The sequence below is a fragment of the Chlorogloeopsis sp. ULAP02 genome (genome assembly GCF_038404745.2).
Taxonomy (GTDB): domain Bacteria; phylum Cyanobacteriota; class Cyanobacteriia; order Cyanobacteriales; family Nostocaceae; genus Chlorogloeopsis.
Map to the genome: position 1 here is coordinate 1 of NZ_JAYKTT020000021.1, position 44555 is coordinate 44555.

Genomic DNA, 44555 nt, shown 5'->3' on the forward strand with positions numbered 1-44555 from the left:
AAACCCTTGCCGAACAGTTAGGCGATCACTTTAAGGCAATGAAAAATAAATCCACCAAAGCTAATTTTGAGTCTTAGCTTGAAAATAGACTCGTTGATGAGTATCGTAATCTCGTTAACGAGTGTTGACAACTCGTCAGCGAGTATCCGAACCTTGTAAATGAATTTTTGCAACTCGTTGATGAGTCTTTTAATTTCGTAATTGAGTCTTTCAGTCTAATGTGTGAGATTCAAAATATCATCATTGAGTCTGTGTAACTCGTGAGTGAGTATTAGAGCTTTGTTAATGAGTTCTAGGAATTCGTGAATCAGTATCAGAACGTGGTGAACTGGGTGGAAACACTCATCCTAGAGAATGAAAAACTATCAAGTGTCGATTAAATATTCATCTTTAGCGGAACTACTCGTCTGTCAAGCTGATTTTCTCTTTCTTCGTGCTCTACCCTTACGGGAAGCCGCTACGCGTCTAATACGTCCTTTGTGGTTCGTTACTTTATCCCTCAATTCAAACTTGATATAGTACTACCCTACTTAAATCGAGGAACAAATCTGGAAAATAAGGCAGTGCTAAATCTCTGTTACCGCTACTCCATGAGGTGCCAGAAATTGATAAGCTAAAAACCTAGACAAGCTATTATACAAACCATGCCTGCGTCTACTATATCCCCTAGTACTACCGCCTTTCCCTTAACCGCTGTCGTCGGACAAGAAGCGATTAAGTTAGCTTTACTTTTAGCAGCTGTCGATCCGGGGTTGGGGGGAGTAGCGATCGCAGGGCGTCGCGGTACGGCAAAGTCTGTGATGGCGCGTGCGATTCACGCTCTACTGCCACCAATTGAAGTTGTCCGTGGTTCAATTAGCAATTGCGATCCCAATCACCCAGAGGAATGGGATGATAGATTGCTCTTTGAATTGGGAGATAAAGATCCACAGGAACTCCCGACTGAAGTTATACCCGCACCCTTCGTACAAATTCCCTTGGGGGTGACAGAAGACAGACTTTTGGGTTCTGTAGATGTGGAACAGTCGGTAAAACAAGGAGACACAATATTTCAACCAGGTTTGCTTGCCGCCGCCAATCGGGGCGTTCTCTACGTAGATGAAATCAATTTATTAGATGACCAAATTAGCAACCAACTTTTAACAGTACTATCTGAAGGACGCAACCAAATAGAGCGGGAGGGCATAAGTTTTCAGCATCCCTGCAAAGCGTTATTTATTGCCACCTACAACCCAGAAGAAGGAGCATTAAGAGAACATTTGCTTGATCGCATTGCGATCGCTCTTTCTGCTGATGGTGTTCTTGGTTTAGATCAAAGAGTTCAAGCAGTTGAGGTTGCGATCGCCTACTCCAAATCTCCCCAAGAGTTTCTCCAGCAGTACAGCGAAGATATCGACGAACTCAAAACCCAAATTATCTTTGCACGGGAATGGTTGAAAGAAGTTCGTATTAGCCACGAACAAATTACTTACCTAGTCGAAGAAGCAATTCGTGGCGGAGTGCAAGGACATCGGGCGGAGTTATTTGCTGTGCGTGTTGCCAAAGCCTCGGCGGCTTTAGATGGACGTACACAAGTCAATGCTGATGATTTGCGGCGAGCTGTGGAATTGGTAATTGTACCGAGAGCAACTCAGATACAAACGCCCCCACCCGAACAACCACCACCACCGCCTCCTCCCCCACCCCAGGATCAAGAAGAAACTGAAGACGAAAATCAAGAACAGGAAGAAGAGGAAGACAATCAAGAACAACAAGAACCCCCCAACATTCCTGAAGAATTTATTTTCGATCCCGAAGGAGTAATTCTTGACCAAAGTGTGCTTTATTTTGCTCAGATGGCACAACGGCAAGGTAAATCTGGCAGTCGCAGTTTAATCTTTTCAGAAGACAGAGGACGTTATATTAAGCCAATGTTGCCCAAAGGAAAAGTGCGCCGTGTAGCCGTAGATGCCACACTTAGGGCAGCAGCACCGTATCAAAAAGCACGACGCCAGCGACATCCTGACAGAAAAGTCATTGTCGAGCAAGGGGATATCCGCTCGAAGCGATTAGCACGCAAAGCCGGAGCTTTAGTTGTGTTTGTCGTGGATGCTTCTGGCTCAATGGCGTTGAACCGGATGCAATCAGCCAAAGGTGCAGTCATGCAGCTTTTAACTGAAGCTTATCAAAACCGCGATCAAGTATCGTTGATTCCCTTCCGGGGAGAACAGGCAGACGTGCTATTGCCGCCAACACGTTCGATTGCCTTGGCGCGCAATCGTTTGGAAAGATTACCTTGCGGTGGAGGTTCACCGCTAGCACATGGATTGACACAAGCTGTGCGCGTGGGCTTAAATGCTCAGATGAGTGGAGATATCGGGCAAGTCGTGATTGTAGCCATTACCGATGGACGCGGCAATATCCCCTTATCGCGTTCATTAGGCGAACCGCAAGAACCGGGAGAAAAGCCAGATATCAAAGCCGAATTGTTAGATATCGCTGGTAGAATCCGTGCTTTGGGAATGCAATTGTTAGTGATTGATACTGAAAGTAAATTTGTTTCCACTGGATTTGCTAAGGAAATAGCAAAGACAGCAGCAGGCAAGTATTATCATCTACCCAAAGCTACCGATAAAGCAATTGCCGCCATGACAAAAGGAGCGATCGCGAACATTAAATCAGGGAATAGGTAACAGGGAACAGGGAACAGATACATTTTTAGTAAGCAAAACTCCTAGATTGGACACACATAATCTAGGAGTTTTCTAATTTTCAGCACTTGTCAAACGACTTAATTTTCGTAAGGTAATGCTAACTAGTTATCAGCTAGAATCTGCTTCCAGTGCAGCAGTGTGTTAGCCGGGAGTATTTTCCAACGTTACCGCATCGCCTCTAAAAAGCGGTAGTCGTGCATCCATCTTTCCCCTTCTTGATCGCTCAACACGGCGAGCCGTCCGGTACTCAAAAATGCCAGCCTGAAGATCTCCCACTGCTCGTCAGTAATGTCACCCTGCTGGGAGCTGACGCCTCCCTCTTCCCAGACAATTGTTACTTCTCTGCCACCAGCAATCTCAAAGTACCCCAACCGAGTAATTCGGCCGAAATGCCACTCGAATTTGGCTCCGGCTTGCTTGGCTTGGGCTTCTTCAAGCCCCTCAGTGCCAGGTCGGCGAATCTGTTGCCCTGTATCGACTGATGAAGACTTATTTTCCATAATGTTATTGTCCTACTTATCTGCAATATCTTGCTTGAGTTAGCTTAAAGAGCTAAATCTATAAACCTTAATAGCAGTTGCGAAAGCTGTAGTTTCCGCGATCGCCACCAAACGAACATCTGTCTTCTCTTGGCCTAGCTTTATTCACTTTCAGCTGGCGTCCCATCCATTCAGCACCATCAAGAGCATCAATGGCAGCTGTTTCTTCAGCATCTGCACCCATTTGCACAAAACCAAAGCCGCGCAGTTGTCCTGTTTCACGGTCAGTAGGTAGCTGAACCCGCTTCACAGAACCATATTCTGCAAAAATAGCATTCAGACTTTCTTCTGTAACTTCGTAAGAAAGATTGCCCACATAAACTGACATAGATTTTCTCCAAAATCATGAGTGTGCAGAGGTGTAGATTTCGGAGAAAAGTCTGTAAATACCAAAAGGAAAAAGCCTGTCAATAATAAAAACAAACGCTGTCGCCGAATTAACTCTCACTTTCCACCATGACATAGGAGGCAATTATTAGAGGGAAGTTGGAAGTAATCGTTATAAAAAGTAAAGAGAGCAATTGTTAGCTAAGTATATTGTTGCCTATACCTGGTATGCAAAGTCAAATCTTGCTTTATTTTACAAGCGCTATGATTGCTGCTAAGTCTCATCAATGCTCGGTTCACCTAGAACCGAGCTAAATCAACTGAAGGCGAAAAAGCCTACATCAATTTACAGGATGCCCCAGAAATGGAGGAAACCTTGACCAGAAAAAACTTCAATCAAAACGACAAATATAAAACCAATCATGGCAAAGCGACCGTTCCAATTTTCACTCTCAGGAGTGAACCCAAAACGCATCGCATTAGGATCATCTGAAACAGTAGGAGTAGAATTCTTGAAACCTGACATGAGCAAAACTCCAAAGTTCAAGCTTGGTAACAGTTGCAACTGTCTGTAACGTAATGTAACAGATTTTTAAGAAAATGCAACATTGAGTTCAAACAAAAAAGCAGGCGTTGATTGGTTACGAGCGATCGCAGAGTAATCTGATTTTGATAATATTAAATAGGGATTTAATTAAGTGCGCAATTCAGCATTTAATTTATGATTAATCTAGAGCATATTCACTCTCTTACGGACTTTAAGCGCAACGTCAAACAATTTCTAGAGAAGATCAAGGCGACTAAATCACCTCTTGTGCTTACTGTTAATGGCAAAGCAGAAGTCGTCATCCATGATGCAAGTGCCTTTCAGGAAATGATGGATAGACTTGAGCGTGCAGAGAAAGAAGTGCGTTAGCTGAAGTTAGAAGCATTACAGCGAGATATTGCGATCGCAGCCGAACAGCTAAAGAATGGAGAATATACTGAATGCGATGACGAGTCTTTACCTCGTTTGCTGGAAAATATCAAAGCACGAGGACAGCGTAAGCTAGATCAGGATAGCTGACAATGAATCGCTATAGAATTTCTCGGCAAGCTGAACAAGACTTTGAAGATATTTGGACTTACCTAGCTCAACAAAATCAAATTGTAGCTGACAAACAAATAGCTCAAATTCTTAATCATTTTCCAATGCTTGCTCAGTTTCCCGATCTGGGCAAAAAGCGAGATGATTTAATGAACGAACTTAGAAGTTTTCCTGTTAAGCCTTACGTTGTGTTTTACATAAAGATAAATGATGACATAGAAATTTTCCGAGTATTACATCAATCGAGAGATATTGAAAGTGAGTTTTCTTAATTTATAGGTATTTTCTTGACTGGTGTACGGATCTTTACCTTTATAAGATTGCGTGATCGCACGACGTGATGAAAGACTTAGTTTTGTAGCAAAGCCGCACTTGGAAAACTAGGCTTGACAAAACAAAAATTTAATAGTGTTCGCACTTAACTAAAAAAGATTGTATTAACATAAGAATCAAGGTAGCATTTCTAACATTTATTATGGCTATGCGAGACGCAGACAAGGATCGTCACAAAAATCGCCCCATCCAAAATACTAATTCACCTAGAAACGAACCAGTTTCTTATCATGAGCTTCAACAGTTTTTGAGGAATGCTCGTGCCAATGCACTTCAATGGGAACAACGTGCAAAAGAAAACGAGGAAGCTGCATCCCAACTTACTCAAATTCAGCAACAACTTCAAGCTTATCAAGTTGAAGTTAAAGATTTAAAAGAATATGCAGCCCAAAATAATCAGAAATATCTTGATGAACAAAAAAATTATCAGCAGGCTTTATCTCTTTACAATGAAGAAAAAGCGAGAGCAACTGAATTACTTACCAAATATGAGGAAGCCAGTTCTGAGCGAGACAATTATGTGATTTTATATAATGAGGCACAAGCACAACTTAAATTTGAGCGCCGTTCCAAGGCTAGTATTAAGGGATGGGAAACTCGTCGTAAAGCGGAGAACGAGCGATTAAAACGGGAAATTGCCGATATGGTTGTTCTGCTGCGTGAATCTCTGGCAATTAAGGATGAAGCTATAAATAACCTCTACATTGTAGCAGAGCGTATGGATCGAATTCAATCACTAGTTGATTCAGTAGAAGAGGAAACAACAGGTAATCCTGTAGGTTTAGTACAAAAGTTTAAACACATCTGGCTTGCAATTAAAGAGATACTTTCAGAATAAACAAATACCTACTTATGAACAAAAAATCAGCATCAACCACAGGAACTCAACATCAAGCAAAGTTGGGAGAGCAAATTCGTAATATTGCTGATAGGCTTAAACAAGAAACAAAAGTGCAGATAAAAGCCACCTCCCGTATTTTAGGGGCTGCTGCTCAAATTTTCGATAATCATGACCGACTTATTAATGAGGTAGTTGATATGGTTGAAGAAGACCTTAATCAACAAACACAGAGTTATCAAAAGGAAATTTATACGGTTGAGATTCTAAAGCAAGAGTTTAAAACATTACGTGAAGCGAAGGATCATTTTAAACTGAAAGCGACTAGTTGGGAATCCCTTGCTAGCAAACTAAATGATTCTTCTTCCCAAAAGCTTATAACTAAGAATCAACTTCAGCCATCTCAAGGTTTGGAAACTAACGGTATGGGAAATTTTCAACATGATAGCAAAAACTCTGAAGGGTTGACAGTTTATTTAGAAGCAGATGTCGCAGAAATGTTTCCTAATTCTCAAGCAGTAAACGAAGCTTTGCGTTTTCTGATTAGAGTTACAAATAAAAATAGTTTCTGAGTTAATCGAATCAGGTATAGACAAAGTAAAAATACTTGTTTTTTTAAACAAATTTTTTAGCAGATCAATCGATAAACAAATATTTTCTACCAAGTGATTCCTGGCTCTAAAGGTAGACAGCACAATTGGGACAACGTTGTAACGGCGTGTGAACGGTGTAATTAAATCAAGAATGATCGCAATCAAGTTTAGATGTTGTTTGAAAAGTCTAAATTAATACCAGCCTGGCGATGAGAAATCGCGCGCCAGTCGCTATCAGCGGATACGTTGCTACCAATGGACACGCCGTACCTACTTCTATCCGCTCTGTGTCTACCGCGTCTACGCGCCTACAAGGAGGGCATTGCGCAAGGGCGCGCTGGCTTGGCTACACAGACAAAATCTGCCTCCGCAGGTTTAAAAATTTAGTTTTCTGTTAGTCCACGAAGGTGGACTTTGCCTGTGTAGTAGCGAATTATATTCGCCCAAAACTTTTAAAACATCCTCTTAGAGTGCGATCGCTGTTTGACGTGCAGGGAGTATATCATAAACAAGCAAACCGATCCGTAGCCTCTATCAAAGCACTGCGAATTCCTGGTTCACTCATCGAATGTCCGGCATCAGGAATAACTATAAATTCTGCCTCTGGCCAAGCACAATGTAATTCCCAAGCTGATATCATCGGACAAACCACATCATAACGTCCTTGAATAATTACAGCCGGAAGATGACGGATACGATGAACATTTAAAAGCAATTGGTCTTCAGGTTCAAAAAAACCTTTATTGATAAAGTAATGGCATTCAATCCGGGCAAAAGCATCAGCAAATTCATTTTCACCAAACTTTTGCATTAATTCTGAATCTGGAAATAATCTACTAGTACTAGCTTCCCAAATAGACCAAGCACGAGCAGCTTTTAGCCTAACTTGTGTATCAGGACTAGTTAAACGTTTGTAGTATGCTGTTAGCATATCATCACGTTCTGCCACAGGAATAGGTTTTAAATACTCTTCCCAAGCATCAGGAAAAATATAGCTAGTACCCTCTTGATAAAACCATCGCAACTCCTTTTGTCGTAGCATAAAAATGCCACGCAGAATCAATCCTTTGCAACGTTCGGGATGAGTTTCACTGTAAGCTAAAGATAAAGTACTTCCCCAACTACCACCAAAAACAACCCACTTTTCAATTCCTAAGTGTTCTCGGAGTTTTTCAATATCGTTAACTAAATCCCAAGTTGTATTTTCTTGGAGTTCAGCGTGGGGTGTACTTTTTCCACAGCCACGCTGATCAAACATCACCAATCGCCATAGTTCGGGATGAAAATACTGTCGATAAAATGGCGGACATCCCCCACCTGGGCCGCCATGTAACAAGATGATAGGCTTACCTTGTGGGTTACCTGACTCTTCAAAATGAATTGTGTGGATTTCTGATACCCGTAAATTCCCTTCTCTATAAGGCTCAATTGGTGGATAAAGTTCTCGCATTCTCTCTATATTCCTGTTTTGTGAGCCTGAATTCTCAATCTACAAGACATCGCTTGCGATAGACTTGTGATCTATGACTTGTTTGCACTCAGCCACTTTACCTGAATCAGTTACTCACGGCGTTTACCCCTTGAGTATTGCGCCAATGATGGATCGTACCGATCGCCATTTTCGGTATTTTATGCGGCAGATTACACGTCGCACTTTACTCTACACCGAAATGGTTACAAGTGCGGCAATTCTACATGGCGATCGCCAACATTTATTAGGCTTCTCACCTGAAGAAAAACCCCTGGTTTTGCAAGTGGGAGGCGATAACCCCGAAGAACTTGCTAAATGCGCTCGCATTGCTGAAGACATAGGTTATGACGAAATTAACCTTAATGTCGGTTGTCCTAGCAGTCGCGTACAAGATGGCAATTTTGGGGCTTGCTTAATGGCACAGCCGCAACGGGTAGCAGATTGTGTGGCAGCAATGCTCAATGCTGTTCACATTCCTGTTAGTGTGAAACATCGTATCGGTATTGATGATCGCGATCGCTACGAAGACATGACAAACTTTGTCCAGATTGTTTCACAAGTAGGTTGCCGACGTTTTACCGTACACGCACGCAAGGCTTGGTTACAGGGATTAAGCCCAAAAGAGAACCGGGATATCCCTCCCTTGCGTTATCAAGATGTGTATCGTCTCAAGCAGGAATTTCCCCACCTATTGATCGAAATTAACGGTGGAATTATCAATTTAAACCAGGTGCAACAACATTTACAGTCTGTAGATGCAGTCATGATTGGACGTGCTGCTTACGATCATCCTTATCTGTTTGCTACAGCAGATAGTGAAATCTATGGCGAGACGATGCAAACCCTTAGCCGTTATGAAGTTGCTGAAGCGATGTTTTCCTATATTGATAGCTGGGTGACAAAGGGACTCAAACTTAATAAAATTACTCGCCATATGCTGCAACTGTTTGCTGGGCAACCGGGTAGTCGAGCGTGGAAGCGCCACTTAACAGAAAATTCCTGCCGTTTAGGAGCAGGTTCTGGTGTAGTACGACAAGCACTAATGCAAGTCTTGGAATCTTCGGCAATATCGAACATCAACATCCCTACTAGCTGAACTTTACATCATTACCCAGTTGGTAGAACCTGCGGACGTAACATCGACATTAAATCCTGAATTCCTTTTTGCAGATACCGCGTTACCGTCATCGGGCTGGTACCTATTTTTTGAGCGGCATCTTTACGAGAAAGTTCCTTCAAAAATACCAATTCCACTGCCATGCGGGGTTTTTCTTCCAATAAACAGATTGCCCCTTGCAGTTGTTGGCGTTCTTCTTCTCGCTGTTGTTCTGCCGCAGAACGAGGACAAGGAAGTGCTTCGCCTAAAGTGATTTGGCAATCAATGTAGTTAACTACAGTAGCATCTAAACTCAAAGGCATCCGATTTTGAGCAGCTAACTTGGTTTCTAGCCATTCTTGTGTTGATACTTTAAGTTGCTTCGCTATTTCTGAATCTTTGGGAGCACGTCCCAAAATTTCTGCCAATTCTTTACGAACTTTTTGCCCTTCATTATAAAGTTCCTGCCAACGACGGGGAATCTTTAATAGAGTGCTGCGATCGCGTAAAAAATGCAGCATTTCACCCCGAATATAAGGAACAGCGAAGGAACTAAAAGCATATCCTTGGCTAGGATCAAAGCGCTCAATAGCTCTAATCAAACCAAAATAACCTATTTGCTCTAAATCCTCGTAAGGCTCGTTACATTGATGACTAAATTTATGAGCCATTTTTCGTACTAAGCCGATATGTAACCTTACAAGTTTATTACGAAGTTCAATAGAGGGATTCTGATGGTATAGCTGCAATAATTCCATACCATCACCTCGTATAGAGGACTGACTTACTGCCATAGAAATTCCTTTGTAGTCACTCCTATTCTCGGAAATGGAGTTGCGTAAAATTTCACCTAAGCTGTAATTATTGTCCTTAGGAAAGCATTGCTACACCATTCGTTGTTTCACTGAACTTGTATATGGTCTATCTCTGTATACCAGTATTTACACGCACTATGTTTGTACAAAATATTATTTGTACATTAGTGAAGATATTGTAAGAATGATGTGTGTATTCCCTTGCTTTGTTACAAAGATATAAAAATATGTTTAGAGTATTAATTCCAGTATGAAATGTTGAAAATCAAAAATTATATTTTTGTAAATTTAAAACTAAAATTTTGTTTTTCTATACTTTACAAACCTATTTTTTACATGGGTGATTTTATTGTTATTTCTATAGTAAAAATTCTCCCCGCAAATATTTGCTTATCTGCAACATCTAAATAATTGTATATTTCTCACCACAATTCATAGTTTGAAAATATCGAGATACACTGATGGAAAATTTTCTAATTTTTTAACAAAAGCAGCAACAATGCTCGTTAAAGCTCACTCTTGCAGATTTATTTTCCAATTGGATCTGAAAATTTGAGTAAAAATGGAAGTAGTTTAGTAATGTTGTCACACAAAGTGAGTTGTGAAATATGAGCAATACTAGCAACTTCCGTGATGCTATCCGTGAAGCCAAAACTCAAGCCCTGATCGGCCCAAATGTGATAGCTAATGCCTTGCCCTTCCTGGGAGGTGGTTTAGTATTAACTGCACTAGGAACCTACGGCGGTTTGGCTGTTATCCGTGCTAATCCTGGATTGTTCTTTCCCACCTTCATTGGTGCAATTATTCTAAATTTAATTTTGTTTTTTGTTGCCCAAAACGTTGCGGAAAAAGGTAAAAACAACATAGCACTGCCTCTTTTGGCAACTTACAGTTTGTTGTCTGGATATACCCTCAGTGGCTTAGTATTTGTGGCGTTAAGAACTGAAGGTGTAGGTATTCCAGGAATTGGTTTGGCAGCTCTCGGTTGCGGCATCACATTCATTGTCGCCCGTCAAGTTGGTTCAAATCTCTCTGACTCTGACGGCATGGCTCTGACAAAAACTATCCGTCTGGGCATTATAGCCTTGTTCGTTGTTGTACTTTTGCAATTCTTGTTTGCTTTGTTTGGTGTTTACACCCCAACATGGTTAGAAATAGGCATTTCTGGTTTAGGCGTGTTTTTGTTTGCCGGCGCATCGGTAGTTGACTTTTACATTCTGCCCCGTACCTATCGCAACGAGCAGTACTTACCAGCAGCGTTGTCGATGTACTTGACTTATATCAATCTGTTCATCTTTATCCTACGGTTGCTAATCGCCCTTAATGGCCGTGATTAAGCATTCATTGAGAGCAAGAAAAAAACAAAGTTAAAGTTCATAAATGCCGTGGTTTGCTTGCGCAAAAACCACGGTTTTTTAATCGGGTTTGGTAAAACTTGTACTACAATTTGTAGCAAAAAGTTATAAAACTCAATTTTCCTCATACCCTGTTCCCTCAACATTATGTTTGTTAAGAGCGCTGATAAAGGCGCTGTGCCACCCGTTAAGAATGGAACAAGTCAAATCCTCTTCCTTTCTGTCTTGAAAATAAGGCAGAGGGCAGGATGCAGTAGACGCGGAGTGGCTACTTGCACCAAGTCGCTGCGCGCAAGAGCGTAGGTAGGCAGAAGGAAAGACAATTTTCATGCCCTGGTTTTGGGTTTTTCCCGTGATTGACTGACTTGAAAGAGGGTGTAGGGGTGTAAGGGTTTAGGGTTGTAGGAGCAAGAATTCTCTTTCATACTTGGTGGGTACGAAGTTCATCGGGGCTGCCTTCTGCCTTCTTCAAAGACAAATATAGATAAAATTGAAGATATGAATACAATAAAGAGCGATGCCCTCGCAAGAAGACGCTTTGCGTCTGAAAATAAAACCTGAAACGCTCTGTTATTAGCAAAAACAATGGAAGTACTAGAATTAAAGCGCGAAATTGAAACGTTGTGTGATCGCCTGGGTAAAACCCAGGACTATCTTTGACATACCTGCACTGACTGCCAAAATTCAAGATTTAGAACAAATAGCAGCACAACCAGAGTTTTGGAACGATCAAGTTCAAGCTCAAAAAACTTTACAAGAACTCAATGATCTGAAAAACCACCTTCAACAGTACAATCAGTGGCAAACCAGTCTGGAAGACAGTAAAGCTGTAGTAGAGCTTTTGGAATTGGAAACTGATGAAGCACTTCTGCAAGAAGCACAAACCACCATTACTAAGCTGAATCGCGAACTAGATCAGTGGGAATTGCAGCAGCTGCTTTCTGGCCCTTACGATGAACAAGGTGCGGTGTTAACGGTGAATGCTGGTGCTGGTGGTACTGATGCTCAAGATTGGGCAGAAATACTACTGCGAATGTACACGCGTTGGGGAGAAAACCAAGGCTATAAGGTACATTTAACGGAAATATCTGAAGGTGATGAGGCGGGAATAAAATCTGCCACCATAGAAATTACCGGACGCTATGCCTACGGTTACTTGCGATCAGAAACTGGTACTCACCGATTAGTGCGGATTTCACCTTTCAATGCTAACGGTAAGCGGCAAACTAGTTTTGCTGGAGTAGAAGTGATGCCGCAGTTAGATAACTCGGTACAGTTAGAAATTCCAGAGAAGGATTTGGAAATAACCACATCTAGATCTGGTGGTAAAGGAGGACAGAACGTCAACAAAGTCGAAACAGCCGTGCGGATTGTTCACATTCCTACAGGCATCGCCGTACGTTGTACAGAAGAGCGCAGTCAACTGCAAAACAAAGAAAAAGCTCTTGCTCGCCTCAAAGCCAAACTATTGGTAATAGCTCAAGAGCAACGGGCTAAAGAAATTGCCGAAATTCGCGGTGATATGGTTGAAGCTTCTTGGGGTAACCAAATTCGTAACTATGTTTTTCACCCTTATCAAATGGTGAAGGATTTGCGTACTGATGTAGAAACAACTGCGATCGCGGATGTGATGAATGGTGAAATTGACATATTCATCCAATCTTATCTCCGGCAAGAAAACCAACTGGTAGAAGCTACTGTGTAATTATAGGAATTGTGAGTGAGTAGTAGGGGCGGGTTTTGCTGCTCATCTTGCCGTTGGAGCCGAGAATTTATCTTCTCAACCCGCACGGCAATCACTACAACGCGCTTAACCCGACGCCAGGTGACGCCACTTGCTTGATGCCGGGAAACCCGTCCGCCGTAGTGGTTCCACAACGCGCTGCCTCCCGTACAATAGTTAGTCGTTCACCATTAACCACTATCCAATAATCACTAATGTAAAGACGCGATTGATTGCGTCTGTAACCGATTTATTAAAGTTAAATTATTTGTTTCAGCCCAAAAATAATTAGCAAAACCCCTCCTTACTAACTCATGGCTAGTGCTATTAACTAAACAAACTGTTACATTTATAGAAGAAATTGTTATCAAATCATTATGAGTGCCTCTCAAACAGAACCAAAACCCAGTTATGTCAAACTCGCCATGCGAAATATGGTGCAAAAGCGAGTCACTTCTTTAAAACACTTTGTCTTAACTACTGTAGGGCTTTTAGCTGTCCTCGTTGGTTTGGCTTACCTGACTCGTTGATAATTTAAACAACCTAAAAATATGGGAGATTTTTTGGCTGGTGCAAGTTGAAGTATGCGTGCAGGATTTTGTGATTGAGTCTTCTCAACCAGACGCTAAACTGATTGGTGATACTAATATCCAAATTAGTGTAGAAACCTGGGAACAGTGGTTTAATTGCTGGTTGGAAATACTACAACCTCATCTTCCACCTTCAGAAAATTACGAGCTAGGGCTGCGTTTGACAAACGATGCCGAAATTCAAGTGTTGAATGCTCAATATCGATTGCAAAATAAACCTACAGATGTTTTATCCTTCGCGGCGTTAGAAGTAGAATGCCCTCAATCCGCTGAAATGCTTGCCTCATTACCCCTGTATCTAGGTGACATAATCATTTCTATTGATACAGCACAAAGACAGGCTCAACAGCAGGAACATTCTTTACAAACTGAATTAGCATGGTTAGCTGCTCACGGATTACTGCATTTACTAGGCTGGGATCATCCAGATCAAGAAAGCTTAGAAAAAATGCTCCAACAGCAAGTAATATTACTTGAGGCAGTAAGTATTGCTATTGATATAGAATAACACGTGGCTGCATAACCATAAACGTATATTACTTTTGTAAGAAATTGGCATAAAGTCTGATGTGCGATTAAAATCGGCCAGAAATCCTCACTTAAAAAATCTGCTGCTGTATTTTTATGACTATGTCCCAACCAGTCTCATCACCATCGACAAATCCTTTAGAAAAAGTGGTGACTAAAAAGCGGGAGCTATCCTGGCAAGTTGCCTCGAATTTATTTGTTAGTTTTAAGTATGCCTGGTGTGGGATAAGTTACGCATTTCAAACTCAGCGCAATTTTCGTATTCATGTATGTGTTTGCGTTTTGGCACTTGGATTAAGTATATTTTTACATTTAAAAACAGTAGAGATAGCAGTAATTAGTATCACTAGTGGTTTAGTTTTAGCATTGGAATTACTGAATACGGCGATTGAATCAGTAGTTGATTTAACAGTGAAGCAGACTTACCACGAACTAGCAAAAATTGCTAAAGACTGTGCTGCTGGTGCTGTACTTGTATCTGCTTTAGTCGCAGTATTGGTAGCTAGTACGCTCTTGTTGCCTCCTTTGTTAACCTTAGTTGCTTCGGCTTTCTAGCTTTGAGCGATCGCACATCTATAGGGAACAGGGGACAGAGAACGGAAAATTGTAATAAGTTTGTTTAGGTACTTATTATCGATATAAACCAGAGGTTATAAACTGTGATTATAGTTATCGATAATTACGATAGCTTTACTTATAATTTAGTTCAATACTTAGGAGAATTAGCAGCAGATTTCCCAGTAGCCGCTGATATCAAAGTTTTTCGTAACGATAAAATTACCCTAAATGAAATTCGTACTCTCAAGCCAGATGGAGTGTTAATATCTCCAGGGCCAGGACGTCCAGAAGATGCAGGAATTTCCCTAGAATTAATTGAAAAACTTGGAGATAATTTGCCAATTCTAGGAGTTTGTTTGGGACATCAAAGTATCGGTCAGGTATTTGGCGGTAAAATAGTTTCTGCGCCAGAGTTGATGCACGGCAAAACTTCTCAAGTTTCTCACACTGGGATCGGTGTTTTCCGGGGATTGGAAAATCCCATCACAGCAACCCGATATCACAGTTTGGTGATTGATCGCCAAACTTGCCCAGATGTTCTAGAGATTACGGCTTGGGTTGAAGATGGCACAATCATGGGAGTACGACACCGGAACTATCCTCATATAGAAGGCGTCCAATTTCACCCAGAGAGTGTACTCACTTCTTCAGGTAAGCAGTTACTGCGAAACTTTCTGGCAACATTACAAATGAGGACAAGAGAGTAATTAATGAAACGACGGCAACTGATGGGCTATGCTGGAGCGGGATTGGCAACAACCATCATGACTAATTTGGGTTCTAACCTGCAAGCTAATGCCCAATCTCGCAGTAGTTCATTAACAGTTCAGTGGTTGGGGCATACTTGCTTTCTATTTACTGGTGATGGTACGAAAATTTTGGTTAATCCATTTCGTACAGTTGGTTGTACCGCCGGTTATCGTGCGCCAAAAGTGGCAGCAGATTTAGTACTAATTAGTAGTCAATTGCTAGATGAAGGCGCGGTGGAAAATCTACCTGGAAATCCCAAGTTGATTTACGAAGCGGGAGCCTATGAATTTCGAGGAATTAAATTTCAAGGAATTGCTCTCGATCATGATCGCAAAGGGGGTAGGCAGTTTGGTAAAAATACAGCTTGGCAATGGAATCAGTCTGGAATCAATATCCTACATCTAGGAGGAGCTGCTGCACCAATTTCCATTGAACAAAAAATCCTAATTGGGCGTCCCGATGTAGCATTTGTACCTGTAGGGGGCGGGCCAAAAGCTTATAATGCCCAGGAAGCAAAACAAGCAATTCAAGTTATCAATCCTAAATTAATTATTCCTACCCATTACCGTACAAAAGCAGCCGATGGTAACGCCTGCGATATTGCTCCCTTGGATGACTTTTTGAAATTAATGGATGGAATGACGGTTCGTCGTAGTAATAGTGACACAGTTACTATTAGTTCTGGTAATTTGCCGGAGAATGGAGCAATACAGGTTTTAAGTTACAAGTTTTAGTGTGTAGGGCAGCCTCATGCCTGCCCTTTAAAATTTAATACCAAACTACAGAGGTAAAAAAGTGAACATAAGTTAGCTCAAATCCGTTGCTTCCCAACCCAACTAACCCGTTTTTGAATACCATAGCCATCTTCAATTGTGCGATCGCGATAAGAACCTGCTCGTGATTGAATCACTATCCAGTTAAGCTGTTCTTGATCTGAAATGTTGCGCAAGCAGCGTTCTCCTTCAGAATCTACACGGATTACAGTTCCCTCAGAGACTGGAAAGACACAATCATCCACTTGAAATTCTCCCTGACCTTGAATGAAAATATAAATTTCTTCGTTTAATTGATGCTTGTGATAGAACGGTATGGATTTAAGAGGTTGTAAGGTATTAAGGGAAATCTCTGCACTAGTCAACTGAAGCAATTGCTTTAAAAATACCTTACCTTCTAGCTTAATCGAGGGTTCCTGAGCTTCAAAAAAATACTGCTCCAAATCAGAAAATTTCCCGAAATCTACAACAGTAAAGTTATTTCCAGATCTAGTGATTGGCATAGATTGCATCATGGTTACTATTGACTTTTAAATTGCAAGTTACAAGCTAATTTAGCAAAGCTTACTTGTAAAATGCAAGTAATACTCGAACTTTGATTTTTGATAGATGACACAATTAAAACGCTCTTACTGTCCGATCGCATCCACGCTGGATTTAATCGGCGATCGTTGGACGCTATTGGTAATTAGAGACATGATGTTTTTTGGTAAACAGCGATTTGAGGAGTTTTTAGAATCTCCGGAAGGAATTTCGACTAATATCTTAGCAAATCGACTCAAGTCTCTTGAAGATTTGGGTTTGATAGTCAAGCAGCCATACGGTAATCATCCTCGGCGAATGAACTACCAACTTACAGAACAAGGACAAAGTCTTCGCCCTGTGCTTATAGCAATGATTGAATGGGGGTTAGAGCATATTCCTGAAACAATGATTCCGAAAGGTGGCTCCACTCAAAATCAAGATGGAGTAGGAGAAGTGAGGGAGTGAGGGATTGAAATAGAATTCTTCTGTCTAGCCCCTAGCTCCCACTTGTATAAATCTTTAATCATTTTTCTCAAAAATTTTAGTATCTTCGGGGATTCTTCTTACCATGAAAGTAGTACAATTGTTCTAGTAAAGCTAAATTTTGCCAACACTATAAGAGTGCGATCGCTTTATGACGACACAAATGCACAGTGTAATAGCAGCTCAAGTCGATTCTAAAACAATTACTAGATCCTCCTTTAAAGAATACGAGCAAGAGCAGGCTGAGGTAGCAGCGCTTTCAAGTGATCTAAATTCCTCTTTTGGGGCTCTCTTTCATGCCACCGCAACTATTCTGCGTCATGCCTTCTTTTTAGCCGAATTAAAAAAAACGCACTCTCAACGAGAATACAAAAAGCTGCTTTCTGAACACGGCTTCTTAGATGAAGAAAAGAAATATCTAAAGGTAGCAGCAGCCTTTCAAAAATTTTCACCTCAAGATTTAGCGCAAATTGAACCGAGAACCATATATCAGCTAGCAGAAAACAGCAAGAAATATCAGCCAGTGATTGATCAGCTATTAGATTTGGCAGAAGTTTCTCAAAAAGCAGTACGAGAGCTAGTCAGAAAGCAACGTCAACCCAGGGAAATAAAACCCGAAAAACCCAGTATCTGGAGACGCACAAAAAATGGCGGTAGGTACTGTCAAATTCCCCCCATTCATGAAGAAAATGAACGGACTGGAATTACTTTACAAAAAATGATGGATACAGAAGGACTTAGCGCTCAAAAGATTGTGGCAGAGGCGATCGCCTTACGGCAAGCATACAAAGAAGGAAAATTAATACTCGTACAAGAAACAGTTAATTAACAGCCCTAAAAAGTTTATTGGGGTAAGGTTGGAATTCTAGCCAAAATGCCTTTCTTAAGGGGTTCAGGACGTTCTGACCAAGATAGTAAACCATCAGGTTTAGTGTAATATTGGCTAGCACATTCCAAAATTGCGGATGCACTGTGATCGATTGGTAAATCTCCAAATAGATAAGTTAATTTACCACAACCAGCAAAAGCGACAACACAAGAATGACTGCAAGCGCTCATGCATTCGACTTCCTGAATTGAGAAATCATGTTTCAAATGCCAATCTTGCGCTAAGTTCTGAAGCTGTTGTAGTAACTTTTGGCCTCCACTTTCACCGACTCGCTTGCCATCTTGCCATGTGGTGGCACAAGTTTTACAAACAAATAAAGTATGAGAAGGGACATTCGTGTCCTGAGTTGCGGAAATATTTGCTACAGCAGTCATCTGTTCCTCGCAGATACATTGGAAATAATTTGTTCACTTCGGCGGGCATTCTGACTTACAAAGACAAAAGTTGTGTGACTTTTGATTTGATTACAGTTGCGGGACAGCGTCGGATTTGCACCGTACTTTCCCCGTTACCTCTGATGGCTGTTCCCCATTAGAACCGAATATTTTTCATCATAACATCAATGCGTTTTGTCACTGAGATCAAGGATGAACGCGATGTTAGCAAGTTAATATGACAGTGCAGCACATAGACAAAAGCCGCTATTGCTGAATTGAATCATAATGAAGTACTTACTTAACACAGAAAGACTGAGTCTGTGGCCATGCCAAAACGAGGATTTGAACTCCTTGCACAAGCTATGGACTGATGCTAATGTACGGCGATTCCTCTGGGACGATCGCCAAATTTCCTGTGAAGAAGCGCAATCTTTTATCGAGACAAGTACAGCAAATTTTACAAATTACGGCTACGGAATTTGGCTATTTTCTGAAAATCAGAATGACTTGATGATTGCCGGATTCGCAGGTTTGCTTAATTCATCGCAGGAACCACCGAGTCTCATCTTTGGCACTCGCCCCTCACTTTGGGGACGCGGTTATGCTAAAGAAGCTGCACGGGCAATACTTGATTATGCCTTTGATGTGCTTGATTTGGAATGTGTGATCGCAGATGTTGATGAACCGAACAAAGCTTCGATAAAAGTACTTGAGGCTCTAGGTATGACTAGGACTCGACGGGCGCTCGTCAATGGACGACCACTTCTATACTATGAGATTCATCCACATAGGCACATTTAAGTAAGTCAACATAAATAAACTAAAAACATAGATCCCCGACTTTTCTAAAAAGTTGGGGGTCTTGCAGTAACATTGTCGGTAGAAAATTCCTGTATATTTATTGATTTTTGCGAAAAATTTAGATCCATTTGTACTGGAATCAAAGTTGCATATGAATTACTGCCTCATAGACTCCCGTGCTATATGTAGAGTCTAATTTCTATTAATTCTTCCAAGAAACGCTTATGAATAATCTCCGCATCTACCGACGGCGTTTCCTCAAAGCTGGTGCTTTTGCTGTTGGAAGTTATGCAGTTACTAGCACTGATATCCTGCGTTCCTGGGCAACTCAGAGTGAACCTATAGATGCGATCGTGATTGGCAGTGGCTTTGGCGGCGCGGTTGCTGCGCTGCGGTTAGCACAAGCTGGAATAAAAACGATTGTGTTAGAACGCGGACGTCGTTGGACTTTGACTGAAGAACAAAACACCTTTGCTAGTGTGCGTACTCCAGATAGTCGTTCTTTGTGGCTAAATTCCTCTTCTGTTCCTGTACTCGGTATTTTTAAACCTACTGCTATTGATGATTGTACAGGTGTGTTGGAGGTTCTAGAAGAAAATGGCATTGGTGTATTGGCAGGTGCAGGTGTAGGTGGCGGTTCTCTTGTCTACTCTGCTGCTACCTACGAACCATCACGCGCTAATTTTGATCGAGTCTTCCAAGGAGCAATCTCTTATGATGAGATGGCTGAGGTATATTATCCTAGAGTTCGCTCCATACTAAAGCCTAGCCCTATCCCAGCAGATATTTTGGCGTCAGAGTACTACCGCCTAACACGTGTCACTCTAGAACAGGCGGCAAATGCAGGTTTGCCTGGAAAGCTATTGGACATGAATCTCGACTGGGATGTGGTTCGCCAAGAAATTTCTGGAGAGCGCGTTTCTTCTGCGATCGCTGGCGAATTTTTATATGGAAATAATAGCGGCTGTAAGAACAGCTTGGATCGCAACTATCTGCTACAGGCAGAACAGAGCGGATTTGTTCAAATCTTGCCATTACATATAGTGACAGATATCTACGAGTTGCCGGAACATCGCTATGCAGTTTTTTGTAATCAAATCGATGAAGGCGGGAATGTCATACAAAAGCTCACCTTTACGAGTAGGCACGTTTTTTTAGCGGCTGGTTCGATGGGAACGTCAAAGCTTCTAGTGAAAGCAAAAGTTAAAAGAACGCTGCAAAACCTAAATGATGCTGTGGGAGAATTCTGGGGTAGTAATGGTGATAGTCTTGGTCTTAGAGTTGGTCTACCACCCACTAACCCCACTCAGGGTGGGCCATTAAGCGTTGTCATTGAAGATCATGCTAATCCACTTGCACCAACAGTCCTTCAGCCATATCCACAATGGAATGAAACACGGCAAGATAGTCTCTATTCATTAGGAATTACTATTGGTTTAGCAAAGGGGAGCTTTCAGTTTAACCCTTTCACTAATAATGTGCGATTGAATTGGCCTATATATGATCCGGAGATTGTTCAGCTACGTCAAGCAGCCTTGGGAACATACCAAACACTTAACCAAGCTAATACCAACAGTACATATCAGCCTACGACTGCTCGTGTTTCAGATCAGATCACGTTGCATCCGCTCGGTGGTGCTGTACTTGGAAGAGCCTGTGACCTTTACGGTAGAGTTATAGGCTACAAAGGTTTATATGTTATGGATGGTGCAATGATTCCCGGCTACGCTGGATGCGTTAACCCTTCTCTTACCATCGCTGCTCTTGCAGAACGGTGTATCGAGCGGATTATTGCAGATGATTTTGCTTAAACACTTATTTATCTGACTCAACAACCTGATTGCTAAAATATCGATCGCGCTCTGCAAATCCTGCGATCGCTGTGTGCAGTGTGAGATATATGTGTTCATTTCCAATTCTCTGTAAAAGCTGTGATCGCTTAAGCTGGGCGTAGAGATCCTGTTTGACGCGTGCCATTGCAAAGATGATGTCTCTAGCAGCTAGTTCGCTTTGCAATTCTGCCAAGGTGTCGAGGGCGGTGATGTCAACTTCAGCGATCGCCTCTGTGTTCAGTACAAACCACTCTACTGGAACTGCTTCTGCCTCGATTGCTTCTAATGCTCGTCGCTTAAAGTTTTCGGCATTGGCAAAGCACAAGGGAGCGTCATACCGATAAATTACCAATCCTGGAATAGTTTTAGCTCCTTCCCAGTCTTCGACATCGTGTAATCCTGGTAAACCTGGCACCTCTCCCAAAACTGCGTCGTGGGGGCGTGCCACTCTAGCAAACAAATCAATGATAGATAAACCTACAGCAACGGCAACGCCAACCAAAATATCTGTCAGTAAAACTCCAGCTGTTGTAATTAGAGCCAGAAACAGTTCACTGCGCCGAAATCGTCCTAGTCTGATAAATTCCGGTACTTCAATTAATTTTGTAGCAGCATAAATAACGATCGCTCCCAATGCTGCCTTGGGAAACTGCGCCAACAATGGACGCAAAAATAACAGTACCAAGACAATAACAACCAGAGCCACTAAGGAGAAAACCTGCGTCTTGCTTCCCAATGAATCTCCGATGACAGTGCGGCTACCACTGCTACTGATAGGAAAACCTTGCATAAATCCGTTTCCCAAATTTGAGGTTCCTAACGCCAACAGTTCCTGATTAGCATCAATTTTGTAATGATTGCGGGTAGCAAATGCCCGTGCTGTGAGTACGTTATCCGAATAGCCAACGATCGCAATCCCTACGGCAGCCGCCACAAGTGATAAAAATTCTTGAACCGCTAGGTTGGGTACAGCAAAATGAGGCAAGCCGGCTGGAATCTCTCCAACCACTGCAACACCTCGCTGCTCCAAATCAAAGAGTGCTACAGCAGCCGTTGCCAGCAACACCGCCAATAAAGGGCCAGGTGCCGTGCGAAAGCGACGCTGAATCGTGAACAAGAAAAACAAAACTAGAACTGCTAAAATCAGAGTCGGCCAGTGAATGCGATCAAGCTTGTTGAGGAATTCACTTACTTCTCCAAAAACAGTGCTTGCCTCAATATCAATGCCACCAATTTTACCAAGCTGACCAGTAATCATAATAACAGCAACTCCTGTCATATAACCTGTCAGAATTGGTTTAGACAGTAAATCTGCTAAAAAACCTAGCCTGGTAATGTAGCCAATTATGCATATAAAACCAACAATTAAAGCCAGCAGAGAAGCGAGACTTGCATAGTTACTACCATTTGCCGCTACTAAGGGAGCGATCGCTGCTGCCGTCATTACCGCCGTTGTCGATTCTGGCCCTACCGAAAGTTGAGGCGATGAACCCAAAAGGGTATAAATTATCATTGGCGGCAGAATTGCCCACAACCCCACCACAGGTTCCACACCAGCCAACTCACCATACGCCATGCACTGGGGAATCAAATAAGCAGCTACTGTTACACCCGCTAGTACATCCCCTCGCAACCATCCTCGCTGATAAGACAGCAATCGTTTTAATCCCGGCATTTGTAGAGGGATGGCTTTATATGTTTTCAATTGTGCGTTCACAGACTATATTCGTGTTTAGTTTGAGAAGAGGTTAAGGATAGGTTAAGCATTAGATAGATTGTATCTTTGAAGTTATTAAATTAACAGAAGGCGATCATATATTTTGCGCGATCGCGCAAAATCTACAGTTAACCCTTACCCAACTAGAATAAGTTCAGGATGCTGGGTAGGAAAGCAATATGAATACATCTGTTCTGAATCAGGTGATTGAGCAACTGAAAATTATGAAGACTTGCAGTGTGCTTTGGCTAGTACAAAAATTCGAGGTGTTCCAGGCAGACAACTTTTACGTTTTGCAGGTGCAATACCACAGGATGACATACAGTTAATACGCGAAGCAATTGAACACAACTGTGAACAAGTTGACGCTGATGAGTCGTAGATATTCTTTAGGATTGCTGTATGACCATTTCTGTAACACAAACCAAGCTGCATCTCCATCGGCAACAATTTCCAGCTTTAGCAAATAAAACTTATTTCAACTACGGCGGTCAAGGCCCGATGGCGAAAGCATCTATGGATGCTATTACTCAAGCCCAAGCCTATATTCAAGAAATCGGCCCTTTTGGTAATGCAGTCGGTAAATGGATTGGGCAGGAAGTGAAAGCCACAAGAGTTGCGATCGCATCGGAACTAAATGTACAACCACAAACAATCACCATCACGGAGAATGTAACTGTTGGGTGTAACATTGCAATGTGGGGTATTGACTGGCAAGCTGGCGATCACTTGCTCTTATCTGACTGTGAACATCATAGCGTTGTGGCAATTGCTCAAGAAATTTCCCGTCGGTATGATGTCGAAGTTACTACCTGTTCCTTGATGCCTACTTTGAACGAAGGCGATCCTGTGACGTTAATTGCCCATCACCTTCGCCCCAATACCCGTTTAGTGGTTTTAAGTCACATTCTCTGGAATACAGGTCAAACTTTACCTCTTGACAAAATTGCAGAAAAATGCCGAAAAAATAATTCTTTATTACTGATAGACGCAGCGCAATCAGTTGGTTTATTGCCTTTAAATTTAACTGAATTGGGGGTAGATTTTTATGCCTTCACAGGGCATAAATGGTTATGTGGCCCTGCGGGAATAGGAGGTTTGTATGTACGCCCAGAAATCAAAGCCAGCCTGAAGCCTACTTTTATTGGTTGGCGTAGTGTTATTACCGACAGTCAAGGAATACCTGTAGATTGGCAACCTGATGGACAATGTTATGAAGTCGCAACATCAGATTATCCTCTTTACGCTGGGTTGAGAGAAGCGATCGCCATTCATAGGCAATGGGGAACAGCAGAGGAACGATATCAGCAAATTTGTCGTAATAGTGAATACCTATGGCAGCAATTGAGGACACTACCGGATGTTAATCTTTTGCGAACCTCACCACCCGAAAGTGGTTTAGTCTCGTTTCAACTCACTCATAATCACCCCCAGTCTCATCCCCAACTGGTGAATTTTTTAGAATCACAAGGATTATTTATTCGGATCATTGCCAATCCGAATTGTGTGCGTGCCTGCGTTCACTATTTTACACTTGAGTCGGAAATCGACCAACTGGTTGAGGGAATTAGGGAATGGTTAAATGCTAATGGTTAGTGGTTAATTTTTTACTACTAACTACTATCTACTATCTACCAACTTCCCTTATGCTCAAACATCTCTAATTAAATATGGAACGTCCAATTTTATATATAGCAATCACCAATCACGGTTTTGGTCATGCTACTCGGATCGCGGCTGTTGCAGCAACTATTCAAAAGCTATGTCCAGAAGTTCTGCTCATTTTGGTGACCACTGCTCCACGGTGGTTGCTAGAGTGCTATATTGAGGGCGATTTTATCCATCGTCCCCGTGCATTTGATTTGGGTGTTGTACAAGCAGATAGCTTGACAATGGACAAAGAGGCGACATTGGAAAAGTTGGTAGAGATTAAGAAGAATCAGCGTTCTATCATCGCCTCAGAAGTTAACTTTATCCGCCAAAACCGCGTTCACCTGATCTTGGCAGATATTCCCTTCCTTGCTGCCGAAATGGGTAAGGCTGCTGGTATTCCCTGTTGGATGATGAGTAACTTTGGTTTTGACTTTATCTACCGAAGTTGGGGCGATCGCTTTATCGAAATTGCAGATTGGATTAGTGATTGTTACAGCAAGTGCGATCGCTTATTTCGTCTTCCCTTCCATGAACCGATGGAAGCATTCCAGTATGTTACAGATGTAGGCTTAACAGGTGGTTCTCCTCGTTATTCTGCTGATAAAATACGAACAATGTGGGATATCACTGCGCCAGTTGAAAAAACTATATTACTTACTTTCGGTGGCTTGGGTTTGCAACAAATTCCTTATGAGCGCCTACAAAAATTTTCAGACTGGCAATTTATTGCTTTCGACCACTCAGCTCCAGATTTATCTAATGTAGTTAAAATCAGCGACCATAAATTCCGTCCTGTAGATTTGATGCCCATTTGCGGTCGAGTTGTTTCTAAACCTGGTTACAGTACTTTTGCAGAAGCTACTCGTCTAGATGTACCGATTGTTTCTGTAACTCGTGATGATTTTGCAGAAGCAGCTTTTCTATTACAAGGTATTTCTACTTATAATCAACATCAAATTCTCACTCCCTCAGAGTTTTTTGATGGTTCCTGGGATTTTTTACTCCAACCACCCCAGCCGCCAACCTCCTCGGAACTTATTGCTAAGGATGGTAACGAAGCGATCGCTCATGCAGTTGTCAAATACTTTGGTGAATGATTCATGAATGAACAATAATACTTAATACTTAATTGCTAATTACCTTTTGTCTATTAGTCATCAGCAATTAACTACTAGGATTTTCTCAACACAAGACGTTCACCTCTCAAAAAAATTGCTATAGATTATAAATAATAAAAATCTCCAACTCTAAACAAGTGGAGATTTTTACCAAAATATAAGTAACTAAGGCAGATGACCCTGATGACTCTGTAGATACCGAAAGTGAGTAGTTCCACTCACAATCAAAGTCTAACCATCTACTAGCATCATAACAACCGCAAATACCACTAAACTACAATAATTAATAAACTGCTATCTCCGTAATAACCGCTAGTGATGAAAGCAACTAACGAAGAATTTCTTTATCTAGAACTAAACTAACCAAGAATAAACCTTAAAATTAATGAAAATGCAAGCTGGTACTTGCACCTCAAACTTAGTATTAATACTAAATTTTAATTATGCTATGGCTCACTACCAAAAGCTACTGAGAATTTCTACCACTGGCAAATCTTTGTATAACATCACTCCCAAAATCGAAGCGATTGTTTCTGAATCGGGAGTTGAAACAGGCCTTTGTACTTTATTTTTACGACATACTTCTGCAAGTTTACTTATTCAAGAAAATGCTGATCCTGATGTACTTAGGGATCTTGCAAATTTTATGTCAAAGCTTGTACCGGAATTAGCACAGTATATTCACGATGCTGAGGGGCCTGATGATATGCCAGCCCATATCCGTACGGCTCTAACTCATACCTCAGAAAGTATTCCAATTAATCGAGGTCATTTAGTTCTAGGAACTTGGCAGGGTATTTACATCTGGGAACATCGTCAACACAGCCATACAAGGGAATTAGTTGTGCATATTTCTGCTTAGTCATAGAGAACGGGGAACAGGGAAAAGGAAAACAATGTGTGTAATTAATTCTTTCTGAGTACCTATGATGTTAACTGTTAATGACTAACAACCAATGACTAATCACTAATAACACATGAAAATTGCCGATTTAATCGCCTGGTTTGAAGAATGGGCAAATCCATCTTGGCAAGAAAGTTGGGATAACTGCGGCTGGCAAGTGGAACCAGGAGTATTACAAGAAGAAGCACGGGTATTGGTTTGCCTAACGCCTACTTTAGCAGTCATGAAGGAAGCGATCGCCTATCGTGCAGCTGGCATTCCTGTAAACCTAATTTTTGCCCACCATCCTTTAATTTTTAGTCCACCTAAATCTCTACGTGGTGGTGATCCGATTGCGGAGATGGCACGGTTAGCATTTACTCACAATATTGGTATTTACAGCGCCCACACTAACTTTGACCAAGTGCAAGATGGTACTGCTGATGTTTTAGCTCAGATTTTGGAACTAGAGCAAGTCTTTCCTATAGTCACTACACAACCAGGTTTGGGATACGGACGCGTTGGCAATCTACAGCCTTCTATTTCACTAGGAGAGTTAATGGCAATAATTCAAACCCAACTTGCCCCTCCTAATTTGATTTACTCACCAACACTAGATTTAGAACAACAAATTGATAGAGTTGCTGTTTTAGGTGGTTCTGGAGCAAGTTTTATCTCAGCAGTAGTCAAAACAGGCGCTCAAGCCTATCTGACTTCTGACTGCAAGTTTCATCAATTTCAAGAAAGCCGCGATCGCGGTTTGATTTTGATTGATGCTGGACATTATGCTACAGAACGCCCTGCATGCGATCGCCTTGTGCAAAAGCTTCGTTCTTTAAAGGTTGCATGGGTACAATTAAGCCAACAAGACGAAGATTTTCGTTTGTTTTATCAATAAATTTATTTTCGTAATTTTCCACGCTATGTCCGCATTTTGAAAAGAAATCCACCGGAATATACAGCAGTGAGAACGATGATGCAATAATTACACATTTATAATTTTACGAAATTTTACTATAACCACCAGTATAATTTGTTATAGCAAATAATAAATTTCAACTTAAATTAATTTTGGCTTTTGATATTAATAGTAAAGTTTATATAGCCAATGCCTATTCTGCTACACCATGTGACTTTAGTCACGTACTTATGTGATGTACAATCACTAGCTTTTACTGATCCATATCAATCAGAGAAAGATTGAAATATTCCAAAGTTGAGGAAAGAAGTTGCCAACTATGTTTTAATCACCATGATTCGCGCACTCGTTGAATCTGCTTTCCAAACAGGGTATCTTAGTGTTGAATCCGAAGGTCTTCTCTATCAAATGGTGGCGATGAAGAGTTACCAGCCGGGAGATTTAACTGCTATTTCAGCGCTTTTAGATGCTGTTCGTGCAGGTCGAATTAAGCGGGAGGCTTCCTCAAATCTGGTGATGAAATTTCCCAAGTACAAAAAATAGAGATAATACCTTAAAGTAGAGCATTATTAGGCAGCATTGTGAATTTGCAGCTAGTCGAATGTCAACATATACAAAAAATGTAGCAAAGAACTATTTAGAGTTGTTGTTTAAAACCATGAAGGACACGAAAGAATAAGCTAAGATCATTTACGTAGGGATAAAAGTAAAGCCAAGTCCCCAGACTTCCCAGCAATGCCAATGAATACAAGTAGGCAATTTAAACAACCGCGAACCAAACTTGTTTCTAAGTATCTTTTATTACATAATGATACTAAGGATTCACTAGTGGCTGTGAACCTGGTCAGGTCAAACCCTGAATTATGTGACTTCTATGAATGAAAACATTTCCTAAATGACCTCAACAAATAAAGTTAAACTGGTGCAGTGAACAAAAATAAACGTTATGACCCAAGAGTTCCCTAGAACTGATAACTACAACCAAGTCTTGGACTTGGGTCAAAGAGAGCACTTTTAGAGGTTGTTTTGCAAACCTACCTATATTTAAGTGCTATCCATATGGGAGTAAAACCCAGATGTCAACAGATTTAACCAAGTTTAGAAAGGCAGAAGCTGTAAATGCTACACCGCAAGATTTATCAATTGTGTTGCGATGGGCGGGAAGTTTGTATTTTCTTGCGGGACCAGCAACGCTGGATTGAACGCGCCCGCATCATCGATATAGAGGGAGATTTAGTAACCCTGCGTTATGAAACAGATGAAGAAGATGAAATTTGTTCTTGGGAGGAGATGGTTCGCCTAGAAAGTATTGGTGCTATTACCCAAAAACTAGCTTCCGTACCACGTGGTAATGTAGAGCCTCTCCTGACAGAAGAATGTCCAGAAGCTGAACGTATCCGCAATCGTTACACTGACTCTAATCCAGATTAACTGGGGATTGGGGATTGGGGATTGGGAAGAATCTATTTCCTAGTCCCTAGCCCCTTCATTTCCACGCTCAAAAGCAGGGCAGTAGCCGTCCAAAGTTACTTTAAAGTTAAATAAAGGGGACGCGGGATTCCAGCACCGTTGTCCCCTTTGATGTCTACAGGTACCGCAGCACTCTACATCAGACAAAATAAAGCGATCACTACTTTGGTTGAGAAGCTCTCGTTGCGACAGCCCTCGCAATACTAGTTCTTCTCCCTGCCAACGGGCTTCAATCAAACCAGTATCAGCAAACTGCCGCCAGCGTGGATCGGCTGTAATTGCATCGGGAAGAGCAATAGTTACTACCGTATCTAACTCTGTAAGTTCGCCTTCATAGTTAGTTTCGGGAGCTGCTGGCTGTAAAAATGTTTCTCCGATCGGAATTTCTACTAATACTCCTGCTTCTGGAGAATGGACGTGATAGCGATTCTGCAACTCATCCAAACTAGTCAGATCTGCCAAGTAGGTAGGAGAACCGTGGACAAAAATGACGTGCTGCGGGCGTAAATTGTGAATTAATTGAGTAGTACCAGGGCCATCGCTATGTTGAGCAAGGAGATAGTTTTCAACAGTAATAATTCCTGGGAATTGGTAATTATTGTTAATTTTTATCTCAGTTTTTTCTGGTGAAAGAATCAGCCAAGGGCCTGTATCGGGTTGGCAATATTCCCTCAAATCGACTGTAGAGTCGGTGAGGACAATACAAGGGTATCTACCGACACGATCGCGCTGTCCAGGTTGTAATCGTCGCACACGCGGACGTATGCGTTCGTCCCAAAATAAGGGTTGATGGCGAGCAAAATTCTGTACAGATGGTGGAAAATGAGATAGTAATTCTAAATAAGTATCGCAGCCTACAGCCACAGTACCATCTACCCAGATATCCAGATCGCGACCTGTAAAGTGGTGGTGACTGCGTAACAGCATTAATAATTCTTGACCTAAACCCAAAGCAGGTGTGGGCAAGAGTACAGAATAAGAGTCGGCGATCGCCCGGTTAACTCGTTCTGCTAGTTGATTTTCTTGGTTGCGACGGTGAGGATGGCGAGCTGTGCCATAGGTACCCTCAATAATTAAGGCATCCAACTCCAATCCTCGCAGTTCTTCTAAGCGCAAACCTTCCACTAATCGGGAGTTAGACAAGAAAAAGTCCCCAGTATACAGTAGCTTGTAGGAACGCTGTGAAGTGGTATAGGTAAACAGTACCGCCACTGCTCCTGGTAAATGTCCAGCAGGAAATAGTTCTACTACTAAACCATCCTTAACCTCTACAGGCGATCGCAAAGGTAAAGCTTGACAAAATTGGGAAATATCTTGAAGGTTTTGGTTTGGCCAATTCAAAGGCAATAACTTGCTAGTTACCTCACTAGCATAGATTGGCAACAGCGGAAAGGCTTGATGTAGCGCTAGCAATCCCCTGGCGTGATCTGCATGAGCATGACTTACCAAAACAAAATCAGCAGGCAGAGGCGAACGTCCCCGACGTGCAGGTTTAGCAAGCCCCTTCATTAGAGATGAGATATCTGCCAAACCACAGTCAAGTAAGATGCGGTGCGGCCCCATCCGTACCAACAGACACACACCTTCACCACTATGGTTTACACCGTAGGGTAAACATTCTAATTCATGAGACGCTTCCCCTGTATCAATTCGAGAGGATGCCGACAGGCGATCGCTCATGCTCTCCTCCCCTCTAACCTTATTTTTATGAATATTTCCGACAAGCCAAGTAGTATGACGAAGATTTTGCTCACCTTACCTGGGGCTAATTTCACAAAGTGCGCCCCTACACCCTTGGAATGCGGATTTGTTATTGGGGAGGAAGCCTCCACGGAACCCGCCTCGGTTCCAAAAAAGTGGGTTATTCAAAAGCCCTAAAAATAACAGGACTAGGGGCGGTTGGCTCTTAATTTTTTCTCATTAATGTGCAGAGCCATTGCCGTGGTAATTATCTGAATCGTAAAATCCATTTTTTGTGCCAAAGAACAAGCACGACACAGTAAAGAGAACTGTTAATCCAGCTAAGATTAGCTTTACATCCATTTGCTTGTAGCCCTCTACTAAAGACCTTCTTCTATTATGTATGTAAGTGATTCCGCTACAGAGGATAATCACTGGATATTCCCTACCATGCTTGGGTGGATTGGACAATGGGTGAATCTACTGTAACCAGTCCGATTGTAGAACTTTTCCACTCACCTGTCTATCAAAATTTTGGCGCAGGATCTCAAAACCAGATAGGACTTACACACTGAAAGCTTAAAACCTAGATCCCCCTACCCCCCTAACCTTCAGGAAGGCAAAGTCTACAGAAGGGGGAATTTCTGAAGCCTCCTTTTTAAGGGGGTTGGGGGATCTAAGTGCGTAACTGTTGCCAGACACAAAGCCAAACTCTTGCTTTCCACTAGCAGAGCTTCTAAATTTCAGTAGATTCACAATAAACTATCAGATAATGTTGTTATGACTTCTGCACAAGTTCCAGTTGAGAATTTAGTACTTGTTATTGGTGCAACAGGCGGTGTAGGGCAACTAGTAGTAGGTAAGTTGCTAGAGAAGGGCTTTAAGGTTCGTATTCTGACACGCAATGCTGCAAAAGCTCAAAAGATGTTTGATGACAAAACAGAAATTGCGATCGGTGATCTGCATGATCCGACTAGCTTTTCACCAGCAATGATGAACATCAGTTACATCATATGTTGTAGCGGAACCACTGCCTTTCCCTCCGCTAGATGGGAGTTTGAGCAGACACCCAATTTGATTGAATGGATCAAGCTGTTGTCTAATCCTGAATTCGCTCAAACAAAAGCCAAAAATAGTCCTGCAAAAGTTGATGCCGAAGGTATTAGCAATTTGGTACAAGCAACACCTCGCAACCTAAAGCGCTTTGTTTTTGTATCTTCCTGTGGAGTGCTACGTAAAGATAAGTTTCCTTACAGTATTCTCAATGCCTTTGGTGTACTTGATGCTAAACAAAAGGGTGAAGAAGCTATCATCAATTCGGGATTACCTTACACCATCATCCGCCCAGGAAGGTTGATAGACGGCCCCTACACATCTTACGATCTCAATACTCTACTCAAAGCAACTACAGAAGGCAAACTTGGTGTAGTACTGGGAACAGGTGACAAACTTACAGGTCAAACCAGTCGGATTGATGTGGCAGCAGCCTGTGTAGAATCCATCCAAAATTCCAATTGTGAAAGAAAAGTGTTTGAAATAGTTAATCGAGGAGCGAGGCCTTCTGTTATTAATTGGGAAAAGTTTTTCTCTGAGTTAAGCTGACCTCATCTTTTCTGACTCGTTAGTCGCTAAATAATACCAATTTTAAAAATAATCGCTATATGTATAGCAACTATCTTGAAAGTTGCTGCGCATCTGGCGCATTCTTTTCTGGAATTGGTATAAGTCGCACTGTATATTTACATGCACTAATATGACTTGGAAAAAACAGGAGCTAAAAAGGTAGTGCGCTCTGAGGGGTTACACGCCAGTTCACCATCTTTGAAGAAGCACGGAATCTAATCAGGAAATTTAATGTGCATTGAGTACAGAACTCAAATCAATAGAGGTAAAAATGATTATGGCTTCCAAACGAGATAAGTCTAAAGACGGGTTAAGAAACAAACTAGAAACAGCTGCTTTGACTGGGTTCAAGCCTATTTGGAACTTTATTCAAGGCAACCCAAGTCTTGCAAAAAAAATTAACAAACTTCTCATTAATAATGCTATTTATAAAGTTCCGACTCGTCCTTATCCGTTTAGTACAATGTCTCCCTACACTTCATGGGAATCATTAACAGATCGCACTTACTCTGGTCTTCATTTACCACCTCTTGATTGGAAGCCTTTAACCGATAAAAATTACATAGGAATTAATTTGACTCCAGCGGAAAAGTTTGAACAAAATCTACCTTCCGTAGATGATTTAGCTATTTTATATAAGAAAACAGAAGAAACTAAATACTCACCTAAATCTACGCTGATTTTCCCCTATTTTGTTCAGTGGTTTACCGACAGTTTTTTACGAACAGATCGCAAAGAAGCCCGTAAAAATAATTCCAACCATCACATCGATTTATGCAATGTCTACGGGTTGAACCCCAATATTACTCATTTGTTGAGAGCTTATCAGGGGGGCAAGCTAAAAAGCCAGATTATTAATGGAGAAGAATATCCTCCTTTTTACTATGACGAGAATGGGCAACCCAAGGAAGAATTTAAAGGGCTACCTCATGTTTACACCGATGAGTTCATTCCAAAAGCAGATAGTTTTCCCCCTGAAAAAAAACAAACATTGTTTGCAATGGGGTTAGAAATTGAACGGGCAAATGTACAAATTGGCTATGTAATGCTCAATATTCTTTGCTTAAGAGAACATAATCGTCTGTGTGAACTTTTGGCAAAAAAATATCCAACCTGGGATGATGAAAGGCTTTACCACACCGCCAGAAATATTGTGATGGTGGAAATGTTAAAAATTGTTATGGAAGATTATATTAATCACATTACTCCCTATCACTTTAAATTTTTCGCCGATCCCCTTGCCTTTACTAATGAGAAATGGTATCGCCAAAATTGGATGTCGGTAGAATTTACCTTAGTCTATCGTTGGCATAGTATGTTGCCCGATCGCATAATTTATGACGGTCAAGAAGTTCCCACACCCGCTACAATGTGGAACAATGAAATGATTATCAATAAAGGATTGGGAGCTTTATTTGAGGAAAGTTGTTCCCAACCAGCAGCGCTACTAAGCTTATTCAACACACCTGAATTTTTAATACCTACTGAATTAGCTAGTATTCGTTTAGGTCGCACCACAAAAGTAAGAAGCTATAACGACTATCGCGAGCTATGTAAATATCCAAGGGTAACTAATTTCGACCAGATTAGTAGCGATGAAAAAGTAAAAAGAGAACTACAACGTTTGTACGGTCATGTAGATAATCTTGAAATGTATGTAGGACTCTATGCAGAGGATTTGCGACCTAATTCAGCCCTACCTCCTTTAGTCGGACGACTAATCGGAATTGATGCTTTTTCTCAAGCTTTAACTAATCCTCTATTAGCAGAAAATATCTTCAATCCAGAAACTTTTTCCCCTGTAGGTTGGGAGGAAATTCAAAATACGAGGACTCTTTCGGATGTATTAAATCGTAATGTCCCTCAAGGTCAAACCTATCGAGTTTCATTCTATCGTCAGGATTGGCAACTAGTCTGATTAGTAAACAACTCACGGTAATTATGGATAAGAAGTTATTTACAGAATATCCAGAACAGGATGAGCGCAAATATTATGATCGCTTGGTTGAACAAGCCAAAAAACGCATGGATAATCTTTTTCAAAATCAAGAACGAGCGCTCCGAGATACCCATGCCAAATCTCACGCTGCTGTAAAAGGCACGCTCGAAATCTTTGATATTGATGAGGATGCAATTAAACGCGAATTAAATCAACGCGCTTCATTGAATTCTTCACAGTTAAATGTGATTTCTCTGAAACAAGGCTTGCTAGCACAACCCAAACAATATCCTGTTTGGATCAGATTTGCGAATGGGCGTACCAAAGTAGAGCATGATTATGTCTCGGATACACGCTCAATGACAGTGAAAGCGATCGGGGTTGAAGGAGAACGGCTCACACAAAGCCATGAGTCGAAAACCCAGGATATTATTACTCAAAATGCCGAGATATTTTTCATCAAAACCATTAAAGACTACTACGGCTTTTTCAGTGCTGTAGTTAAATCGGAAAAAGCAGCACTCAAATGGCTTCTGCTACATCCCAAACAATTCTTGGCACTTAATAAGATTACGAAACCGACTCCCCAGAGTTTATTAACCGAACGATATTGGAGCGGTTCAGGGTATGCTTTGGGACTTAATCCCAATTTTGATGACTCCCAGACTGGTTTAGTTCCTGTTGAATATCCAGTTGTGGTTAAATATGCATTTACTCCAGTTTCACCTGAACTACCCCATAATAGGATTCCATTCCAAGAAAGACCAAAAAGCGATCGCGATCGTGCCAAAGCTCTGGCTGCAAATGGCACTCAACCAGACAACTACTACCGAGATGAGCTTATTCAAGCCCTCGCCAAACCTGACGCCCATTACTGTTGGGACTTTGGCATTCAGTTTCAAACTAACCCTAAGATGTCCATTGACGATGCCACGATTGTCTGGCGAGAAAAAGAATCACCTTTTTTCACAGTAGGTCGTCTTACTGTAAAGCACCAAATAATTAATTTTGAAAAACAATACGATTTCTGTGAAAATCTACAGTTTTCTCCTTGGAACGGACTTACTACTCATCGTCCAGTAGGTGCGCTCAATCGGTTACGCAGTTTTGTGTATCCAGTTGTAGCATCCTATCGCCATCAAAAGCGAAGTCTTGTTTACCAAGAGCCAACTGGACATGAAACTTTTTAAATTTCAATAGCGTGTATTCTATGGATTCTACGCTAAAGCATAAATGCCAACACAGTAGATTTAGTTTTCACTACATAGCAACATGATGGAGAGCGATCGCTCTCCATTCTTTTTGTCTCCTCAGGACGACATACCAACTCTCGCGCTTATCTATCATCATTTATTTTCTTTACAAATTTTAATAATTAAGTTACAATTATTTACAAAAATAGCAATCATCTAATTTAGGAAGTATTTATGCGTACGAACGGTTCTATGGTTGACGATCAGGGTAAGATGAACAATTTTGCGATCGAGCCAAGAGTTTATGTGGATGCCCAAGGCGATCGCACTGGCTTTACTCCCTATGCCGAGCTGCTTAATGGGCGTTTAGCAATGATAGGTTTTGTATCGTTAATGGTGCTAGAAGCGTTGACAGGACACGGTGTTTTTGGTCTTCTAGGCAACTTATAAAAAAATAAATTTGAAAATTCAAGATTCCCGATGTTTTGAAGAAGTCGGGGATCTCTGTATGTTAAATACATTAACTTTGTTTAATTCTCTACGCTCATAAATTAACCTGATTAACTTACAGTATCTTTTTGTCTGCTGACGGCACATTTCATCTATTTGAGCACAATTATTTGTAGGGGTGGGTTTAGCAGATATCCTTTTGGTTTGAGCTAGAAATTGAAATAAAATCCGCCCTTACAGTATTGTATTGTGTGGTCTATCCATCTAAAAATGGCTGTAAGTCAGCACTTTTAAGTTAGCTGATTACCAATCTGTGTTACTCCTATTGTTAGTTGATATGTAAAAGCCATCCATTAGGTGGAGTATTTTTTTTAACTGAATAGGCTAGTCTACTTTTGTGGCTAAAAAGTAACACAGTTAATTATGAGTAATGCGCCCAAAATTGACCGCCAAAGAGAGCATCAAGCAAATGAGCGTACATTTTTGGCTTGGCTGAGGACTTCAATTGCGTTAATTGGTTTTGGTTTTGCGATCGCACGATTTGGTTTATTTCTGCGTCAGCTTAGTTTTACCCTGACACAACAACAACCAGATTCGCATCCCTTATTTAACTCAGAAAACTTAGGTATTAGTTTGGTAATTTTTGGTATTATTACTATCGCTTTTGCAGCTTGGCGATACAATCAAGTTCTATGGCAAATTGAAAGAAGTGACTATCAACCCATGCGATGGATAGTTTGGATGATAGCTGGAGTTGTAATGATTTTCGGATTTTTTAGTCTTCCATTACTGGTTATGCGAACTAAAATATCTCCACAAAGAGGTTTAAATCAGCCGTTATCTCGTAGTTTACGCTAATTATTAAATTTTAAGACTTGTGATAGAAAAGTCAGAAGAAAAATTTATAAGCAATATCTCCATATTTTATTTTTTCAAATAGAAAGATTGTTAATTAGAAATTTGTAACTTTAATCAAGAATTTCAAATAAGTTTATAGGGTGAATTATGGCTTTAACTACTTCAACAATGCTGCCAATTGGCACTCAAGCGCCAGATTTTAACTTACCAGATGTCATTTCTGGAGAGACAATCTCACTTTCTACATTTGCCAATAAAAAAGCTCTATTAGTGATGTTTATTTGTAGGCATTGTCCTTTTGTCAAACACGTTCAAGCAGAATTAGCAAAGTTGGGTAAAGATTACTTCCAAAGTGAATTAGGTATTGTGGCTATCAGTGCTAATGATGCTAAAAATTATCGAGATGATGCTCCAGATAGCTTAAAAGCAATGGCAGATGAGCTTGGTTTTCAATTTCCCTTTTGTTATGACGAAAGCCAAGAAACAGCAAAGACATATACAGCAGCTTGTACCCCTGATTTCTTTTTATTTGATGGCGATCGCAAGCTTGTCTATCGCGGACAATTGGATGATAGCCGTCCGAGTAATAACAAACCGGTAACGGGTACAGACTTGCGTGCTGCAATTGAGGCTGTGCTAGCGAATCAAGCTGTAAATCTGGATCAAAAACCAAGTATTGGTTGCAATATTAAATGGAAAATAGGGAACGAACCTAATTATTTTGGTAGTTAAATACAGTTAAGCTGAATTGAAAATCTGCTTAGGAATTAATTATATAAATATCCTCTCCCGTAAAATCACATGACGAGAGAGGATATTAACTACTATTTGTTGGAGCTATCAGTTACGGATTTCTAAATTGAGAATGTAACATCCCAGTTGGACTTTTTCTGCCCATAATTCGTATTCGACTCGTAAATTTTCTGGTAATGGGTGTCCATTGAGCGTTAAATTACTAGTAAAATTACGTAAGCGAATAGGTTGGTTAGGTTGCAGTGATTCAGTAGGCAACCAATAACGAGTAATACCATAAACACCCTGTTCCCAAAAATGACGGTAACTTAATTGACCATTACCCTGCATTGTCATAGTAACTCGATAGGGGGAAATTTCCAGCCACAATACTCTGGGACTATAAGGATTAATAATTTCTTTAGAACTGTTAACAGCTGGAGCCGTCAACAGTAGGTGAAAACGCTCACTATCTTTTTGGTATAAAGTCGCGGCGGTTTCGACCACAGACCAAACAGGTAAGTCTGTGGAAATTAATGATAGGCACACGGGCTTGCGGTGGTGAGTCAGCATGGGAGCGATAGAAGCTAAAAGCAATGAAATACAAAGTAATCGGCAGGTTTAAGTTAGGAACTGAATCGCAAAATATGCTTCATATTAACTGAACCTGCTGAATTAGAAAGCTAGACAAATCAAAGTAAAAACAAGTAATATGTCGGATTAGGAGGTTTTGGTGAGACTTTTGCTCTAGTTAGCTTAGTTTATAGTGAATGACAAAACCTCATTTGTCTTGTGCAGTAAACTGAGCGCCTCAAATAGTTTGTTTTTTGCAAGACTAGCAGGCAATAGCTACAAGATTGGTCTTTTTAGGCTTGCTAAAATTTGGCTTACCTGATGTTTGTGAAAAGAAGCTTTGCTTCGATTCAGAAGTTAATCTTCTCCTCGGAGTAGGAAAATAAAGCCAAAGATACATATTAAATATAGTCTTAGTGTATATCAGTAATTTTCATAGAGCAGAAAGCGATACGATACTAGCGAGGAAGTAACTAGCAGTGAGTTTTACCTTTACCGCTTATTAACTTCCGGTGCAGTCACAAGTCAGTTTATCCTAATGTCGCCTTCTGTTATTACTGTAGAAACTAAAGAAAACTTTTCTCAAAACTTAGTTATCGATCAAACTGCTTCTAAGTTAAGTTTACAAGGTCGTATCCGTGTTCCAGGAGATAAGTCTATTTCCCATCGTGCTTTGATGTTAGGCGCGATCGCTCAAGGACACACCCAGATTCAGGGACTACTATTAGGTGAAGATCCTTGCAGCACCGCTAGTTGTTTTCAGGCAATGGGAGCAGAGATTTCGCCCTTAGACGCAGAATTGGTGCAGGTTAAAGGAATCGGTTTGGGAAATTTGCAAGAACCAGTTGACGTATTGAATGCTGGGAACTCAGGCACAACAATCCGATTGATGTTAGGACTTTTGGCATCCCATCCAGGACGCTTTTTTACAATTACAGGCGATTCTTCCTTGCGATCGCGTCCTATGTCCCGTGTTGTTAAACCTTTACAACAAATGGGAGCGGAAATTTGGGGACGTAAAGATAGCTCATTAGCACCCTTGGCAGTGCAAGGACAAAATCTCAAGCCAATTCATTACCATTCTCCTATCGCCTCTGCTCAAGTCAAATCCTGTATTTTGTTGGCAGGTTTAATGACTGAGGGTAAAACTACTGTTACAGAACCAGCTCTTTCTAGGGATCACAGCGAAAGAATGCTCAAGGCATTTGGAGCGAAACTGGATATTGATGCCGAAACTAACAGCGTAACAATTAATGGCCCCGCTCAACTCATTGGGCAAACGGTAATTGTTCCTGGGGATATCAGTTCTGCTGCCTTTTGGTTGGTAGCTGGGGCAATTGTACCCGGTTCAGATTTGGTAATTGAAAATATTGGTGTTAATCCCACTCGTACAGGCATTTTAGAAGCTTTAGCAATGATGGGAGCTGATATTGAGCGAGAAAATGAACGAGAGGTGGCTGGCGAACCTGTTGCTGATTTACGGGTGCGTTCTTGTCGTCTGCAAGGTTGCACCATTGCTGGGGAGATCATACCCAGGCTGATTGATGAAATTCCGATTTTAGCAGTAGCAGCAGTCTTTGCCGAAGGGACAACTGTCATTAAAGATGCAGCCGAATTGCGAGTCAAAGAAAGCGATCGCATTGCTGTAATGGCTCGGCAGTTAAATAAAATGGGAGCACAAGTCACCGAGCTACCCGATGGGATGGAAATTACTGGTGGTACTTCTTTGATAGGTACAGATGTTGATAGCTATACAGATCATCGCATTGCCATGAGTTTAGCGATCGCTGCCCTTAATGCTACTGGTATCACAAACATTCATCGTGCAGAGGCCGCTGCCGTTTCCTATCCAAATTTTATACCTACGCTGCAACAAATTTGTAGCTAGCTACGTTCGCATTAATCCTTATCTTTGGAATGCGTACATTGCTCGTCTTAATTGAAAAGTTTGAAATAGGGTTACCTACCCTATTTTTAATTTTTAATTTTCCACGGAGAGGGGGGGATTCGAACCCCCGTTGAGTTTCCCCAAAACGCATTTCGAGTGCGCCGCATTCAACCGCTCTGCCACCTCTCCAGATTATGAAGGATTATATTTTTTTACTAGGCAATCTCTTCAATCTTAGCATGATACGAAGACAAGTGTATGAGTGTGTAAATGAGATTATGTTCTTGGTTTTGGACTTTACAGGTCAGTTTCGGAACCTAGTTTTTGATATTTTCTTTATTTTGCGATCGCTGCTTGAGATACTAAAGCATAATATACCTACAAAACTGAAGTTTTATTTTCTGTTCCTTGAATAAACGTTTCAAAATCACCGTTGAGAGTCCATTGAATTGCCCCATCTTTTCCTGTAATGTATAGTCTAGTCTGATCTTTACTCAGTTCAGATAAAGCTTTTTGGTCAATATTAGTATTAGATGTGATCGCGACTTGTGGCTGTAAAGCAACAACTAATTCTTTGAAAGACTCACCAGGACACCATAATACTTGTGGACGCGGTAATTGTCCTGTTTTTACTAACCGACGTATTTCTACAGGTTTAAGATTGCCTACGAGTAACCAAGTTTGACCCTGAATTTGCATCTGCAATATGGGCAATCCATTATTAATGTATTGCACAACTATAGAATTGGTACCGACAGTTTGACCAACTGATACAGGCTGGTAAAATCCTTTTTGCTTTTGTACTTCCTGTTGAATTATCTGGCTAGTAATGGTACTTTCCGATGGAGAAAAATAGTCATAAAAAACTTTAATTGGCAAACTTTGCAGAACTTCCAGCCAACCGTTGTTACTGTCTGGTTGGAAATTAGAAGCGATCGCCCAATCAATTTTATTTACGCCTTGTTGTTGCAAAAACGGTACTATTGTAAAACGTCCTGTCCCTTCATCACCACTATTAACTAAAGCTATCTTCCCTCGGTCTTGAATTACCATTACTGGTTCTTCACCAGCCGCCAACACTGTAACCCTAAACAAAGTGTTAGCAGAATACCACCCTGGAATTAAGACCAATCCTATTGCAGTCAAAAGGGCAAGCCACCAGCGTTTTTGCCACCAACGTACAATCCAAACTAATGCAATCAATCCATAAACTGCTAGTACCTGCCAAACTGCTATCTTACCAATAGCAAAAGAATTTCCTGGTAGATTGCTAAAAAATTCTACTAGCTTAATCAACCAATGACTAGGATAATATAATATCCCAGCCAAATAATTTTCAGTATTAGGCACAATTAACCCTGTTAAAGCATTGATAATTCCACCTATACTAATAACCGAAATGAAAGGCGTAGTAATAATATTTAATATTAAGCTATAAATTGGTACAACCCCAAAGACAAATAGTTGGACTGGTAAAGTCCAGATTGTCGCAGCTAAAGGAACAGCAATTAAAGAAGCGATCGTTCTTGGTAGCCATTCCAAACGTTTAGTTAATGGTGGTACAGTTACTATTAACCCTAACGTTGCTAAAAAACTTAGTTGAAATCCTAAATCCCAAATCCATAAAGGATTAAATAATAATAATAAAGTAGCAGCAAGCAGCAACAATCCTAACTGCTTAATCTTTCGTTTTAATCCTAAACCAATTAATACTGCAAATCCCATTACTACAGCTCGCAGTACTGCAGGCTGAAAACCTGTCAAACATAGAAAAATAATTAACGCCAAACTGCCCAAAGTAACTTGCAATACCCTGTTGAAGCGCTTAGTTAAACTCAAGACTACACTCAGGATCAAGGAAGTTTGAAATCCAGATGCTGCTAAAGCATGAGCTAAACCAGCTTTGACAAACGCATCGCGGATATAGTATGGCAAATCAACAGCCTTGCTGCCTATAACCATAGCACTAACAAGAGGCCCTTCCGGAACACCTAACCAACGTACTTGCGATCGCACAATTTGTTCACGGATTCGCCACCATCCCCACTGATTTTGTTCATCATTCAATATATTTACAAGTCTTCCAACAAAACCAGCAAAGGCTCCCTCTTGCTGAAGGAATTTTTGAAAGTCAAAAGCACCGGGGTTTGATGGCGGTTTTGGCTTGTATAAAATGCCAGTTACAGCAACTTGTTGACCGGGGTGTAACCCAGTAGCCTGAAGTATAGGCACTGTTACATACAACTTACCCGTTACACCCTTACTTGCAGCTGCCGCTCCTTGATCGTTTTTTACTTCATCAAGTTGAGTCGCTTCTAACCAAAACTGTCCTCGTTGACTGCGAGTTAAGCGTGGTGTACTTATAATCTCACCACGGACAATAAAGAGTTGTTCTTGATTATTATTCTCTGCTGGAACAAGCTTACTGATATCGTTTGTTCCTGGTTGAGGAATCCTCAATTGAAAATAGAAAGTTGCTAACAAACCTAACGCGCCAGCAATTAACCATACTCTTGCATGAGGGGAAAATAACACAAATGGTGGTGTATTAGCCTTTAATTGAGTGTTTGGGGTTTTTTGCCGGGCTTTGGATGGATTTAATCGTCGTTTTCTAAAAATAATTGCTCCCACAATTCCCAAAAGCATTACCCAAGCACCACCCCAGGGAACTGCTGTGAACAGTAACCCAAGAATATAGCCAAGACAGATAATTACACCACTTGCCTGAATCATTGGAATTTTTGCAATAATACCTGGCGATTAAAGTTACGGCTACAAAAATGTAGACGCCCTCAGGGCGTCTACAGTCTAAAGGCACAGAAAGATTTTGGCAATAGCTAAATCTATAAAGACAAACCTAACTTCAAACCCAAAATAGCATGGAGAAACATCAGAAAAAGTGCAGTACTGCCCAAATAGGCGTGAAGGTTGCGTAAACCAGGTTGATTGCCTCCAAACTTACTGAAAGCAATTGCAGAATTGATTCCCAGTAAAACTAATACACTTGAACCAGTCCAAAAATGAGGACTTTCCATAATAGGTTGACTTTGCATGACAAGAGATAACACTCCACCCGTGAAACCTAAAGCCATAAACAAAAACATCCATGGTGCTATCTGGCGATGAGCGCTGCGACTTTTAATCGCAGTATCTTTATCTTCAACCAATCTTCCTCGCCAACCCGTAAACCCTACAACAATTCCCATTACAAACACTACAATCCCCATCATTAGAGGATGTCCCCAGTGGACTATCGGTTCGGGAATGCCTAGACTGCGAAACCAAGCAGCGATCGGTTCCAAAATCTCAGTCAAATTCACCATTTATATTTCACAGCCTTCTCAGTATTTATGCTAGTGTCTATGCTTTTAGATTAACCTAAGTAGCTAATCAAACATTAATTATTGTTGTAAGCTTTTGAGAAAATCGAGCTTTACTGTGAATTTATCAGCAAAATAATCAGCAACCTCTGTGGAAGTCAGTGGTATTACCTCTGTTCCATGCCGAATTGGCTGTAACGCTACCCCTAAACTGCAATGCGAACTGCTGGCCTTTCTGTACACATACCTGGCATTCATTCCAGGTATCTTAAAGTATTTGCCTATTGGTAATTCTTGAAAAGTCGTCATAACGCTCAAGATTAAGATTCAGATGTGAAATTTCTTCCTAATTGTATTGTTCTTACCTGTGCTGCATCTTGCCATCAAATAAGACTCAAACATCTGCTTTTTTCAGCAATGGAAAACCTAACTTTTCTCGTTGTTCAACATACAATTGTGCAACCTTGCGTGCTAAATGCCGAATCCTCCCTATATAGCGAGTTCTTTCCGTGACTGAAATTACTCCTCTCGCATCAAGCAAATTGAAAGTATGCGAACACTTCAACACATAATCCAAACTAGGTAATACCAGTCCCCGCTCTGTCAATTGCAGTGCCTCTTGCTCATACATATTGAATAGCGTGAGCAACATCTCAGGATTGGAAGCTTCAAAGTTATACACACACTGCTCAATCTCTCCCTGGAGGTGAACATCACCATATGTGATGTTGTCCGTCCAGTGGATTTTAGTCATTGCCTCCACTCCCTGGAGATACATCGCCAAACGCTCTAATCCATAAGTAATCTCTATCGATACAGGACGGCAATCAATCCCTCCGCATTGTTGGAAATAGGTAAATTGAGTAATTTCCATCCCATCTAACCATACTTCCCAACCTGTACCCCAAGCTCCAACCGTCGCATCTTCCCAATTATCTTCCACAAACCGGACATCGTGGTCTTCTGGGCGAATTCCCAAAGCTCTCAAGGAGTCTAAATAAATCTCCTGAATATTGTCTGGCGAAGGTTTAATCAGCACTTGATACTGATAATAATGTTGAAAACGATTGGGGTTTTCGCCGTAGCGCCCATCTGTGGGGCGACGACAAGGTTCAACGTAAGCGACTGCCCAAGGCTCAGGCCCCAGCGCTCTTAGAAACGTATGAGGATTCTTAGTGCCGGCTCCCTTTTCAATGTCGTAAGGCTGGGCAATCAGACATCCGCGATTGCTCCAAAACTTATGCAATACTTCAATCACCGACTGAAAGTTCACAATAAACCTCTTTAAGTTAACCTTGCATAAACCATTGTTGCGTAATCTTGGTTCAGCAGATTATTTGTAGAGGCTCAAAAAAAGTAAAAAATTTTCCTGTGAAATAGTTGACAGTGAGGAGTAGGTTAGTTAGTATAGTTAAGTGCCTGATAAGCGTCCGCTGCAAAGCGTCGCTCGAAGGAAGCCGAACCATGAAAAGATTATAGTTTGAAAGCAATTATAAGACACAAAGCCTGCGGGAGTAAAGAAAATAAAGACCGAGGCTAAAGGTCGAAAAAGAAATAGCCAAG

46 protein-coding genes, 1 tRNA gene, 1 pseudogene and 1 riboswitch are annotated in these 44555 nt (G+C 41.1%); of the genes and pseudogenes, 32 read left to right on the top strand and 16 right to left on the bottom strand.

What is annotated here, in order from left to right; genetic code table 11:
- Positions 1–644: 644 nt before the first annotated feature.
- Entirely contained in the window at positions 645–2672 is a 2028-nt protein-coding gene (bchD, locus tag U2718_RS09940) for a magnesium chelatase ATPase subunit D (protein WP_341998589.1), read from the top strand.
- A gap of 185 nt (positions 2673–2857) precedes the next feature.
- On the opposite strand, the gene U2718_RS09945 is transcribed toward bchD, so the two are convergent.
- From U2718_RS09945 to U2718_RS09955, 3 genes are all read right to left on the bottom strand, one after another.
- Positions 2858–3193, bottom strand: coding sequence for a hypothetical protein (locus tag U2718_RS09945; RefSeq protein WP_341998591.1), 336 nt, complete (start codon positions 3191–3193; stop codon positions 2858–2860).
- Between the two features lie 67 nt (positions 3194–3260).
- The gene (locus tag U2718_RS09950; RefSeq protein WP_341998592.1) at positions 3261–3560 is read right to left on the bottom strand and encodes an RNA-binding protein; all 300 of its coding nucleotides are present in this window, start codon (positions 3558–3560) and stop codon (positions 3261–3263) included.
- Between the two features lie 345 nt (positions 3561–3905).
- Complete coding sequence (locus tag U2718_RS09955; protein ID WP_341998594.1) at positions 3906–4085, bottom strand: high light inducible protein; 180 nt, start codon at positions 4083–4085, stop codon at positions 3906–3908.
- Between the two features lie 195 nt (positions 4086–4280).
- On the opposite strand from U2718_RS09955, the pseudogene U2718_RS09960 reads away from it, so the two are divergent.
- From U2718_RS09960 to U2718_RS09980, 5 genes and pseudogenes are all read left to right on the top strand, one after another.
- Positions 4281–4625: pseudogene (locus tag U2718_RS09960) on the top strand (type II toxin-antitoxin system Phd/YefM family antitoxin).
- Between the two features lie 2 nt (positions 4626–4627).
- The gene (locus U2718_RS09965; RefSeq protein WP_341998598.1) at positions 4628–4918 is read left to right on the top strand and encodes a type II toxin-antitoxin system RelE/ParE family toxin; all 291 of its coding nucleotides are present in this window, start codon (positions 4628–4630) and stop codon (positions 4916–4918) included.
- Between the two features lie 203 nt (positions 4919–5121).
- Positions 5122–5817 (top strand): hypothetical protein, encoded by a 696-nt coding sequence (locus U2718_RS09970; RefSeq protein WP_341998600.1) that lies wholly within the window; start codon positions 5122–5124, stop codon positions 5815–5817.
- 14 nt (positions 5818–5831) lie between these two features.
- Positions 5832–6389 (top strand): hypothetical protein, encoded by a 558-nt coding sequence (locus U2718_RS09975; RefSeq protein WP_341998602.1) that lies wholly within the window; start codon positions 5832–5834, stop codon positions 6387–6389.
- 93 nt (positions 6390–6482) lie between these two features.
- Positions 6483–6554: an HNH endonuclease gene (locus U2718_RS09980; RefSeq protein WP_411813259.1), complete on the top strand. Its 72-nt coding sequence runs from the start codon at positions 6483–6485 to the stop codon at positions 6552–6554.
- A gap of 358 nt (positions 6555–6912) precedes the next feature.
- Here the strand turns inward: U2718_RS09980 and pip are convergent, their stop codons facing one another.
- A complete protein-coding gene (pip, locus tag U2718_RS09985; RefSeq protein WP_341998604.1) occupies positions 6913–7860 on the bottom strand; it encodes a prolyl aminopeptidase in 948 nt (315 codons plus the stop codon).
- Between the two features lie 73 nt (positions 7861–7933).
- On the opposite strand from pip, the gene dusA reads away from it, so the two are divergent.
- Positions 7934–8977 (top strand): tRNA dihydrouridine(20/20a) synthase DusA, encoded by a 1044-nt coding sequence (dusA, locus tag U2718_RS09990; RefSeq protein WP_341998606.1) that lies wholly within the window; start codon positions 7934–7936, stop codon positions 8975–8977.
- An 11-nt stretch (positions 8978–8988) separates the two neighbouring features.
- Here the strand turns inward: dusA and U2718_RS09995 are convergent, their stop codons facing one another.
- Complete coding sequence (locus U2718_RS09995; RefSeq protein WP_341998608.1) at positions 8989–9771, bottom strand: RNA polymerase sigma factor SigF; 783 nt, start codon at positions 9769–9771, stop codon at positions 8989–8991.
- Between the two features lie 629 nt (positions 9772–10400).
- Here U2718_RS09995 and U2718_RS10000 point away from each other — a divergent pair.
- Positions 10401–11129 (top strand): Bax inhibitor-1 family protein, encoded by a 729-nt coding sequence (locus U2718_RS10000; protein WP_341998609.1) that lies wholly within the window; start codon positions 10401–10403, stop codon positions 11127–11129.
- A gap of 603 nt (positions 11130–11732) precedes the next feature.
- A protein-coding gene (gene prfB, locus U2718_RS10005) for a peptide chain release factor 2 (protein ID WP_341998610.1) occupies positions 11733–12852 on the top strand; the annotation gives its coding sequence in 2 pieces (ribosomal slippage) (positions 11733–11804 and positions 11806–12852; 1119 coding nt in all).
- Here the strand turns inward: prfB and U2718_RS10010 are convergent.
- Positions 12810–13025, bottom strand: coding sequence for a hypothetical protein (locus U2718_RS10010; protein ID WP_341998613.1), 216 nt, complete (start codon positions 13023–13025; stop codon positions 12810–12812). The genes prfB and U2718_RS10010 overlap by 43 nt on opposite strands.
- Positions 13026–13247: 222 nt before the next feature.
- On the opposite strand from U2718_RS10010, the gene U2718_RS10015 reads away from it, so the two are divergent.
- The 5 genes from U2718_RS10015 (at position 13248) to U2718_RS10035 (ending at position 16030) form a co-directional block, all read left to right on the top strand.
- On the top strand, positions 13248–13400 hold the full coding sequence (locus U2718_RS10015; RefSeq protein ID WP_341998615.1) for a DUF3285 domain-containing protein: 153 nt from the start codon (positions 13248–13250) through the stop codon (positions 13398–13400).
- 40 nt (positions 13401–13440) lie between these two features.
- Positions 13441–13968, top strand: coding sequence for an rRNA maturation RNase YbeY (gene ybeY, locus U2718_RS10020; protein ID WP_341998617.1), 528 nt, complete (start codon positions 13441–13443; stop codon positions 13966–13968).
- Positions 13969–14090: 122 nt separating this feature from the next.
- Positions 14091–14543, top strand: coding sequence for a diacylglycerol kinase family protein (locus U2718_RS10025; protein WP_341998671.1), 453 nt, complete (start codon positions 14091–14093; stop codon positions 14541–14543).
- A gap of 104 nt (positions 14544–14647) precedes the next feature.
- On the top strand, positions 14648–15253 hold the full coding sequence (locus tag U2718_RS10030; protein ID WP_341998619.1) for an aminodeoxychorismate/anthranilate synthase component II: 606 nt from the start codon (positions 14648–14650) through the stop codon (positions 15251–15253).
- A 3-nt stretch (positions 15254–15256) separates the two neighbouring features.
- Positions 15257–16030: an MBL fold metallo-hydrolase gene (locus U2718_RS10035; protein WP_341998620.1), complete on the top strand. Its 774-nt coding sequence runs from the start codon at positions 15257–15259 to the stop codon at positions 16028–16030.
- 77 nt (positions 16031–16107) lie between these two features.
- Here the strand turns inward: U2718_RS10035 and U2718_RS10040 are convergent, their stop codons facing one another.
- Positions 16108–16584: a cupin domain-containing protein gene (locus U2718_RS10040; RefSeq protein ID WP_411813258.1), complete on the bottom strand. Its 477-nt coding sequence runs from the start codon at positions 16582–16584 to the stop codon at positions 16108–16110.
- A gap of 94 nt (positions 16585–16678) precedes the next feature.
- Between U2718_RS10040 and U2718_RS10045 the strand changes: the two genes are divergently transcribed.
- A complete protein-coding gene (locus tag U2718_RS10045; RefSeq protein ID WP_341998624.1) occupies positions 16679–17059 on the top strand; it encodes a helix-turn-helix domain-containing protein in 381 nt (126 codons plus the stop codon).
- 169 nt (positions 17060–17228) lie between these two features.
- Positions 17229–17906, top strand: a complete 678-nt coding sequence (locus tag U2718_RS10050) for a hypothetical protein (RefSeq protein ID WP_341998626.1) — start codon at positions 17229–17231, stop codon at positions 17904–17906.
- A gap of 14 nt (positions 17907–17920) precedes the next feature.
- Here U2718_RS10050 and U2718_RS10055 read toward each other — a convergent pair whose 3' ends face one another.
- A complete protein-coding gene (locus tag U2718_RS10055) occupies positions 17921–18340 on the bottom strand; it encodes a DUF1636 domain-containing protein (RefSeq protein WP_341998627.1) in 420 nt (139 codons plus the stop codon).
- 22 nt (positions 18341–18362) lie between these two features.
- A riboswitch (cobalamin riboswitch) is annotated at positions 18363–18523 on the bottom strand.
- A 105-nt stretch (positions 18524–18628) separates the two neighbouring features.
- Here U2718_RS10055 and U2718_RS10060 point away from each other — a divergent pair.
- Both U2718_RS10060 and U2718_RS10065 read left to right on the top strand, forming a co-directional pair.
- Positions 18629–19144, top strand: coding sequence for a GNAT family N-acetyltransferase (locus U2718_RS10060; RefSeq protein ID WP_341998629.1), 516 nt, complete (start codon positions 18629–18631; stop codon positions 19142–19144).
- 224 nt (positions 19145–19368) lie between these two features.
- Complete coding sequence (locus tag U2718_RS10065; protein WP_341998631.1) at positions 19369–20955, top strand: GMC oxidoreductase; 1587 nt, start codon at positions 19369–19371, stop codon at positions 20953–20955.
- A 4-nt stretch (positions 20956–20959) separates the two neighbouring features.
- Here U2718_RS10065 and U2718_RS10070 read toward each other — a convergent pair whose 3' ends face one another.
- Positions 20960–22693, bottom strand: coding sequence for a solute carrier family 26 protein (locus U2718_RS10070; RefSeq protein ID WP_341998633.1), 1734 nt, complete (start codon positions 22691–22693; stop codon positions 20960–20962).
- Between the two features lie 244 nt (positions 22694–22937).
- Between U2718_RS10070 and U2718_RS10075 the strand changes: the two genes are divergently transcribed.
- The 7 genes from U2718_RS10075 to U2718_RS10105 all read left to right on the top strand — a co-directional run bounded on the left by U2718_RS10075 (position 22938) and on the right by U2718_RS10105 (position 28697).
- Positions 22938–23075, top strand: coding sequence for a hypothetical protein (locus tag U2718_RS10075; RefSeq protein ID WP_341998635.1), 138 nt, complete (start codon positions 22938–22940; stop codon positions 23073–23075).
- 20 nt (positions 23076–23095) lie between these two features.
- Positions 23096–24289 carry an aminotransferase class V-fold PLP-dependent enzyme gene (locus U2718_RS10080; RefSeq protein WP_341998637.1) on the top strand — a complete coding sequence of 398 codons (1194 nt, stop codon included), beginning with the start codon at positions 23096–23098 and terminating at the stop codon, positions 24287–24289.
- A 74-nt stretch (positions 24290–24363) separates the two neighbouring features.
- A complete protein-coding gene (locus U2718_RS10085; RefSeq protein ID WP_341998639.1) occupies positions 24364–25443 on the top strand; it encodes a glycosyl transferase in 1080 nt (359 codons plus the stop codon).
- Between the two features lie 469 nt (positions 25444–25912).
- The gene (locus U2718_RS10090; protein ID WP_341998673.1) at positions 25913–26326 is read left to right on the top strand and encodes a secondary thiamine-phosphate synthase enzyme YjbQ; all 414 of its coding nucleotides are present in this window, start codon (positions 25913–25915) and stop codon (positions 26324–26326) included.
- A gap of 115 nt (positions 26327–26441) precedes the next feature.
- The gene (locus U2718_RS10095) at positions 26442–27245 is read left to right on the top strand and encodes a Nif3-like dinuclear metal center hexameric protein (protein WP_341998641.1); all 804 of its coding nucleotides are present in this window, start codon (positions 26442–26444) and stop codon (positions 27243–27245) included.
- Positions 27246–27599: 354 nt separating this feature from the next.
- On the top strand, positions 27600–27809 hold the full coding sequence (locus tag U2718_RS10100; RefSeq protein WP_341998643.1) for a hypothetical protein: 210 nt from the start codon (positions 27600–27602) through the stop codon (positions 27807–27809).
- Positions 27810–28385: 576 nt separating this feature from the next.
- Complete coding sequence (locus U2718_RS10105) at positions 28386–28697, top strand: DUF6679 family protein (RefSeq protein WP_289793901.1); 312 nt, start codon at positions 28386–28388, stop codon at positions 28695–28697.
- Between the two features lie 39 nt (positions 28698–28736).
- Here U2718_RS10105 and U2718_RS10110 read toward each other — a convergent pair whose 3' ends face one another.
- The gene (locus U2718_RS10110) at positions 28737–30416 is read right to left on the bottom strand and encodes an MBL fold metallo-hydrolase (protein ID WP_341998646.1); all 1680 of its coding nucleotides are present in this window, start codon (positions 30414–30416) and stop codon (positions 28737–28739) included.
- A 780-nt stretch (positions 30417–31196) separates the two neighbouring features.
- On the opposite strand from U2718_RS10110, the gene U2718_RS10115 reads away from it, so the two are divergent.
- From U2718_RS10115 to U2718_RS10140, 6 genes are all read left to right on the top strand, one after another.
- Complete coding sequence (locus U2718_RS10115) at positions 31197–32018, top strand: SDR family oxidoreductase (protein ID WP_341998648.1); 822 nt, start codon at positions 31197–31199, stop codon at positions 32016–32018.
- A 298-nt stretch (positions 32019–32316) separates the two neighbouring features.
- Positions 32317–33957 carry a peroxidase family protein gene (locus U2718_RS10120; RefSeq protein WP_341998650.1) on the top strand — a complete coding sequence of 547 codons (1641 nt, stop codon included), beginning with the start codon at positions 32317–32319 and terminating at the stop codon, positions 33955–33957.
- Between the two features lie 23 nt (positions 33958–33980).
- On the top strand, positions 33981–35168 hold the full coding sequence (locus tag U2718_RS10125; RefSeq protein ID WP_341998652.1) for a catalase: 1188 nt from the start codon (positions 33981–33983) through the stop codon (positions 35166–35168).
- 237 nt (positions 35169–35405) lie between these two features.
- Entirely contained in the window at positions 35406–35621 is a 216-nt protein-coding gene (locus U2718_RS10130) for a chlorophyll a/b-binding protein (protein ID WP_341998654.1), read from the top strand.
- A 423-nt stretch (positions 35622–36044) separates the two neighbouring features.
- Positions 36045–36479, top strand: coding sequence for a YidH family protein (locus U2718_RS10135; protein ID WP_341998656.1), 435 nt, complete (start codon positions 36045–36047; stop codon positions 36477–36479).
- A 147-nt stretch (positions 36480–36626) separates the two neighbouring features.
- On the top strand, positions 36627–37211 hold the full coding sequence (locus tag U2718_RS10140) for a thioredoxin family protein (RefSeq protein ID WP_341998658.1): 585 nt from the start codon (positions 36627–36629) through the stop codon (positions 37209–37211).
- Between the two features lie 108 nt (positions 37212–37319).
- Here U2718_RS10140 and U2718_RS10145 read toward each other — a convergent pair whose 3' ends face one another.
- Positions 37320–37784, bottom strand: a complete 465-nt coding sequence (locus U2718_RS10145) for a hypothetical protein (protein ID WP_341998675.1) — start codon at positions 37782–37784, stop codon at positions 37320–37322.
- A 538-nt stretch (positions 37785–38322) separates the two neighbouring features.
- Between U2718_RS10145 and aroA the strand changes: the two genes are divergently transcribed.
- Complete coding sequence (gene aroA, locus U2718_RS10150) at positions 38323–39672, top strand: 3-phosphoshikimate 1-carboxyvinyltransferase (protein WP_341998660.1); 1350 nt, start codon at positions 38323–38325, stop codon at positions 39670–39672.
- 104 nt (positions 39673–39776) lie between these two features.
- Here the strand turns inward: aroA and U2718_RS10155 are convergent.
- The 5 genes from U2718_RS10155 to glyQ form a co-directional block, all read right to left on the bottom strand.
- A tRNA-Ser gene (locus U2718_RS10155) sits at positions 39777–39861 on the bottom strand.
- A gap of 189 nt (positions 39862–40050) precedes the next feature.
- On the bottom strand, positions 40051–42405 hold the full coding sequence (locus U2718_RS10160; RefSeq protein WP_341998662.1) for a ComEC/Rec2 family competence protein: 2355 nt from the start codon (positions 42403–42405) through the stop codon (positions 40051–40053).
- Positions 42406–42515: 110 nt separating this feature from the next.
- A complete protein-coding gene (locus tag U2718_RS10165) occupies positions 42516–42995 on the bottom strand; it encodes a DUF4079 domain-containing protein (protein WP_341998665.1) in 480 nt (159 codons plus the stop codon).
- A gap of 78 nt (positions 42996–43073) precedes the next feature.
- Complete coding sequence (locus U2718_RS10170; protein WP_341998667.1) at positions 43074–43301, bottom strand: hypothetical protein; 228 nt, start codon at positions 43299–43301, stop codon at positions 43074–43076.
- An 85-nt stretch (positions 43302–43386) separates the two neighbouring features.
- Complete coding sequence (gene glyQ / locus U2718_RS10175; protein ID WP_341998669.1) at positions 43387–44265, bottom strand: glycine--tRNA ligase subunit alpha; 879 nt, start codon at positions 44263–44265, stop codon at positions 43387–43389.
- Positions 44266–44555 lie beyond the last annotated feature (290 nt).

What these genes read in the sequence shown, in the direction of transcription:
- aroA (WP_341998660.1), top strand. Translation starts at nt 38,323, where the DNA reads ATGTCGCCTTCTGTTATTACTGTAGAAACTAAAGAAAACTTTTCTCAA.
- U2718_RS10095 (WP_341998641.1), top strand. Translation starts at nt 26,442, where the DNA reads ATGAAAATTGCCGATTTAATCGCCTGGTTTGAAGAATGGGCAAATCCA.
- U2718_RS10000 (WP_341998609.1), top strand. Translation starts at nt 10,401, where the DNA reads ATGAGCAATACTAGCAACTTCCGTGATGCTATCCGTGAAGCCAAAACT.
- U2718_RS10060 (WP_341998629.1), top strand. Translation starts at nt 18,629, where the DNA reads ATGAAGTACTTACTTAACACAGAAAGACTGAGTCTGTGGCCATGCCAA.
- U2718_RS09995 (WP_341998608.1), bottom strand. Translation starts at nt 9,771, where the DNA reads ATGGCAGTAAGTCAGTCCTCTATACGAGGTGATGGTATGGAATTATTG.
- U2718_RS10050 (WP_341998626.1), top strand. Translation starts at nt 17,229, where the DNA reads ATGACGACACAAATGCACAGTGTAATAGCAGCTCAAGTCGATTCTAAA.
- U2718_RS10120 (WP_341998650.1), top strand. Translation starts at nt 32,317, where the DNA reads ATGGCTTCCAAACGAGATAAGTCTAAAGACGGGTTAAGAAACAAACTA.
- U2718_RS10165 (WP_341998665.1), bottom strand. Translation starts at nt 42,995, where the DNA reads ATGGTGAATTTGACTGAGATTTTGGAACCGATCGCTGCTTGGTTTCGC.
- U2718_RS10100 (WP_341998643.1), top strand. Translation starts at nt 27,600, where the DNA reads ATGATTCGCGCACTCGTTGAATCTGCTTTCCAAACAGGGTATCTTAGT.
- U2718_RS09965 (WP_341998598.1), top strand. Translation starts at nt 4,628, where the DNA reads ATGAATCGCTATAGAATTTCTCGGCAAGCTGAACAAGACTTTGAAGAT.
- U2718_RS10090 (WP_341998673.1), top strand. Translation starts at nt 25,913, where the DNA reads ATGGCTCACTACCAAAAGCTACTGAGAATTTCTACCACTGGCAAATCT.
- U2718_RS09945 (WP_341998591.1), bottom strand. Translation starts at nt 3,193, where the DNA reads ATGGAAAATAAGTCTTCATCAGTCGATACAGGGCAACAGATTCGCCGA.
- U2718_RS09975 (WP_341998602.1), top strand. Translation starts at nt 5,832, where the DNA reads ATGAACAAAAAATCAGCATCAACCACAGGAACTCAACATCAAGCAAAG.
- U2718_RS09955 (WP_341998594.1), bottom strand. Translation starts at nt 4,085, where the DNA reads ATGTCAGGTTTCAAGAATTCTACTCCTACTGTTTCAGATGATCCTAAT.
- U2718_RS09970 (WP_341998600.1), top strand. Translation starts at nt 5,122, where the DNA reads ATGGCTATGCGAGACGCAGACAAGGATCGTCACAAAAATCGCCCCATC.
- pip (WP_341998604.1), bottom strand. Translation starts at nt 7,860, where the DNA reads ATGCGAGAACTTTATCCACCAATTGAGCCTTATAGAGAAGGGAATTTA.
- U2718_RS10140 (WP_341998658.1), top strand. Translation starts at nt 36,627, where the DNA reads ATGGCTTTAACTACTTCAACAATGCTGCCAATTGGCACTCAAGCGCCA.
- U2718_RS10130 (WP_341998654.1), top strand. Translation starts at nt 35,406, where the DNA reads ATGCGTACGAACGGTTCTATGGTTGACGATCAGGGTAAGATGAACAAT.
- U2718_RS10040 (WP_411813258.1), bottom strand. Translation starts at nt 16,584, where the DNA reads ATGATGCAATCTATGCCAATCACTAGATCTGGAAATAACTTTACTGTT.
- U2718_RS10065 (WP_341998631.1), top strand. Translation starts at nt 19,369, where the DNA reads ATGAATAATCTCCGCATCTACCGACGGCGTTTCCTCAAAGCTGGTGCT.
- U2718_RS10170 (WP_341998667.1), bottom strand. Translation starts at nt 43,301, where the DNA reads ATGACGACTTTTCAAGAATTACCAATAGGCAAATACTTTAAGATACCT.
- U2718_RS10035 (WP_341998620.1), top strand. Translation starts at nt 15,257, where the DNA reads ATGAAACGACGGCAACTGATGGGCTATGCTGGAGCGGGATTGGCAACA.
- U2718_RS10015 (WP_341998615.1), top strand. Translation starts at nt 13,248, where the DNA reads ATGAGTGCCTCTCAAACAGAACCAAAACCCAGTTATGTCAAACTCGCC.
- U2718_RS10145 (WP_341998675.1), bottom strand. Translation starts at nt 37,784, where the DNA reads ATGCTGACTCACCACCGCAAGCCCGTGTGCCTATCATTAATTTCCACA.
- U2718_RS10045 (WP_341998624.1), top strand. Translation starts at nt 16,679, where the DNA reads ATGACACAATTAAAACGCTCTTACTGTCCGATCGCATCCACGCTGGAT.
- U2718_RS10105 (WP_289793901.1), top strand. Translation starts at nt 28,386, where the DNA reads ATGCTACACCGCAAGATTTATCAATTGTGTTGCGATGGGCGGGAAGTT.
- U2718_RS10025 (WP_341998671.1), top strand. Translation starts at nt 14,091, where the DNA reads ATGTCCCAACCAGTCTCATCACCATCGACAAATCCTTTAGAAAAAGTG.
- U2718_RS10115 (WP_341998648.1), top strand. Translation starts at nt 31,197, where the DNA reads ATGACTTCTGCACAAGTTCCAGTTGAGAATTTAGTACTTGTTATTGGT.
- U2718_RS09950 (WP_341998592.1), bottom strand. Translation starts at nt 3,560, where the DNA reads ATGTCAGTTTATGTGGGCAATCTTTCTTACGAAGTTACAGAAGAAAGT.
- U2718_RS10160 (WP_341998662.1), bottom strand. Translation starts at nt 42,405, where the DNA reads ATGATTCAGGCAAGTGGTGTAATTATCTGTCTTGGCTATATTCTTGGG.
- dusA (WP_341998606.1), top strand. Translation starts at nt 7,934, where the DNA reads ATGACTTGTTTGCACTCAGCCACTTTACCTGAATCAGTTACTCACGGC.
- bchD (WP_341998589.1), top strand. Translation starts at nt 645, where the DNA reads ATGCCTGCGTCTACTATATCCCCTAGTACTACCGCCTTTCCCTTAACC.
- U2718_RS10125 (WP_341998652.1), top strand. Translation starts at nt 33,981, where the DNA reads ATGGATAAGAAGTTATTTACAGAATATCCAGAACAGGATGAGCGCAAA.
- U2718_RS10080 (WP_341998637.1), top strand. Translation starts at nt 23,096, where the DNA reads ATGACCATTTCTGTAACACAAACCAAGCTGCATCTCCATCGGCAACAA.
- U2718_RS10135 (WP_341998656.1), top strand. Translation starts at nt 36,045, where the DNA reads ATGAGTAATGCGCCCAAAATTGACCGCCAAAGAGAGCATCAAGCAAAT.
- U2718_RS10055 (WP_341998627.1), bottom strand. Translation starts at nt 18,340, where the DNA reads ATGACTGCTGTAGCAAATATTTCCGCAACTCAGGACACGAATGTCCCT.
- U2718_RS10085 (WP_341998639.1), top strand. Translation starts at nt 24,364, where the DNA reads ATGGAACGTCCAATTTTATATATAGCAATCACCAATCACGGTTTTGGT.
- U2718_RS10110 (WP_341998646.1), bottom strand. Translation starts at nt 30,416, where the DNA reads ATGAGCGATCGCCTGTCGGCATCCTCTCGAATTGATACAGGGGAAGCG.